The organism is Cupriavidus oxalaticus (genome assembly GCF_038900635.1).
GTDB lineage: Bacteria > Pseudomonadota > Gammaproteobacteria > Burkholderiales > Burkholderiaceae > Cupriavidus > Cupriavidus oxalaticus_B.
The window spans coordinates 283343-337534 of sequence record NZ_JAYMRX010000006.1 but is presented as its reverse complement, the minus strand read 5'-3'; the positions used below and the strand labels follow the sequence as shown (position 1 = coordinate 337534).

The window sequence follows — 54192 nt, the reverse complement described above, 5'->3', positions numbered from 1 at the left end:
CGAGCGAGAAGCGCGAGGTGCCGTCCGGCATCAGGCCCTTGCCCTGCGTCGCGCGGATCGCCTGGCACAGGTTGGTCTTGCGCGACAGGCAGAACTTGCACTGGCGGCATTCCGGCGTGTACAGCGGAATCACGTGGTCACCGGGCTTGAGCGAGGTCACGCCGGGGCCGACGTCGGTGACGATGCCGGCGCCTTCATGGCCCAGGATCGCCGGGAAAATGCCTTCCGGGTCGGCGCCCGACAGCGTGTAGTAATCGGTATGGCAGATGCCGGTGGCCTTCACTTCCACCAGCACTTCCCCGGCGCGCGGGCCGTCCAGGTCCACGTCTTCGATGGTCAGCGGGGCGCCGGCTTTCCAGGCGATGGCGGCTTTGGTCTTCATGGTTACGAGATGTCGATTAATCGGTTGAAAGGAAATCGAGGTTGCGTCATCCGTCAGCTGTCAACCGCTAACGGATAGCGACGCGATGCATGCGCCGCGGCTCAGGGTGGTAGTCATTGACTGCGTAGTGCTGTGTGGCGATGTTGTCCCACACTGCGACAGACCCCTGTCTCCATCGGAATCGCACTTGCCACTCCGGCACCTTCGCCAGGCCGCTGAGGAAAGCAATCAGCGCACTGCTCTCATCACTGGTCACATCGCGAATATGGGTGGTATAGAGCGCATTGACGAAGGTCACCGGATCGCCGGTGACAGGATGCTCAAGAATGACCGGCTGCTCGATGGGCGCATACTTTTCGCGGATCGCGCGGTACAGCGCCCCGGTTTCATCGCGCTTGCGGAGGTTGTCGGTCAATGCCGGTGCCTCCCAGTTGTGGACTGCCCGCAGATCTCGCAGATAGCTTTGCATCGCAGGCGCCAGCGAATTGAAGGCTGCCGTCATGCTTGCCCACATGGTGTCGCCGCCGGTCTCCGGTACTTCCACGGCATAGAGGCACGCACCAGCAGGCGGAGATTTCTGCCAGGTCAGGTCCGCATGCCAGATGTCCGTGCCCGTTCGCGTCCCCTGGCTGACAAGAAGCTCCACGTGCGGATTCTCCGGATGCGCGGGGAACGTCGATGACACCGGCTCCACGCGCCCGAAGACCTTTGCGAAGCGAACCTGCGCGTCCGGGCTCAGCACTTGATCCCGGAAGAAGATCACCTGACGCTCAGCCAGAATGGTTCGCAGGTCGTCCGCATAGCGATCGACCTGGTCAGGATCGGCAAGGTTGATCCCATGAATCTCCGAGCCGATTGCCGGCGTGAGATTGTCGATTTTCATACGTTGTCCCTTCCTCATGTTGCTCTATCGAGATTTTAATTGTCACACGTGGCAATTAAAATCAGTTTAGTCCGATCGGCAAGACCCGGTCAAGGGCCGTTACCTGTTACCCGCCTACCTCACTGCAAATGTCAATCCAGAACTTGACGAGCCGTCGCGCTGCGATCTATCTGCGTGGATTCGAGCGTCCGGGTTGCCGGTCAATAGCGTCGGCAATCATGCCCGACACGAATTCAAGATAGTTGTCCACCTGTCGGTCGCATTCCTTGCCGGTGCCGAAGAGATGGCGGAGCAACGGCTGCGCGGTCGGGATAAACGCCGACACACTGAGTATCAGCAGGTGCACGTACCTGGCGTCGAGGTCGGCGCTGCGCGCATCCTCGAGGATCATGTCAGTCAGTTCCAGGCCGCGCTTGGTAATCCTTTGCAGCGCGCTTCCCGCCGCCTCGTTTTCTGCGGTGTCCTTGCCGTGGTAGATCTCGCCAAGTGCCAGCCGCTCGAAATGCGGATGCTCCTGCATGAACTCCAGGCGCAGCAGCAAGCGCTGATGCACGCGTTCGCGAACCGAGCCCTGCATGCGCATCACCAGTTCCATGCGATCCTGCAATTGGGCCATCAGGTATTCCGTAACCTCGCGCAGCAAGCCCTGCAGATCCCCGAAGTAGTAGCGAACCAGGGTCCTCGCGACACCGGCTGCCGCTGCGATTTCCAGGATCGTCAACTGCTCGGGAAGCCGGGTCTTGAGCAATTCAACCGTGGTCTGGAGGATGACTTGCTTGCCCACCGTATCCTCCCCGGTGGGCCGTCCGCTCACGCGACGGCGCGGCGCCGGATTGCCGGTCGAGGCTGCGCGCTTGGTTGGAATCTTCGTTGCCATATTGCTGGAGGGGGTCGCGGATCGGGAACAAACACTGAGGTCGCAATGCATGGGACCGCGGTCCCAGTTGCATCCCGGCATTCTATCAACATCATGATGTGCATACGGCACCTGGACATGGGCTTACACCGACTGGGGCAGCGGCATGGACCGAAATCGCTTCCCGGTCGCTCGGAACATGGCGCTGGCGACGGCGGGCGCGGTCGGTCCCAGCACAACCTCACCACAGCCTTGCGGCGGCCGGTCACTGTCGAGAATCACGACTTCCACGGGAGGCATCTCCGCCAGTTGCAGCAAGGGGTAGTCATGGAAGCTGCTCTGCCGGACAGCGCCCTGCTCGAAGGTAAGCTGGCTCTTGAACGTGTTGGTCAGTGCAAAGCCGATGCCGCCCTCGACGTTGGCCCGGATCAGCCCGGGGTTGACCGGCCGGCCTGTATCGATGCCGCAGATCGCGCGCCTTAGCCTGACCTTGCCCTCGACCACCTGAAGCTCGATCACAAGCGCAACGAAAGTCTGGAAGCCCTCGCCGCGCCCCGTATAGACATTGAAGGCCATGCCGCGGAAGACGCCTGGCGCCGGCGCACGCTCCCATTGGGCGGCCTTTGCGGTTGCGTCCAGTACCCTGACGGCCAGTGGCTGGCCGGCAAGCAGCCTGCGCCGGTACTGGTAGTCATCCATCTGCGCCGCTGTGGCAAGTTCGCTGATGAAGCTTTCCAGGAAGAACACGCTGGAAGTACTGCCCACGCTGCGCAGGAAGCTCAGCGGAATCGGTTGCTTGACATCGACCGCATCGACCAGCAGGTTCGGGACCCGATAGATCAGATCGTAGATCGACTCGACCATGGTCTCATCCCATCCGCCGGCTGCCGCCATCTTGTCTTGCTTGATGACACCGTAGAGCGATTGCCCGGAAATCCTTGCGTGCATCGCGACCGGCATGCCAGTGCCATCCAGCACCGCGCGGAAGCGCCCGGCGGCACCAGGCCGGTAGTAGGAATGCCGCGTGTCGTCTTCCCGCGAACGAATCACCTTGACTGGCCGGCCCACCGCCTTGGACGCCGTCACGGCATGCAGCGCGAAATCCGGCAAATACTTCCGGCCGAAGCTGCCGCCGAGGTACACGGTATGGACGATCACCTTGTTGGGTGGCAGCCCGAATGCCCTGCCCACTTCGCCGCGCAGGAAGTCCTGTCCCTGGAAAGGCCCCCACAGTTCGATCTCGCTCTCCCGGAAGTGCGCCGTCGCGACCACCGGCTCCATCGTGGCATGCGTGACATAAGGCGACTGGTAGTCGGCGGCAATGACGGGTTGCTTGCGTTTCGCGTCGAGAGCTGCCTCGGGATCGCCGAGTCTTCTGGCTACCGGAGCATTGGTGCTGCCGAGCGCCTCCAGGAACTGCCTGGTGATTTGCTCACTCGACACGCCTTTGGCAACACCGGCATCAAATTCGATATCCAGCGCATCCGCAGCCTGTTTGGCGATCCAGTAGGAATCCGCCACCACGATAACGGTGTTGGGTGTTGCCACCGGCCACAGCGACGTGGTGACGATGGCCTTCACGCCCGGCCGCTGCCGAATCTCGGCTTCATTGCGAATGCGTACGACGCTTCCGGTCACGCTCGGCGCCATGCGCACGGCGCCCAGCAGCATCCCCGGCACTTCGATGTCCATACCAAAGATCGCACTGCCGTCGACCTTCGGCGGTGTATCCACGCGGCGGAGGTTCTTTCCGATCAGCGTCTGCTCCGACGGAACCTTCATCCGCGGGCGAGGATTGATGCGCAGCGTTGTGGCATCGCCAACCACCTCGCCGTAGCCCAGGCTGCGTCCGGTCGCGGGGTGAATGACTCGCCCGGCCCGGGCGATGCACTGAGAGGACCGCACCCCCAGCCGCCTTGCGCCGGCCCGCACCAGCACATCCCTGGCTTGCGCGCCGGCCAGGCGCATCCGCTCATAGAAGTAAGTCATCGACATCGAAGCGCCGGTGTACTGCTGCAACGGCTCTTCCCCGGCATCGTTCCGATACGCGTCACGTCCGGTGACGAACCGGACCGAGATGTTCTCCCAGTCCGCATCCATCTCGTCGGCGAGCACTTGTGGCAAGCCCGTATAGATGCCCTGCCCGAACTCGCATTGCGACACCCCGACAATGGTGTGGCCGGACGGTTCGATCCAGATCCAGTCGCTGACCTCGATTTCCGCGGCAGCCTTGCCGGCGCCCTTCTCCTTCGCCGGGTACATCACGCGTATGGCCAGGCTTCCCGCCGCCGGCAGTGCCAGCAGGGCTGCAGCGCCCTTGAGCAGGCGCCGGCGTCGCGGCGAACTCACCTGGCTCCCGGCGTTCTCGTTATTTGCCTGAGGCAGCGCCATGGATAGCCTCCCGAATGCGATGATAGGTTGCGCAGCGACACAGGTTCGTTATCGCCTGGTCGATCTGTTCGTCCGTGGGTGCCGGATTGCTTTTCAGAAGTGCCGCCGCGGACATGATCATCCCCGACTGGCAATACCCGCACTGCGGCACATCCTTGTCGATCCATGCCCGCTGGATCGGATGAGACCTGTCCTTGGACAATCCTTCGATGGTGGTGATGGCTTTGCCCTCGGCCGCCTTGGCCGGAACAGAGCAGGATCGCATCGGCACCCCGTCGATGTGTACCGTGCACGCGCCACACATGCCGATGCCGCATCCGAACTTGGTGCCGGTGAGCTTGAAGTGTTCCCGAATCACCCATAGCAAAGGGGTTTCGAGGTCGCCGTCAAACGCGACGCGCTTCGCGTTCAGCAAGAGCTTCATGTCATATCTCCAGTGTGCCGATTGGCCGGTCGCTGCCGGCTCAGAACGACGTATGTATCCCGACACTGACCACCGACTGGTTCCGCCCTGAGGACACCCCGACGACGTTCATCGCGGCAAGGCCGTCGACGGCGTGCTGGTAGGTCCAGAACGCGTAGGCGTGGGTTCGCTTGGAGAAGGCGTACATGCTCCCGAGATGCAACTGATGCCACTTGGTCTTCTCGAACTTGCTGAACGAGTAGCCAAAGGTGACCGCGGTCGCGCCCGTGGCCTGCCAGGTCAGGCCGAGGTCGGCTGCATTCATGGTCCCTTCCGCCGCGCCCGCCCTCAGCGTCGAGCGGGAGTACAGGGCATTTAGCGCAAGTGGCACGGATTCAAAGCGATAGCTTCCGCCAATCCCGCCTGCCTTGAACGAATCGATTGGCATGGCAGAGCCGGGAGTCAGGCCCCGGCCAAGGGCACTCGGAAGTCCGGTGGTACCTGCGATGTCAAAGGCACGACCGTTGGCGTCGGTATATGCAACGGCAAGGCTCAGCCTGCCCGCGTCATACGTGCTGGCAACACTGTAGGTGCGCCTGGCGCTGCTGTTCCCCGGCACCTCGCCCAAGCCATACATGGCACTGACCTGCAAACCGCCAAAACGCGGCGATGCATACGTGATGGCGTTGTCAACGGGGAACTGGCTCGACAGCCCGTCGAGATTGCCGGGGTGATACAGATAGAAGTTGTACAACTGATAGCCGTTACTCCACTGGCCAAGCTTGTCCGCCACGAAATCGACCTGCCGTCCGAGCTTGACGGTGCCCATGCCGCCCGCCAGGCCGACCCAGGAGGCGCGATTGAATAGCTTTCCCGCTGCGATCATCGAACCGCTATCAGTCAGGAAGCCATTCTCCAGCTGGAAGATGGCCTTCATGCCACCACCAAGATCCTCGGATCCACGCAGGCCGAAGAGATCGGGCTGCGAGATCCCGCCGTCCATGCGCACCGTGCTGTTGCCGCGAATGTTGCTGATCCATGGAACCGAGGTATCGACACTTCCGTACAACGTGACCTGGCTCTGCGCGAACACCGCGTCGGCACAACCGAGCATTAGCGCTGAGACGATGCTGTATTTCATATCAACCCGCCTGAAGGTTTGAACTGGTCGCTTGCCCATCACCAATTTCCATTTGTGGCAATTAAAGGCAAATTTAAGCCGCTTGATCTGGTTGGGGAACCGAAGATGTGTCCTCGAGCGTCCGTCCGGTCGTCTCCTCGCCGAAGAGCCCCACGGCAAGCGCCGCAAAGAATGCGACCCCGGCGATGGCAACGTAAGACGTGGACAACGTGCCCCGCGCGACGAACCATCCGATCATCGACGGACAGATGATGGAAGCCAGCCGCAGCATTGCGCTCGATACGCCGACACCAAAGGTGCGGATCCGGGTGGGATACAACTCCGGCGTATAGACGTAACACCCGATAAACGCGGCAGCCGCAAATCCGAAGGCCATGGAGATGCAGAAAGTCGTCATGGCAGCGGTCATCGGCGCAAAGACAATGGGTGCCAGCATGGCAAAGCCCGTACAGAGCCAGGTCACGGTCATCCACCGGCGACGCCCGAACCGGTCAATCGCGATCGCGCAGAACGCCGAGCCGACGATGCCCGCGAGCGATGTGTACGTTCCATACTTGAGCGCGGTAGCCAGGTCGACATGGAGCACCTCGCGATAGATGGTGGGCATCCAGGCCGTGACACCGGCCGTCACGAAGCCGCCGGCGAACCACAGCGAGACCAGAACAAAGGTCCTGCGCAACAACGGCGGGCGAAACAGGCTCCGCCAGGTGGCCGGCTGCTCCTGCCGCACCACCGGCTGGTGCGCTTGTTGCGCAATGGCCGGTTGGCCCGTCGTGTGGGCGCTCCTGCCAGATTTCCGGAAGCGATCCAGCGCGGCATCTGCTTCCCGGAAGCGCCCCTTTGACGCCAGCCACCTGGGCGACTCGGGAAGGAAGCGACGCATGCACAGCGCGATGAATGCCGGCAACGCCCCAAGGAAGAACATCGCCTGCCACCCGATATTCGGCACGACCCACATGCCTACCAGGCTCGCGGCAAATAGCCCGATGGGAAAGATCAGCTCATAGAACAGCACGAACCGGCCACGATGCTCGGTCTTCGCCAGCTCATTGATGTAAGTCGCGGCGACAGGCAACTCACCACCAAGCCCGAGACCCTGGATAAACCGATAGGCCATCAGGCTCGCAGGCCCACTCGCGAAAGCGCATGCCAGGCTGCCAAACGCGAACAATGCCACTGACAGGCTGGCGCAGCGCAGCCGTCCGAACTTGTCAGCAAGGTACGAGAATCCGAGCGATCCGATGAGCTGGCCGAGATAGCCGACGGAAATGATGATGCCAACCTGCTCCGGCGACAGCGACCAGAGCTTGATCAGCACAGGCAGCGCGGCGGCAATGGCGAGAACGTCGAAGCCATCGAAAAAGGTGGCGCTCCCCACGATGACGCGTGCTAGCCGATGCAAAGGCGTTAGTGGCAGGGCTTCCACTTCAGCCACGATGCGCCCCGCTTCGGCTTCGACCACGCTAGCATCGCTCCGCCCCACGCCAGCCGGCGCAGGTGCGTTGAACTCCGCGTGGTCGGGCAATAGCTCCATTTTGCTTCCTGTGATCTTTGTTCCCGACGTACTCATGCATGCTCCAACAGAATGAAGTTATATCGCTGTGCCATACAGACCGGCGTATGCGCGTGCACGCTTGCGCTGCCAGCACACGTGGAATGACCTGCGTCGACGCGCGGAAAGCCTTGCTCCCACCTCGCTGCCGCATCACTTAATTGCCACTGATGGCAATAATAGGTGTAACACGCTGCCTTTCGCTGTAGGTGTTTTCCTCTACAGCGGCGTACGCCACGGCATCATCCCTCTTACGCACGCGCGTTTGAAGGACTGCGCCAGCGTCGCAAGCGGACGCTGATAAGCCACTTGGCAGGGGCTGACGAGCCGGGAGCCAAGTCGCGGTGGCGGGCAGGCCGCGGCTGACGGTCTTCGGTGATGGCCGAGCCGCGACGTTGGCGTCCGAGAGGAGGACATGCGTCGCGGCGGAAGACGGACCGGCAGGCGACGATTGGTTTTCGCAGAAGGCGGCGAAGAGTCAAAAAAATACCCACAGCCGGGTGGTAGTGGGTAACGAAAAGTGGTGATGGACACGTCGCGGAACTGTCCACGGAGAGGATCTTCGCACTGGCACGGCGCAGGGCCAATAATCTTTCCGGACTAGTCGCGCTCACGCATCTGGTGCATGGACAAGTGCCGCGGATTCTTGTCCAATGTCTGTCGCCCGTGCCCGCTGCGACGGCATCCAGACTGACCTGCGCCGGCTGCCCGCGGTGCCTGTTCCCATGCCACACGCCCGCCTTCTGCTGATCGACGACCACACCTTGTTCCGCACCGGCCTGCGCCTGGTCCTGGCCGACAGTCCGAGCGTCGGCCAGATCATCGAAGCCGGCTCTGTCATGCAGGCGGTACAGGACCACGCCGGCGCCACGGTCGATATCCTGCTGCTCGATATCCAGATGCCCGGCCTGAACGGCCTTGAAGGCGTCAAGGTATTGCGGCGGCATTTCCCCGCGGCGCGCATCCTGATTGTGTCCGGCACCTCCGGACTGGAAATCATTCCGGCCGACATACGGCGCGAGATTGCCGGCTTCCTGCCCAAGTCGGCCGATGCGCGCGAGATCGAGGAAGCGATCGCCTGCTGCCTGGCTGGCGGCACGTATTTCTCCGATGACGCCAGTTCAGCCGGACGTGCCGCCGCGCCGGCGCCGTATGCCGCCAGCGCACTCACGCCGCGCCAGCTGGAGGTTCTGCACCAGTTGACGCTGGGCCGCTCCAACAAGGTCATCGCCTACCATATGGGCCTGTCCGAAAACACCGTGCGCGTCCATGTGGCCGCCATCCTCGACCACCTCGGCGTAGTCAGCCGCGTCGAAGCCATCCTGGAAGCGCAGCGCCGCGGGCTGGTGCAGGCGGCGCGATGAACGCGGACAAGACGCCGCCGCGCGCACGGGGAGATTGCCAGCACGGCCTGCGGCTGCTGCCGCGCTTCGACGAGCCGCGGCTGCTGGCCGCGCAGATGGCGCTGATCGACCAGAGCTTCGGCATCGCCATGCTGGGCTGCTCGCTGGCGGCCTTTATCCTCGGCGCGGGCCTGACGCTGTCGGGCGACCGCCCCGGCGCGCTGCCCTGGGCCTGCGCGATGGCAGTGGCCTGCGCGGTGGCGTACTTCGGGCGGCTGGCGCTGGCCGGGCGGCTGACCGAGGCAGGCGCGGACCGCTATGCGCGCGGCATGACCGCCATGCTCGCGCTGATCGGCGCGCTGTGGGGACTGGTGGCATGGCTCTACCTCGACGTGCGCATGCCGGCGGTGGTGATCTGCGTGCTGTCGCTGATCGCCGGCATGAGCGCGGCGGCGCTGGCGGTGTTCTCCGCCTGCCTGCCGGTGGCGATCGGCTTCTTTGTCCCGTCGATCGTGCCGGTCTGGATCGCGTTCCTGGCCACCGGCGATATCGAATACCTGCCGATGTTCCTCGGCACGCCGCTGTACCTGTTCGTGCTCATCATGTTCGCGCGCAACTATTCGCGCGTGGCGCGGCATTCGATCGCCTTGCGCTTCGAGAACGTCGAGCTGATCTCGCAGCTGCGCGAACAGACCGCACGTGCCGAGGCCGCGCAGCACGATGCGGAGCAGGCGAGCCGCGCCAAGTCGGTGTTCCTGGCCTCGGCCAGCCATGACCTGCGCCAGCCGCTGCATGCGATGGGACTGTTCCTGGTGTCGCTGGGCCGCACCGCGCTGGATGCGCGCCAGCGCCAGCTGGTGGCGCATATCGAAGCATCGTCCGGCGCCGCGCGCGAGATGCTGAACTCGCTGCTGGACTTCTCCAAGCTCGAAGCCGGCGTGATCACGCCGCGGCCGCGGCCGTTCCGGCTGCAGCCGCTGCTGCACAAGCTCGAGAACGAATTCGCGCCGCAGGCGGATGCGCGCGGGCTGGTGTACCGCACGCGCGATACCACCACCACGCTGTACGGCGATCCCACGCTGCTCGAACTGGTGCTGCGCAACCTGATCGCCAATGCGATCCGCTATACGCAAGAGGGCGGCGTGCTGGTGGCGTGCCGCCAGCGCCGGCTGCACGCCGTGATCGAGGTATGGGACACCGGCATCGGCATTCCCGCCGCGCAGCATCGCGAGATCTTTCGCGAGTTCCACCAGCTCGGCAATCCGGAACGCGACCAGCGCAAGGGGCTGGGGTTGGGACTGGCCATCGTCGAGGGACTGGCGCGGACGATGCGCACGCACGTCACGCTGGGCTCGCGCCCCGGGCGCGGGTCGGTATTCCGCTTCGGCATGCCGATGGCGTGGACCACGCCGGAAGAGACGCCGCACCCGCTGGCACCGCGTGGCCTGGACGGGTTGCGCGTGCTGGTGATCGACGACGACGAAGCGATCCGCACCGCCATGTCGGAACTGCTGGGGGCATGGCAATGCGACTGCCGCACGGCCGAATCCGAGGAGGAGGCACTGGCCATGCTGGCGGCGTTCCAGCCTGCACTGGTGCTTGCCGACTACCGCCTGCGCGGCCACCGCACCGGCCAGGAAGCGCTGGACGCGATCCGGCAGCGGCTGGGCCGCCATGTGCCGGCAATCATCATCACGGGAGATACGGCGGCGGACCGGCTGCGTACCGCCCATGCGGCAGGCACGTTGCTGCTGCACAAGCCGGTGGTTCCGCAGGAATTGCACGCGGCGATCGACATGCTGCTGCGCGATGCCCCCGCGCAGAACGCGCAGAATGAGCAGAACGTGCAGGGCGAGACAAGCCACGGCCAGGCAGAGGCCGAGGCTGAATAGCCAGGACCCTCCCGCGTCAGGCCGGAGGGCCACGCACCGCTGCGGGCGTCAGCCGCCCGAATGCAGCGGGGACAGCGAATAGGCGAGCACCAGTCCCGCGACGATCGCCGGCGAACCCAGGCGAATCGCGGCACTGCGCGACAGCACGCCCAGATACACATACAAGCACACCAGCACCATCGCAGTCACATACAGCAGGCTGTCATAGACTTGCATGGATGTCTCCCTTGCCATTTTGTTCTTATTGCTTTACTTCGGTGGTCTGCCGACGAAGCGTGATGCAAAGGCACTGCGTGGGGGCCGCTCCGCCGCCATGCTTATGGCTGTCTGTTAGCAAGGATAGTCGGGAGTTCGCGCGGGCGTGGCAATCATGGAAATCCCTTTGCGGCGCCGCACCACGACTGGTGCGCCGCCGCAAGACGGGCGCGGCAGGTCAGCCGGCGGGCAGCATTTCCGGGTTCCAGGCGACCTCCCACAGATGCCCGTCGGGATCCTGGAAATAGCCGGCATAGCCGCCCCAGAACGTGTCCTGCGCCGGCTTGACCACGCTGGCGCCTGCCGCGCTCGCCTGCGCCATCACGGCATCGACTTCCGCCTTGTCGCCGACGTTGTGGGCCAGCGAAAAATCGGTGGTTGCCCGCGGTGTCACCGCCAGCCCGGCGTCGTGCGCCAGGCTCGCGCGGGGCCACAGCGCCAGCTTCAGCCCGGACTGCAGGTCGAAGAACGCGACCGCGCCGTGCTCGAACTGCTGGCCGACAATGCCAGGCGTGGACAATCCCAGTCCGTCGCGATAGAAGCGCACGGCGCGCTCCAGGTCGTCGACGCCGAGCGTGACTAGCGTGATGCGAGGCTTCATGGCACTACCCTCCTTTCACATGTCGTGGGCCTAGCGCTGCCCGAAGGCGGCGCCGGCAAACAGGTCTTTCAGCTCTCGCGGCTGCGAGCGCCAGTACTGTTTGGGCGCATGGACGCTGGCACCCAGCCGCGCGGCCGCATGCCATGGCCAGCGCGGGTCATACAGCATGGCGCGCGCCAGCGAGACGGCATCGGCCTCCTGGTTGGCGATGATCGCTTCGGCCTGCTCGGGCTCGGTGATCAGGCCCACCGCAATCGTCGGCAGCCCGACTTCGGCCTTGACGCGCTGTGCGTACGGCACCTGGTAGCCCGGGCCGAGCTTGATCGCCTGCTGCGGCGAGACGCCGCCGGTAGTGACGTGGATCGCCGCGCAGCCGCGCGCCTTCACTGCTTTGGACAAGGCCACGGTGCCCTCGATGTCCCATCCGCCCGGCACCCAGTCGGTGGCCGAAATGCGCATCCACACCGGCCGCTCCGCGGGAAACGCGTCGCGCACCGCGTCGAAGACTTCGATCGGAAAGCGCATGCGGTTTTCCAGGCTGCCGCCGTATTCGTCATCGCGATGGTTGGCCAGCGGCGACAGGAACTGGTGCAGCAGGTAGCCGTGCGCGGCATGGATCTCGATGCCATCCAGCCCGAGCCTTGCCGCGCGCCGCGCCGCCGCGACAAAGTCGTCGCGCACCTTGTCCATGCCGGCGCGGTCGAGCGCGGCCGGCGGCACTTCGCCGTCGCCATGCGCCACCGCCGACGGCGCCACGGCTTGCCAGCCGCCGGGCGCATCCGGCGCGATCTGCTGCCCGCCGTCCCACGGCGCGTGGCTAGAGGCCTTGCGTCCCGCATGGCCAAGCTGGATCGCGATGCCGATGGGCGAATGCGCGCGCATCGCCTGCACCACGCGCCCCAGCGCCGCCTCATTGTCGTCCGAGTACAGGCCCAGGTCCTGCGGCGTGATGCGGCCTTCCGGCGAGACTGCCGTCGCTTCCACGATCACCATGCCGGCGCCGGACAGCGCCAGCGTGCCGAGGTGGATCATGTGCCAGTCGCCAGCGTTGCCGTCCTGCGCCGAGTACTGGCACATCGGCGCGATGATGATGCGGTTGGCGAGCCGGAGGTTGCCGATTTCCAGCGGTTCGAACAGATGGCTCATGCGTTGCAGCTCCTTGCAGGTCGTGCCGGCCCGCAGCGGGGCCGGGGGAATCTGGATTCTAGGTCGATGCCGGGATTGCTGCCGGCGGCGTTCACGGTGCCGCGCGGCGCCCGCCGGCCAGGCTCAGCACCAGCGCCAGTGCCAGCGCCACCGCGCCGCAGCCGAAGATCAGCGCGTAGTTCTCATGCGAATGCGCAAACATCCACGCATAGCCGTAGCCGGCCAGCGCCTGGAACAGCGCGAAGGCACTCGTGGCATGGCTCCAGGCGGCGCGCTGCGCGGCCGCGTCGTGCGGCAGCGCCTCCTGGATCGCGCCCAGTCCGAGCGGCGCAATGCCGGGCGTGAAGGCACCGAGGACCACCGCCGCCACGCCTAGCGCAAGCGGATCGCCGGACAATGCCAGCAGCGCCGTGGCAAGTCCCTGCAGCAGCAGCGCGACGCGATAGGCAACGCCGAAGCCGATGCGCTCGCCGGCAAAGCCGCACACCAGCGGTCCGGCGATCGCACCCAGGCCATAGAGCACCCAGTACGAGGCGCCGACCTCGCTGCCGCGCCCCAGGCCACGTGCGACCAGATCGACCAGCAGCATCATGGCCGGCACCAGGCCGAAGGCATTGATCGCGTATTGCGCGTAGAGCCATTGCAGCCGGCGCCGCGCCCCGGCCGGCGGCGCTTTTGCCGCCGCGCCCGTACCGGATTGCGGCAGCGGCCCGGGCCAGCCGAACCAGCTGAACGCGGTCAGCGCCAGCGCCACGGCGCCCAACCCAAGCCAGGTCTCGCGCAGGCCGATCTGCAGCAAGCGCGGCACCAGCGTGCCCGAGGCGGCGATACCCAGCCCGAGCCCGACGAAGATCGTGCCCATCGCCAGCCCGCGGCGCGGCGCCGGGATATGCGGCAGGATCGAGGTTGCCACCAGCACCATGATGCCGCCCCCGGCCAGCCCGGAGACAAAGCGCCAGCCGAAGAACCACGCCACCGACAGCGGCCATGCGCAGGCAAAGAATGCCAGCGTGGCGGCAAGCATCAACGCACGCAGCACCGTGCGGCTGGACCAGACCGATACCATCGGGCGGCCCAGCAAGGCGCCGGCGAGGTAGCCGGCGAAATTGGCCGCGCCCAGCGCGACGGTTTGCGAGGCCGGGAACCAGTGCGACTGGATCAGCGGTGGGATCAACGCGGTGTAGGCAAAGCGCGCCAGGCCGATGGCGACGAGGCTGGCGCACAGGCCGCACAGCGCGGCGTAGATCTCGCGCCATGCCAAAGGATCGGGCGCCGTGGGCGCGGCGCTGAGGCCGGCAGGTCTGGACATGGGAATCTCCGGTTTGGCCCCCGCCCTTGCGGCGGGCAATACGGGGCCATCGGCGCCAGGCATGGCGCCGGAAAAAAGGCATGCAGCCGCCCGGCACGCTGCCAAGGTGGCGTGTCCGGGAACTACAACGGGAAAATTCAGGCGGTAGTGGCGGAGATCAGCCGGTGCCGGGCGCGGCGGCCGTGCTCAGAGGTGGCAGGCCGAGCAGTGCCAGCGTTGGCCGCAAAGCCGCCTCGAGCAATGTGCGCTGTGGGGCGGCACGCGCCAGTACGCGCATGCCAAGCAGCGTCGCCAGCAACTGTGCCGAAGCCTCGTCGGCCGACACGCCGGTGCTGGCCGCGCCCTCATGCTGGGCGGCGGCGAACCGGTCCCGGAAGAATGCGCGGATTTCGGCGAATGCGTCCGCGACCTTCTGCTGCAGGCCGGGATCGTCAGGCGTGGCTTCCAGTGCGGTATTGACCAGCAGGCAGCCGCGGTGCAGCGGATCCGCCAGCGAGCGCTCCAGGCTTTCGGACAGGTAGGCCGAAATCGCCGCTGCGGGTGGCAGCGTCGCGCCCAGCCGGCCGATCCGCTCGCGCATGCTGGCTTCGACATAGCCTTCCAGCGCCAGCAGGAACAACGAGCGCTTGTCGCCGAAGGCGTTGTACAGGCTGGGCTGGGTCATGCCCATGGCACTGGTCAGGTCGCGCGTGGACGTGGCTTCGTAGCCGCGGGCCCAGAAGGCTTCCAGCGCGGCAGTCAGCGCGGCCTGTTCGTCGAACTTGCGGGGTCTGGCCATGGTCGCTCGGTTTTGTATCGTTCGCTATGAAACGGATTATAGATCGATCGATACAAAACACAACAAGGCCATGCCCTCAGGAGGGTCAGGCGGGCGCCAGGGGGTCCGGCGCGACCAGCCGCAGCCAGCTCGCTATCGCAGCCACCGCGGCAAAGGCGGCGCCCAGCGCCAGGGCCAGCCCCGGACCGTGCGTTCCGCCGATGCCAAAGCACAGCGCCACCAGCGCGGCGCCGGTGGCCTGGCCCAGCAGGCGCGCGGTGGCAATCACGCCGCTGGCACCGCCGCTGCGCTCGCGCGGGGCGCTGGCCATCAGGGCCTTCAGGTTGGGCGACTGGAAGAAACCAAAACCGGCGCCGCAGATGCACATGCGGAGGCCGATATCGAGCGCGCTGGGGTTGTCCGGCAACAGCGCCAGCGACACCATGCCTGCACTCAGCACCGCCAGTCCCACTCCGCCAAGCAGGCCCGGCGGATAGCGGTCGGAAAGCCGGCCAGCCAGCGGCGCCATCAGCGCCACCACCACCGACCATGGGGTCAGCAGGAACCCGGTTTCGACCTGCCCCCGCCCCAGCACATGCTGGAAGTAGAACGGCAGCGACACAAACGCCAGCCCCTGCGCCGCGAACGAGCACACCGCGGTCAGCGTAGACAGCGCGAACATCGGCCGGCGGAACAGGTCCAGCGGCAGCATCGGCGCGGCCCGGCCGCGTTCGCGCCAGACCAGCAGGCCGAACGCCACCACGAACACGCCGGCGGCCGCGAGCGACTCGTGCAGCGGCGCGCGCTGCGCGCCTTCGCCCAGCGCGAAGATCAGCGCGGCAAAGGCCACCACGTTGAGCAGCGCCGCGACCCGGTCGAAAGCCTGCGTGCCGCGCGGCGTCTGCGGCAGCGCGCCGTGCGCGATTCCCAACGCCAGCAGCCCGATCGGCAGGTTGACCGCGAACAGCCACGGCCACGTGCCGAACGACAGGATCACCGACGCCACCGTCGGCCCCACCGCGAACGACACGCCGACCACCAGCGCATTCAATCCCAGCCCGCGCCCCAGCCTGTGCATCGGAAAGATGGAACTGATCAGCGCCGTGTTGACGCTCATGATCGCGGCCGCACCGATGCCTTGCAGCGCACGTGCCGCCGCCAGCGACGGCAACGACCAAGCCAGCGCGCACACGACCGACGCGACGGTGAACACCGCGACGCCGCCAAGATAGATGCGCCGGTGCCCCAGGATGCCGCCCAGCGCCGCGAACGGCAGCAGCGTGGCAACCATGGCGAGCTGGTACGCATTGATCACCCATACTGACGCCGCCGGCGTGGCGCGCAGGTCGGCGGCGATCGAGGGCAGCGCCGTATTGGCGATGGCGGTATCGAGGGTCGCCAGGGCGACGGCGATCAGGATGGCAGCCATGCCGCGGCGCTCGCGCGCGGTCATGGCGTTGTCTGCGGCGGCGGCAGACGCGGATGGAAGGGGCGCTGTGTCGGACACTGTCGTTGCCGGTTACCGTTGCCGCCAGAGGCAGCATCAGACCGACACGATACGGTAAAACGCTTCAACGTGCTGAAGGCCACTTCATATGTATGCACATTACGCGCAGGATTCCCGTCCGCCGCCGTGCCATTTGCCAGCTCAATCCAGCGTGATGCCTTCGCGCTGGATCACCGCCGTCCAGTTGCCCTCTTCCTTCTCCACACGCTTCGCGAAGTTTGCCGGATCGATCATCACGACATCGCCTTGCTGGCCCAGCGCTGTCTTCGCCTTGCTGTCTTCAAGAAGCCCCTGCGTGACCGAATGAAGCTTCTGGACGATCTGCGGCGGCGTGCCGGCCGGTGCCAGCATGCCGATCCAGAAGGTCACGTTGAAGGGCGAAATGCCAAGCTCCTCCAGCGTCGGCACGTCCGGCAACTGCGTCATGCGCTTCGATGCGCTGACGGCGATGGGCTTCAGCTTGCCTGCCTTGATCTGAGGCAGCGCGGTCCAGGTGTCGAAGGCCGTATCCAGCTCGCCGCTGATCACGGCCAGTTGCGCCTGCGCTGCGGACTTGTACGGAATGTGCGTGGTCTTGATCTTCGCCCGGTTGTTCAGCATGGCGAAGCTGAGATGCGCGATATTGCCCGGTCCGGCCGAGCCATAGCTGACCTTGCCGGGATGCTGTGTCGCGTAGCGCACGAGTTCCGGTACCGAACCGACCGAGTTCTTCTGCGACCAGTCCGGATTGGTGACGAGGATGAACGGCGCCTCAAGCACCAGGGTGACCGGCGTGAAGTCCTTCGGCGAGTAAGTGCCTTTCTTGTAGATCTGCGGGTTGATGGTGATGCTGCTGGAGTTGGTGACCAGCAAGGTATACCCGTCGGGCGCGGCCTTGGCGGCCTCGCCGACACCGATCAGTCCGTTCGCTCCGGCCTTGTTTTCCACGACCACGGGCTGGCCGAGGGACCTGGTCAGGCGCTCCGAAAGCACCCGCGCCACGGTATCCGTGAACGACCCCGCCGGAAACGGGACGATCATCCGGATCGGCTTGCTCGGCCAGCCATTGTTCTGCGCCGCAGCCGGCGCGGCCATCATCGTGGCCAAGATGCCCAGCGCGGCTGTCGCCATGCTGAATTTGCCGGCCTTCGCGCTTGCGTGGCAGCGCTGAATCCATGTCGGTTTGTTCATGTCGTCTCCGTATCGTAATAGTGGTGTCCTGAATACATTGCCGCCTATGCCATTTCCTTCGCCTGCTTTGGCTTCGCGACGGTGCCGGTGATGCCCTGCCGCTCCAGGCTTGCTATGTGGTCCGCGCTCAGTCCAAGCACGCGGCTCAACACCGCATCGGTGTGTTCGCCCAGTGTCGGCGCGACATTGCGGATGGGCACGGGGCCCGACCCGGTCCTGAACCACGCAGTGCTGGCCGTGTAGGTGCCGATATGGGCGCGCTCGACTTCACGCCAGAATCCGCGCGCTCGCAGGTGGTTGTCCTGCAGCACCTGCGACATGGGGCGCACCACGCCGGCGGCGATCCCGGCCTGTTGCAGCAGGTGCATTGCCTCTTCGGCGTGGCGGGCCAGGCACCAGGACTGGATCGCTTGCTCGATCCTGTCCTCCTCGGCGCGCCGGCCCGCTGCCTGCGCCAGCCGCGGATCGGCCGCGAGGTCTGCCCGGCCGATCGCGCGGCACAGCGCGGGCCAGTCCGCGTCGGTCACCGTCAGCACGATCCACGCATCGTCGCCGGCGCAACGGAAGCACCCATGCGGCGCGTACATCGGATGGCGATTGCCCTGGCGCGGCGATACGGTGCCGCAGAGGGATTGCTCCAGCATGAACGGCGCGGCCATCGGCAACATGGCCTCCACCTGCGACAGGTTGATGTGCCGCCCCTGCCCCGTCGCTTGCTGGACAAACAGGGCGAGGAGGATCGCCGCGCCGCCATTGAGGCCACCGATCGGGTCGCCATAGGCGTATGACGTCATCGCCGGCGGACCATCCGGGTGCCCCGTGTATAGCGGCAGCCCGCTGGCCTGCTCGAGCGTGCCGCCGTAGGCGCGGGTATTGCTCCACGCATTGCCGAGCCCGAAGGCCGGCATCGACAGCATGACAAGCCGTTCGTTTCTGGCGCGCAGCGCTTCGTAGTCCAGGCCCAGCTTCGGCAAGACCTCGGCGGAGTAATTCTCGATGACCGCGTCGGCGCCTTCGACCAGCTGCAGCAGCAACTGCTTGCCTTCGGGCCGTGTCAGGTCCAGCGTGATGCCCAGCTTGTTGCGGTTCATCAGGTTGAAGTTCGAGTTCTTCTCGTACAGCCTGTCCCGATAGAACGCCTCGGTGAAATTGGCACCGCGCCACCAGTCGGGGTAGGCGGTGCTTTCGACCTTGATGATCTCCGCGCCGAAGTCGGCCAGCGTCCTCGCCGCAAGCGGCCCCGCCCAGCCCATCGTCAGGTCGACGACGCGAAGTCCTTGCAGCGGCAAGCGCTCGCCGGCCGTTCGCCTCAGCTCCAGGCGCGGGCGATGATCCAGTCCCGAGGTCCGATAGTGCAGGGTATGCGCGCCCTTTGCCGGCGCCTTTCCACCGGGCAGCGGACCCGCCGCATCGAGGCGTAGCGGCACGACCGGGCCTTCAAACGATGCCTCGCCCACGCCGACCGGTACGAACGCGCCCCGCTGCCGATGCACTGCCTGGCCAAGCAGTGTCTCCATGGAGGGCACGACCACGGCGGGATGCTTCTTGTCGCCCAGGATCTCGAACCACTGGCGGGCCGTGCGTGTCAGGAACGCAGGCATCAGCAATGCGTCGATGTCGTCCGCGTGTGCCATCCGCTCCGGGCCGCTTGCGTAGCGCGGATCGCTGCCGAGGTCCGGACGTCCGATGGCATCGCACAGGCCCCTCCACTGCGGCAGGGTGTGCGTAAAGATGCCGATCCAGCCTTCGGCAGTCTGGTAGATCCCCGCCGGATGCGTGCCGCAGAACCGGTTGACGCCAAGGCGCTGGAGCGGATGGCGATTGTCCTGCACCATGCCCGCTTCCATCTCGACCACGCTGAAGATGGATTCGTGGGCACTCAGCACATAGCGGCGGCTGCCCTGCCCGCTCCCGATCAGCGCCGCGACGGCGGCCGAGAATGCGCTCAACCCCACTACGATCGCCGACTGCACGTCGTGCGGCATGTGTGGCGGCCCGTCTGCGGGGCCGCTGCCGTGCACGGCGCCGGCAAGCCCGCGGCACACGGCTTCGGCGCCCGCGTAGTGGCTGTACGGCCCGCTCTCGCCGAACCAGGTGAGTGCCACCTCGATTGGCTCGTGTCCCCGCGTTTCATCGCCCGCGCGCTGCCAGACCGGTGTGCCGAGAATGCCAGGGCCTTCGGTCAGGGCACGGGCGTCCAGCACCACGTCGCAGGTTTTCGCCAGCTCGGCCAGCCATGCGCTGTCCCCGGCGTTTGCGTCATCCGCGGTGACGCTGCGCTTGTTGGTGTTCAGCCATGCAAAGAGCGCGCTTTCCGGCCGCGCGCCCCCCGCTGCGCTGACCATGGGCGGCATCTGCCGCCAGTCGTCGCCGGCCGGGCTTTCCACCTTGATGACTTCGGCGCCGAAGTCTGAGAACAGCTTGCCCGCGTACGCCAGCGCCGGCCCGCTGCCGACTTCGAGCACGCGCAGCCCACCCAGCGCCAGCTGCGCCGGGTCAATACCATGCTTGATCATGGAAGCCTCCTGGCTCTGTGTATGGACTCGTCAGGCACGGCGCTTACCACGCATCGATGAAGCCGCGGCGCTCCCTGCGGCTGCGCACTTCCGCGGATGCGATGCCCTGTGCGATCCACTTCCGTGTCTGCGCGGGGTCGATCACCGCGTCGATCTCGACCGCAGCCGCGGTGTTGATCGCGTGGCCGCGCTCGTAGGACTGGGCCACCAACCTGTCGAACAGCGCCTTGCGCTCGGGACCATCCGGTACCGCCTCGAGCTCCTTCTTGAAGCCCAGCCTGACAGCGCCTTCCAGGCCCATCGGGCCGAACTCGCCGGTCGGCCACGACACGGTGAAGCTTGCCGAGCGGAAGCCACCGCCCGCCATGGCCATGGCGCCAAGGCCGTAGCCCTTGCGCAGCGTCACCGCCAGCAAGGCGACGCGCAGCTTGGCCGCCGTCAGGAACATGCGCGACACGTGCCGCACCTGTGCGCGGGCCTCGACCTCCGGCCCGACCATGAACCCGGGGGTGTCGATCAGCGAGACGATCGGCAGCCCGTGCGCATCGCACAGCTGCATGAAGCGCGATGCCTTGTCCGCGGCATCCGCATCGATGGCGCCGCCAAGGTGATAGGGGTTATTGGCCATGATGCCGACCGGCTGCCCTTCCACGCGGGCCAGCGCGGTGTGGATGCCCGCGCCGAAGCCGCTGCGCAGCATCAGCACGCTGCCGACGTCGGCGATGCCCTCGATGGCCTTGCGGGTGTCGTAGACGCGCAGCCGGTTCTCGGGGACGACATGGCGCAGCGCCAGCGCCTCCGGCGCGCCCCAGTGCGCCACGCGCCCCTGGAACATGGACAGGTAGTGCCTGGCCGCCTGCACGGCTTCGGCCTCGTTGTCGACCAGGATATCGACCACGCCGTTGGCATGCTGCACCGATGCGGGCCCGACCTCCTCGGGACTGAAGATGCCGAGGCCGCCGCCTTCGATCATGGCCGGTCCCGCCATGCCGATGTTGGCCGACCGGTCGGCAATGATGACGTCGCAGCAGCCGAGAAAGGCCGCGTTGCCGGCGAAGCAGCGTCCCGAGACAATGCCCACCACCGGCACATTGCCGCTCAGTTCGGCAAAGGCGGCGAACGACGGCTGGTACAGCCCGGACACCGAAGGGAAATCCACGTCGCCGGGCCGGCCGCCACCGCCTTCGCCAAACAGCACCAGCGGCAGCTCGTCGCGCAGCGCCACCTCCACGATGCGGTCGGTCTTGATATGGTTGCGCTTGCCCTGCGTTCCGGCCATCACCGTGGCGTCGTAGGCCATTACCGCGCTGCGTGCCCGCTCCTTGCCGACCAGTTCGCCGTTGATATTGCCGATGCCCGTGATCAGGCCATCCGCCGGGGTGTTGACGATCAGGTCCTGCTGGCTGCGGCGCGAAGCCTGCGCGGCGAGCGCCAGCGCGCCATACTCGACGAAGGTATCCGGATCGCACAGGTCCGCGACGTTTTCGCGCGCGGTGCGCTGCCCGCGCGAGCGGCGCCTGGCGACTGCATCGGGACGCGCGGCGTCATCGAGGTAGGCATGCCGGTCCAGTACGCGCTGCAAATCCGCGCGGATCGCATTGGGATCGACCTGCTGCGCGGCGGCTATGGAGATGCCTTCGGCCTCAAGCTGCTCCAGTACGATTAGCACCTGGTTTTCGGCTGCCAGCGCGCCCGGCTCCAGCCGCAGGTCGACCACGCGCCCGCCGCATGCCGCGACGATGGCGTGCTCCATCTTCATGGCGTCGAGCACCGCGACCGTCTGCCCCGGCTTGACGATCTCGTCCAGCGCGACGGCAATCTCCACCACCCTGCCGGTCAGCGGTGCGCGGATCGCCACCAGGCCCTCGCTGACTTCCTCTTCCGGCTCGGCATGGCGCGGCGCATGCGCGTGCGAAGGGCCGGCCGAGCCGCCCAGCAACGCCTCCTGCGCGCGTCCGGCTTGCGCGATGGCCTCCGCCGATGCGGTCAGTTCCTGCACGATCGCTTCGAAGTGCCGGGTATGGACATCCTGCGCGAGGAAATCGTCTCGCTGCGCCAGCGCGCGCAGCAGGTTGAGGTTGGTCGGCACGCCGGCGATGCGGAACTCCGCCAGGCTGCGCTGCAGGCGCCGCACGGCCGCGTCGAATTTCGGCATTGCACTGCTGACGATCAGCTTGGCCAGCAAGGTGTCGAAGTTCGGCGACGGTTCATAGCCGGCATAGCCATGGGAATCGACGCGGACGTCGGGACCCGAGGGCGGATCGAAGCGCTCCAGGCGGCCGTGCGCCGGCCGCGCCAGGCCTTGTGCGTCGGTCATCTCCGCGTTGATGCGCACCTGGATGGCATAGCCCCGGGCTTGCGGCGGCGCAGCGGGGTCCAGGCCGAGACCGGAGAGCGTCTGCCCCGCCGCAATCCCGATCTGCAGCGCGACCAGGTCGACGCCGGTGACCTGCTCGGTGATGGTGTGCTCGACCTGCAAGCGGGGATTGGCTTCGATGAAAACGAAATCCTTCTGCTCGCCGGATTCGGTTTCCTCGACCAGGAACTCGAAGGTGCCCAGGCTCTGGTAGTTGACGCGGCGCGCCAGCCTGAGCGCCGCCTTGATGATCTGCTCGCGCAACTGCGGCTTGAGCACCGGGCTGGGGGCGATTTCCACCAGCTTCTGGAAGCGGCGCTGCAAGGTGCAGTCGCGTTCGCCGAGGGCAATGACGTGCGCGCCGTCGCCGGCAATCTGCACTTCGATATGGCGCGCGCGGGCAACCAGCCGCTCGGCGTAGACGGCATCGATGCCGAACGCCGAGCCCGCCTCGGAGCGGCAGCGCGCATAGGCTTCAGCCAGCTCTTCGCGTCGGCGGACCACGCGCATGCCGCGGCCGCCGCCGCCGCCAACGGCCTTGATCACCACGCCGGCGCCGCCTTGCCTGTCGAAGAAGCCGGTGATTTCCTCGAGCGAGGCTGCGCCACGTGTCGCCGGCATGACCGGAACGTCGCTGTCGGCCGCCAGTTCAAGCGCCCGCCCCTTGTCGCCGAACAGCGCCAACTGCTCGACGGTGGGGCCGATAAAGCGGATGCCGGCGTCGTGGCAGGCCTGGGCAAAGTCGGCCCGTTCGCTGAGGAATCCATAGCCCGGATGGATCGCATCGCAACCGGATGCCTTCGCCGCGGCAATGATGCCCGCGATGTCTATGTACGCACCCGGCCCGGCACCGTCGAGGGCAATGGCCTCGTCGGCAAGGATCCGGTGCAACGCGCCCTGGTCGTCTTGCGAATAGACCGCGACGGTTCCGATCTCCAGATCGCGTGCGGCGCGCAGGACGCGCAGCGCGATCTCCCCTCGATTGGCGATCAACAGCTTCTTCAATGCAGTCTCCTCGTTTGTATTTCGATGTCTGTGCAGTGCCCCCGACGCCTGGCCCGGCCGCTCAGGGCCGGATGCCAAAGCGGCTGAGGCCGGCTTCGCGCAGCGGCGCCGCCAGGTTGGCGAACTCGCACAGCAGCGTGCGGGTCTCGCGCGGGTCGATGATGTCCTCGATGACGAACGCTTCCGCGCTGCGGAAAGGCGACGTCAGGCTGCGCACGCGCAGCTCGATTTCCGCGCGCTTCTGCACCGGATCGTCGGCGCCTTCGATCTCGGCCTTGTAGGCGACATCGAGGCCGCCTTCGATCGGCAATGCGCCCCAGTTGGCGGAGGGCCAGGCATAGCGGAAATTGAAGCGCCCCATGTGCTGGTGGCCGGCTGCCGACACGCCGTAGGCACGGCGCAGGATCACCGAGCACCACGGCACCGTGGCCTGGTAGAGCGCCGCCAGCGCGCGCACGCCGTAGCGCATGATCCCTGCCTTCTCTGCCTCGAGTCCGACCTGGAACCCGGCCGTATCGACCAGGTTGACCACCGGCAGATGGAAGGCCTGCGCCATGTCGACGAAGCGCGTGAATTTCTCGGCGCTGTCGCTGTCCCAGCTGCCGCCATGGAAGGACGGGTCGCTGGCGATCACCGCCACCGGCCAGCCATCCAGGCGCGCGAGCGCGGTGATGACGGCGCGGCCCCAGTGCGTGCCGATCTCGAAGAAGGAATCGGCGTCCACCAGCGTCTGCACGATGGGCCGGATCCTGTAGTCGGCCCGGCTATCCCGCGGGATAGCCGACAGCAGCCACTCGTCGCGGCGCGCCGGGTCGTCGCCGGGTTCGCTGCGCGGCGGCAGTTCGAATACGGAAGCCGGCAGGTAAGACAGGAACTGGCGCGCCCGCACGAAGGCCTCCTGCTCGGTGCCGACCTCATCGTCGACCACGCCGTTACGGGTGTGGATCTGGCTGCCGCCCAGTTCGTTCTTGCTCAGCTCCTCGCCCACGCGGGCCACCACCGATGGCGGGCCTTCGCTGAACAGTTGCGAGGTTTCCCTGACCATCAACGAATAGTGGCTGGCGGCCACGCGCGCCGCGCCCATGCCCGCCACCGATCCCAAGGCCAGCGATACCACCGGCACTACCGACATGTTCTCCACCACGTGTTGCCAGACCTTCATGGTGGGAATCAGGGTATGGCCCTTGATCTCGATATTGCGCACCGAGCCACCGCCGCCGGTGCCGTCGACCAGACGGATCATCGGCAAGCGCAGGTCGTGCGCCATCTTCTCCGCATGGATCAGCTTGTCTCCCACAGCGCCCTCATTGGCACCGCCGCGCACGGTGAAGTCGTCCCCCACCAGCACCGCCGGCCGGCCGCCGACCTGCGCGCGGCCCATCACCAGGTTCGAGGGAACCAGGTCCACCAGGCGCCCGTTGCTGTCATAGCGGCCGCTGCCGGTCAGCCCCCCGACCTCGCGAAACGAACCCGGATCGGCCAGTGCATCGATACGCTCGCGCACCGTCAGCTTGCCGGCCGCCTTGTGGCGTTCCACCTTGCCTTCGCCGCCCATCCGGGCAGCAAGCCGTCGACGGTGGGCCAGTTCATCGATTTCGGGCTGCCAGCTCACGGTCCTCTCCTGTGTCTTTGTGCGGGTCATGTGTCGCAAAACACTCCGCAGGAGCCGTGCCAGCCACAGGACACCTCAATCGGTCGTTGATTTCATTGAATAAATCCGCGGCCGTCGTTAGCATGTCCGCCATGAGTACACAAACGTGTCCGCACCAGAGGCACGCATGGAGACATCAAGTGTCCTCAATGACGACACAAGACAAGGATGGGGTCGCGCTCGGCGTGCTGGTTTGTGCTCGCGACGGCTCCAGGCTGGCGGCGATCGGCGTTTGCACCGAGCCCGCGATTGCCGACGCGGCCTTCACTGCCTGCGCGCACGCGCAGGCGCCAAGCCAGGGGCGCAGGCTTTTCCCTGTCGAGGCGGGCAACCGGCAATTCATCGGCCTGTGCCTGGAAGACGGCGACCACCAGCTGATCCTTCTGCATCGCGCCGACACACAGGCCGTGCTGCTCGACTTCCTCGGCACAGTGCCCTTCGCCGGCGCGATCCTGGACTACTTCCTGAATGACCCGTACCAGGCCATCACCGTGGTCGACAAGGCGGGGCAGGTGCGATTCATCAGCCCCGTCCACGAGAAATTCCTGGGCCTCGACACCGGTGCCGGCATCGGCCGCCCGGCGGCCGAGGTCATCCCCAATTCGCGTCTGCCGCAGGTGGTGGCCAGCGGGAAGGCCGAGATCGGGCAGTTGCAGCAGCTCGACGGCGCCACCCGCGTGGTCAACCGCATGCCGATCCGCCAGGACGGCGAGGTAGTGGGCGCCATCGGGCAGGTCATGTTCAAGGGGCCGGAAGCGCTGGTCCGCATGCACAAGGAACTGGTCGAGCTGCGCTCGGAAGTGGCACGTTACCAGCGAGAGTTTGATGGCCTGCGCGATCACCTGCGCGACGGCTTGCACGAGAGGCAACCGACGTTCGGCCTGATCGGCGAAAGCGCGCCGATGCAGCGCCTGCGCCGCGAAATCCAGACCGTGGCGCGACTCGACGTGCCGGTACTGATCCTGGGCGAAAGCGGCACCGGCAAGGAACTGGTGGCCCGCGCCATCCACGGCGCCGGAGCCGGGCCGGCGAGCGTGCGTCCGCTGGTCAGCCTGAACCTGGCTGCCCTGCCCGCCACGCTGATCGAGTCCGAACTGTTCGGCCATGCGCCCGGCGCCTTTACCGGGAGCCGGCGCCAGGGGCAGGCGGGCAAGCTGGAACTGGCAGCGGGCGGCACGGTCTTTCTCGACGAGGTCGCCGACATCCCGATGGAGATGCAGGTCAAGCTGTTGCGCGTGCTCGAAGACCACATGGTCGAACGCCTGGGCAGCCATCGCGCGCAGCGGGTCGACTTCCGGCTGGTCTCGGCCACCAACCGCGACATTCCCGAGCTGATCGATGCCGGACGGTTTCGCCTGGACTTGTACTACCGGCTCAGCGGCGTGGTGCTGCGCATCCCGGCGCTGCGCCAGCGGCGCGAGGACATCCCGGCCTTGCTGCAGCATTTCCTCGACGCCTTCTGCGCGCGCAATGGCATGCCGGCGCCAGGCATCGACCACGAAGTGGCGCGCTACCTCGCCGGCCAGCCATGGCCCGGCAATGTGCGCCAGCTGCGCCAGCGCATCGAGGAAGCACTGGTCTTCTGCGATGGCCGGACGCTGCGCGTGGCGGACTTCGCGCGCGGCGCATCGGCGCGCGGCCTGTCCGGGCCGGAAGTCCAGCCCCCGGTGCATGCGGCCGGACAAGCGTATCCGTACGAGACTTCCGCGGCGGACGACCCGCCATCGCCCGCTTCCGCATTGCAATCTACAAGCGAGCCTGCCGCGGGCATGAGGGAGCTGGCCTATGCCGCGGTGATGGACGCCGTGGCGCGCCATGGCGGCAACAAGAAACGCGCGGCCGAGCAGCTGCGGATCTCCCGCTCGCACCTGTACAAGATCCTGGAACGCGGGCCGCACGCATCGCGATCGAAATAGGGGCGCGCCGCTGGGCTGCCGGCTGCCGGGCCGCCTGGCGCCCTATCGGTACTGTGGCCGATGTCGATAGAATGTGCTCCGACCGATCGCGACCGGGCCTGACCAGCGCCTGCATTCATGAGCTACGAGAAACTCGATACGCTGTGGCCGCAACTGCATAGCCTGATCAAGCTGAGTGAACTTGGCAGCTTCACTGCTGCCGCGGTCCAGCTTGGCGTCAGCAAGGGGACTGTGAGCCTGCGCATTGCAGAGCTGGAGCGTGCCGCGGGGGTGGCGCTGGTCCGGCGCACGACGCGCAGCGTCAGACTGACCGAAGCCGGCGAAAAGCTCGTCGAAACTACCCGCACCTCGTTCCAAGCAATCGAGCAGGGCTTCGGCAATATCAGCGACGCGGCAGGTCCGCCACGCGGACTGGTGCGCGTGACCGCGCCGGTGGCGCTGGGCCGGCAGCAACTGGTGCCGCGCCTGCCCGCGTTCCTGGAAGCCTATCCCGAGGTACGCATCGAGCTTGAGCTGTCGGACAGCTTCGCGTCGCTCGCCCGTGAAGGCTTCGACCTGGCGGTCCGGCATGCTTCGGCGGCGCCGGATACGCATATTGCCTGGACGCTGTGCCGGACCCAGGCCGTGCTGGTTGCCTCGCGCACTTACCTGCGCAAGTCCGGCACCCCGCAAACCCCGGCCGAGCTGGCCGGGCACAACTGCCTGCACTACTTCCGCCGCGGCGAACAGCCGAGCTGGAGCTTTGTGCCGACCCGCGGCGCGTCGAGCCGGCAAAGCGTCGGCATTCGCGGCAGCTTTGCGGCGAACAACAGCGAAGCGCTGCGCGATGCGGCGCTGAACCACCTGGGGATCGCACTGGTGCCGGATTTCACCGCCCAGGCCGACCTGGCAAGCGGCAAGCTTGTCCGGGTCCTGCCGGGCTGGCGTGCCGCCGGCGCCTTCGGGGATTTCATCTTCGCCATCCGGCCCTATGGCCCGTTCGTGCCCCGTGCGGTGCGAAGCTTTGTGGACTATCTGCGGCAGGCGATGAAGGACGGCTTTACCGTCGGCAGCTAGCGCCATTCCCGCCGGCACGGCAAACGCACGCCGCCAGCCATTCAAATACACCGCCCACCCCCTGGCAAGCCGCGGCCTCGCGCTGAATCAGTCTTGACATAGCATTCTCGATACACAATACTAAATCAACTTTCATTCTTTTTTTGAGAACGTCACCGCAAGGTGCCGTAGCCGGTGTGGAGCTTGCCGAACTTGAAATCTTCCAGGCCGTCGCACGCGAACAAAGCATCACGCGGGCGGCCAGGACGCTGGAACGGGTGCAATCCAATGTCACCACTCGCATCAAGCAGCTGGAGGAAAGCCTTGGTGTTTCGCTGTTCCAGCGTGACAGCAAGAAGATGATCCTGACGCCCGAAGGCCAGCGCCTGCTGGGCTATGCCGAGCAATTGCTCGCGCTGGCCGAGGAAGCGCGGCAATCCATGCGCACCAGTGCGCCGAGCGGCAGGCTGCGCCTGGGCTCGATGGAAAGTTCAGCGGCAACCGTGCTGCCAAGGCCGCTGGGGCGCTATCACGCGGCCTGGCCGGATGTCGAACTGACCGTCACGACGGGCACCACGCAATTCCTGGTCGACGCCGTGCTGGCGCACCGCCTGGACTGCGCGGTGGTGGCCCATCCAGGCACGGGCGCGCCGCGCAGCCTCGATGTCGCCGCACTGGGCGAGGGGCTCGACGGTGTTTTCCTGCGGACCGAAGAGCTGGTGCTGGTACTGCCCGCCACGCATCCGAAGGTTCGCCAGCCCAGTGACGTCACGCTGCGGCATCTGGCAGCCTTCGCCCGGGGTTGCACCTATCGGCAGTGCGCCGAAGCCTGGCTGGAGTCGGGCGGCGAGGAGATGCGCCGCCGGCTCTCCGTGGTGGAAATGCCTTCCTATCATGCGATCTTTGCCTATGTGTCCGGAGGGTCCGCCGTCGGCATCGTGCCGCGTTCCCTGCTGGCGCTGCACCCGGATGCGGCGGAATTCCATACGGTGCCGATCAGGCCGGTCCATACCTTCCTGGTCAGGCGATCCGGCTTCAGCACCTCCGCATACGAGACCTTCCTGCGGGAACTGCGCCATGACTGACCGGTGCTGGCGCGCACGCCCTTGCCGGACGCAACCGCTTTATGCCCGGAGCGCTTAGGCGCCTGGCGATTCAACCAAGGAACTGCATCATGGAATCATCGAAGCCTCTGGACAACGGCACCGCCCTGCTTGCGCGCCTCCATCTGTCCGCGCCGATCATCCAGGCGCCGATGGCAGGCGTCGGTACGTCCGCGCTGGCGGCTGCCGTGTCCGAGGCCGGCGGCCTCGGTTCGCTCGGTGTCGGGGCGATGGACGCCGAGGGTGCGCGCAAGGCGATCCGCGAGACGCGGGCCCTGACCGGCAAGCCGTTCAATGTCAACCTGTTCTGCCATGCGCCGGCCCGGACTGATCCCGCGCGCAAGAAGGCGTGGCTCGACTATCTGGCCTCGCACTTCACGAAGCATGGCAGCACGGCGCCCACCACGCTGCGCGAGATCTACAAGAGCTTCGTCGAGGACGAGGACATGCTCCGCATGCTGCTGGAAGAGAAGCCCGCGGTCGTGAGCTTTCATTTCGGCCTGCCAGCGCAGCAGAAGATCGATGCCCTGCGCGACGCGGGCATCGTGCTGCTGGCCAGCGCGACGTCGTTGCAAGAGGCCCGCCAGATCGAAGCAGCGGGCATCGACGCCATTGTCGCGCAAGGCATCGAGGCGGGCGGCCATCGCGGCGTATTCGATCCCGCCGCCTACGACGAGGGCCTCGGGACGCTGGCGCTCGTGCGCATCCTGGTGCAGAACACCAGCCTGCCGGTCATTGCGGCCGGCGGCATCATGGACGGCGCGGGCATTGCCGCGGTACTGGCGCTCGGCGCGCAGGCGGCGCAACTTGGCACCGCCTTCATCGCCAGCCCTGAGACATCGATCGATGCAGCCTATCGCGACGCGCTCGCGGCGGACAGCAAGCGCCCCACCACGCTTACGCGCGCCATCTCCGGCCGCGCCGCCCGGGGCTTCACCAATCGCTTCACGGAACTCGGCGAGCATCCAGACGCGCCGGCCATACCCGACTACCCCATCACCTATGACGCCGGCAAGGCGCTTCATGCCGCCGCCAAGGCCACGGGAAGCGCCGACTACGCGGCCCAGTGGGCGGGACAGGCGGTACCGCTGGCGCGAGCGCTGCCCGCGGCCGAGCTCGTCGAACGGCTGCAGTCAGAATTGCGGGATGCGATCGCGCGCCTGGCCTCGCTGCAACGCGTGTCCGCATAGGCTCGCCGTGCCGGCCGCTGTGTCAGCGCTGCAGCGGGTCGGCGTCCATGGCGGCACGGCGCTCGCGTATCCACCGCACGCGCTCGGTCAGCTGCCGCTTCCAGTCATCGGCCAGGCCGTCCACGGCAACGAGCGCCAGCATGTCGTCGACTTCCGGCACGTGCGCCGACACGACCCGCCAGAACTCGCTGATCGAAAACCGGTCGGTCGTGCGTTCGAGGCGCTGCAAGGCATCTCCCTGCCGGATCGTTCCCGGCTGGAGCACGCGGTAATACCAGCCGGTGGTGCGCTCCCTGGCCACCAGCAACGACATCCCTTCCACGGCGAAACGATGATTGATCTTCCAGCAGGGACTGCGCGGCTGCGAAACCTGCAGCACGACGCCGCCGGCCCGATAGATGTCACCGACATGCACGTTGCGCTCATCGAGCCCGACCGTGGCAATGTTTTCGCCGAGGCTGCCGGGAACCAGCGCATCGGCAACCTGGGGCAAGGCGGTCGCCAGCGTTGCGTAGTTTTCGCTGGCGAAATGGTGGACGGCCTTCTCGGGGCCGCCATGCACGCGCCTGTCCGCATGCTGATCGCCAATGATGCCTTCCGCGATGACCCGGGCCTCGCCTTCAATGCGCCGCTTGAAGATGCCGCTGCGATGCCCCTCTTCTCCGAGTATGCCGATGCCACCGGCAAATATCGCGTCAATCGGTACGTTGCTTGTCGTTTCAGGCATTGGTGACTCCGTCATGCATCTTGTCGGACTATAGATTTGCAGCAGGCAGCATGGCCAATGCTATATCGGCATTCCATGCATCACTACCAATCATGGATGGAGGCCCGGCGACATGGAACTACGCCAGCTGAAGATGTTCTGCGCGGCCGCGGAGTATGGCAGCTTCACCGCTGCCGCGGAAAAGGTTCACTGCGTGCAATCCAACATCACCATGCGCGTCAAGGAGCTGGAGGCCGAACTGCAGCAGCCTCTCTTTATCCGCCGCAAGACCGGCATCACGCTGACCTCGGCCGGACAGGTTTTTCTTGGCTACGCGCAACGGATTCTCCAGCTCACCGAAGAAAGCCGTAGCGCGCTGCTGGACAGCTCCGTGCCCGCCGGGCCGTTGCGGCTAGGCTCCATGGAGACCACCGCCGCGGTGCGGTTGCCAAGGGTGCTGGCGCGGTACCGCGAGCGCTATCCCGAGGTGCAGCTGTCGCTGACCACCGGCACCACGGCGGAGCTGATCAAGGCCGTCGAAGCGCACCGGCTGGACGGCGCCTTTGTCGGAGGCTTTCACCAGAACCGCGCGCTCCATCAGGAAGCGGTCTTCAACGAGGAACTGGTGCTGGTCAGCAGCAGCAGGTACGCCACGCTTGCCGAGCTGGCCAGCGAGATGACGCAGCACACCGTTCTGGTGTTCCGCTCCGGGTGCTTCTATCGCTCCACGCTGGAGCAATGGCTCTACCAGGCCGGGCTGATCCCGGGGCAGATCCTGGAACTTGGAACGCTTGACGGCATCCTGTCCTGCACCGCCGCGGGCATGGGCGTCACGATCCTGCCCAAGGCAGTGGTCGAACACCATGAATCGCGCGACCAGATTGCATGCCATCGGCTGCCCGACGAATTCGCAAAGGTGGCGACTGTCTTCGTCCGGCGCAAGGACACCTTTGAAACGGCGGCGCTGCGGGCCATGGCCAGCATGGCGCATGAGCAGTTCACGGTGTCCGGTTGAATTGCCGGCCGCTCAGCCGGCGCGTGCAAGCCGGCTTTCCAGCCCCAGCACGATCGCGGTCAGCGCCGTACAGGCAACGACTGCCGGCAGTGGCAGGCCGAGCAGGACCGCGCCGCCGCTGGCGAGCGCGGGAGGATGGCGCAGCGTCGTGGCCTGGATGGCCAGCAACACGATGCACCCCGGCAGCCATAGAAAGGGCTGATGACTGATCGCCGCCGCCGGAAGCGATGTCATCAGCGCACCGACGCCAAACGCGGCGGCACCGCTGAGCAAATGGGAAGCGGCAAAGCCCGCGATGCGCCTGGTCCCGCCCCGCGCCGGGACGCCGGCGGTCAACGCAGTGATTGCCAGCGGAAACACCGCCGCTTCCGACGCCCACACGGCAGCCAGCGGCATGCCGAGGGCGCATACCAGCAACGCCCTGAGAAAGGGCGCCATTCAGGCGACGGCCTGCAAGGGAGGCGCCGCGGTCCGGTGCTCGCCCGCATGCCAGCCCGAGAATCCCGCCACCAGTTCCGCGAGGCGCTCGGCGGCGGGAACGACGCCGTGGATCTTGCCCACGCCCTGCCCCGCATACAGCGACAGCTTTTCCGCCATCTCGGGCTTGTCGATGACGCGCGCGCCGCCGCCGACGTACTTGATCGGATTCCACTTCCTGCGGTTGGGGATCACCCGATGCGGCGTTCCGAACTTCCAACCGAACGAATAGCCGGTGCGATACTCGGTGTCATCGATGGTCGCTTCCACGATCTTCTGCTTGTACAAGTCGTGGGCCAGGGATTCGTCGCTGGCAACAAAGGCGGTGCCCACCCACACGCCGGCAGCGCCCACCTCCAGCACGGCCCGCACGTCGGCACGATCCGTGATGCCGCCGGCAGCCAGCACCGGCCGGCCCTCGGCGATTTCGACGAAGGCAGGTACCAGCGACAGCACGCCGATGGTGCCGCGGTTGAGATGGCCGCCGCCCTCGGCTCCCTGAGCGACCAAAATGTCGGCGCCCCACGCTATCGCCTGACGGGCAAGCGCGACCGACCCGACTTGCACGATCACCGTGATACCGGCCGCTTTCGCGCGGGGGATCATCTCGGCAAAGTCGCCATAGAACAGCGAGACCACGCGCGGCTTCTCTTCGAGAATCACCCGGAACTGTGCCTCGAAAACTTCCGGTCCGCCGAAGGACGGAACGATGTTCACGCCGAACGGCTTGTCGGTAAGTGCCCTGGTCTCGCGGATCCATTTGCGCAATGCCAGCGGCGGTAGCCGCAGCCCGCCAAGATGCCCGAGCCCTCCGGCATTGGACACGGCAGCGGTCAGTGCCGGCCCCGATATGCCAGCCATGCCGGCCTGGAACACGGGATAGCGGATACCGCACAGGGCTGCCGCCGGCCCCATCGGCGCGGCGTGCATATCGTTTTGCTTGATTGCGTCTTGCATGATTGCTTGCATCATCAGAGCTCCACTCGCTTGCCGAGCATGCGCTTCAGCGTGTCATTCTTCAGAACGAAATGATTCTTCATGGCGCCGAAAATGTGGAGCGCCAGGCCGGCCAGGAACGCGTACGCGCCGATCTTGTGCAGCAGTCTGGCGACGTACTCCACCTCCGGATTGGGCGCTACGATGGCGGGCAGCGCGATCCCGCCGGGCAGCCGCACCACGTCGCCAGCCGCCGACATGGCCAGCCAGCCGTCAAGCGGCAGCAGCACGGGCGCCAGCGCCAGTGCGACGGCGACCGAGCGGCTGATCATCACCTCGATGGGATTCGGCGTGCCCACCGGCAGCGGGTGATACGACGTGAGCCGTGCCCACAGCCGGTAAGCCGCCACGATAAAGAGCGCCGTGCCCAGCGTGCTGTGCATCGCGACCAGTTCGGCCTTGGCGGCGCCCGCGTCCATCTGGCCCGCTGACAGGCCAAGCCAGACCATGACCGACACCCCGGCTGCGATCAGCCAGTGCAGGCCGATCGTGATGGGCGAAAAGCCCAGTCCTGTGTCTCTCATCTGCATTGTTCAACTCCGGATGACTTCAAATCGATGGTGGGTGAAGGCAACGGCTCGCACTGTCGATCCGCTGGCTTAGTGGCTCACCGCGCCGGACGCGCCGATGCCGGTCTGGGCACGGACAAACTGGTCGCCATAGGCATCCCGCTCGCGGCGGCTGCGCGCGCTGCGATCGGTGACCGAGACCAGCCAGGTGCATAGCAGCGCCACATTCATCGAGACGATGGCGGGATAGTCGTAGGGAAAGACGGCTGCGTTGAAGCCAAGGATCTTGACCCAGACCGCGGGCGACAGGATCACCAGCCCGACCGCGCACACCAGTCCGGCGATGCCGCCGGCCAGGGCGCCGCGCGTGGTCAGCCCCTTCCAGTAGATGGAAAGCACGAGGATCGGGAAATTGACCGACGCTGCCACGCCAAAGGTCAGCGCCACCAGGAAGGCGATGTTCTGCTCCTTGAACAGGATCCCGAGCGCCACCGCGACCACGCCGATCGACACCGACGCCATGCGGGACACGCGCATCTCTTCCACAGGGCTGGCCGTATTCTTCCTGAGCACCCTGGCGTACAGGTCGTGCGAAATCGCCGAGGTGCCCGCCATGGTCAGGCCCGCGACGACCGCCAGGATGGTGGCGAAGGCAACCGCCGACAGGAAGCCAAGGAACAGGTCTCCGCCAAGCGCTTTGGCAAGGTGCATTACCGCCATATTGCTGCCGCCGATCATCCTGCCTCCCGGTACGCCACCCTCGAAGAACGCACCGTCCTGCCCGACGATGACGATGGCCGACAGCCCCAGCACCGCCACGATGAGGAAGAAGAAGCCGATGAACCCGGTTGCGATAAAGACCGATTTGCGGGCTTGCTGCGCATCGGGCACCGTGAAGAAGCGCATCAGGATATGCGGCAGCCCCGCCGTGCCGAACACCAGGCCCGCCGATAGCGACAGCATCGACAGCGGGTCGGAAACAAGCGCGCCAGGTGCGAGGATCTTCGCGCCGTCCTTGTGGCTGGCCACCGCCTGCGTCAACAGCGCCTCAAACGAAAAGCCGAACCGCCACAGCGCCAGGACCGCCAGCAGCGTGCCGCCGGCCAGCAGCAGCACCGCCTTGATGATCTGCACCCAGGTGGTCGCGACCATCCCGCCGAAGGTGACATAGATCATCATCAGCAGGCCCACGCCGATCACGGCGTAGTGGTACTCGAGCCCGAACAGCAGCTGGATCAGTTGGCCGGCTCCCACCATCTGGACGACCAGGTAGAAGCACACGATCGTCAGCGAGCCGAACGACATGAAGGTGCGGATCCGGTCCTGATCCAGCCGGTAGGAGGCGATATCGGCGATCGTTACCCTGCCGAGATTGCGGATCTTTTCCGCGAGCAGGAACAGCAGCAGCGGCCATGCGACGAAGAAGCTGATCGCATAGATAAAGCCGTCGTAGCCCTTGGCGAAGATCATGCTGGTGACACCCAGCAGCGCGGCCGCCGACATGTAGTCGCCGGCCAGTGCCAAGCCATTCTGGAAGCCGGTAATGCCGCCATTGCAGGTGTAGAAGTCGTCCAGCGACCTGGTGCGGGACGCGGCCCACCAGGTGATGCCCAGTGTCGCCAGCACAAACAGCATGAACATCACGATGGCGACCAGGTTGATCGGCTGGGTCTGCACCGACTGCAGGGCTGCCGGCGCGGCATGGACGCTGGCGGCGCCAAGCAAGGCACCCGATGCCAGGGACAGGTTGGCGATGGACTTCATTTCGACGCCTCCCGGATCAGCTTGCTGGTGAGGCCGTCGAACTCGTTGTTGGCCCGGCTGACGTAGACGCCGGTCAGAAGCCACGCGCCCAGGATGATCAGCGCGCCGACCAGCCAGCCGACGCTGACGCTGCTTTGCGCCGAAATCCGTGCGGCGAGCGTATCGGGGCTCAGCGCCGCAACGAGAATGAAGAGGTAGTACGGAACCAGCGTGACGGCGGATAGCAGCACCACCAGCCGTTTTCGCCGCCGGACCAGCACCGCGAAGAGTGGGTGTTCGCCAATGATGGAACAGGCGGTTGTACAGGCGGTTGTATTGGCGGTTGTACGGGGCATGTCTCCTCCTTTTTTGATCGTGCAGTCGTGATGCAGATAAGGTTGGGTACGCCTAAATTAGGTGGCCTTACCGCTCCTGTAAAACGATCTTTGGTGATGCCTTCCATCATTTCCGGTGAGGGATGAATGACCTGCGAAAACACCCGGCGCAGGCGAAAAAAAACCGCCTGTCAAAGACAGGCGGCCTTTTGCTCGCATTGGCGCGCTATCGCGCGAACAGCGCAGTCGGAAGCCCACGCTCCCGACGTCCAGACACGAAAACCGATGGCTACTTCGCGGTCGGCATGGCGAACTCCGCGCCCTTGGCAATGCTGTCGGGCCAGCGCTGCATCACGGACTTCTGGCGCGTGTAGAACCGCACGCCTTCCTCGCCATAGGCATGCATGTCGCCGAACAGGCTGCGCTTCCAGCCGCCGAAGCCATGCCAGGCCATGGGCACCGGGATCGGCACGTTGATGCCGACCATGCCGACTTCGATATGCCGCGCGAACGCACGGGCAACGCCGCCGTCACTGGTGTAGCAGGAGACGCCGTTGGCATACTCGTGGGCATTGATCAGCGCCACCGCTTCGGCAAAGTCCTTCACGCGAACGCAACCGAGCACGGGACCGAAGATCTCTTCGCGGTAGATCCGCATCTCTGGCGTGACGTGGTCGAACAGCGTGGCACCGGTGAAGAAGCCCTGCTCGTGGCCATCGACACGCAAGCCACGGCCGTCGAGCAGAAGGGAGGCGCCCTCTTCCACACCGACGCCGATATAGCCCTCGATGCGCTCCAGCGCCGCACGGGTCACCGCCGGGCCCATCTCGGCATCCGGGTCCAGGCCATTGCCGATCTTCAGGGTGCGCGCGCGCTCCACCAGCGCGGGCAGCAGCCGTTCCGCGGTGTCACCTACCAGGACCGCCACGGACACCGCCATGCAGCGCTCGCCCGCCGAGCCATAGGCAGCGCCGATCAGCGCATCCACCGCCTTGTCGATATCGGCATCCGGCATCACGACCAGGTGGTTCTTGGCGCCGCCCAGCGCCTGCACGCGCTTGCCGGCCCGGCTGGCGCGCTCGCTGATCGACTGCGCGATCGGGGTCGACCCGACGAAGCTCACGGCCTTCACGTCCGGATGGCCGATCAGCGCCTCGACCACTTCCTTGTCACCCTGAACCACGTTGAAAACGCCGGCCGGCAATCCGGCTTGCGCCAGCAGGTCAGCCATCAGCAAGCTCGCGCTCGGATCGCGCTCGCTCGGCTTCAGGATAAAGGTATTGCCGGCTGCGATGGCGACCGGGAACATCCAGCACGGCACCATGCACGGGAAATTGAAAGGCGTGATGCCGACCGCCACGCCGAGCGGCTGGCGCATGGTCCAGTTGTCGATGCCGGTGCTGACCTGGTCCGTGTAGTCGCCCTTCAGCAACTGCGGAATGCCGCATGCGAATTCGATGACGTCGATACCGCGCGCCACCTCGCCCTGCGCGTCGGAGAACACCTTGCCGTGCTCGGCGGTGATGATCGCGGCCAGTTCGTCCCGATGCTGGTTCATCAGCTGCAGGAATCGCTGCATGATCCGCGCGCGGCGGATCGGGGGCGTCTCCGACCACGCCGGAAACGCCCTGGCGGCAGCGGCAACCGCGGCATCCACGTCGCTGCGCGTTCCCAGTACAACCCGCCGCGACACGGCCCCGGTCGCCGGATTGAAGACATCCTGTCGCCGCACGGCTTCACCAGCGGTCTTGCTTCCGGCAATGAAGTGGACGACTTCACGCTCATCGTCATAGCGGTTCGCTGCACTCATGGTTCGCTCCTGAAGGGATTTGGTGGAAGCGAGTTTAGGTGCCTGCAATAGTCCCGGACAATAGGCTGCGGCTCGATTCACTGTTTAGTTATTTAAACAACGCCGAGGATGGGAACGCGTGGCAGGAAGCGTTGCCCACGGGAAATTCCGATGCGCCGCAAACCGGTGCGTCCTATGCTGAGAACAACGGGCCCGGCGACCGGCCCATGTGCCCGGACAGGCACCTTGCCTCCATGAATTCCGCGCGAGTGACCATGCGTCCCCTGCTGCAAGCCCGCCTCGTCAATGACGTCTTCGGCGACCCCATCTTGCTCGTGGACTTCCTGGACGAACGGCGCGCCCTGCTTTTCGACCTGGGCGACATCTCCGTGCTGATGCCGCGCAACCTGATGCGCGTCTCGCATGTGTTTGTCACGCATACCCATATGGATCACTTTTCCGGTTTCGATCATCTGTTGCGGGTACTGCTCGGGCGCAAGCCATCCATCGCGCTGTACGGCGGGCCGGGGTTCGTGGCGCAGGTCGGGCATAAGCTGCGTGCCTATACCTGGAACGTCGTGCATCGCTACGACCTGGAGCTGGTGGTTGAGGCGTTTGAACTTGCACTGGACGGCCACATGCGCAGCGCCCGCTTTTCAAGCCGGGACCGCTTTGCCAGCGTGGCTGCGGCAACGACAGAACGATCCGACGATGTCGTGCATGACGAGACGACGTTCCGTGTGCGCGCCTGCTTTGTCGACCACGGCATTCCATGCCTGTCCTACGTAGTCGAAGAAAAAGCCCGGCTCGGCATCAACAAGGAGCGCCTGGAAGCATCGGGCATGACCAAAGGCGCGTGGCTGCGCGAATTGAAGCATGCGGTGCTGACCGGCGCCCCCGTGGATACGCCGATGCTTGTGCAATGGCGCGACCGAGGTGGCGACCGCGCGGCGACGCGGACGGTCGGCGAACTGAGCCGCCTGATCCTTGACGCCGAGCCCGGCCAGCGCATCGGCTACGCGACCGACCTGCGCGATACCAGCGACAACGTGCAGGCGTTGTCCAAACTGATGGAAGGCGTGGACCATCTCTTCATCGAGAGCGTATTCCTGGATGCCGATCGCGCGCATGCCCAGCGCAAGAACCACCTGACCGCTGCGCAGGCTGGCCGCATCGCATCCCGCATCGGCGCCTGCGCGGTGACGCCGTTCCATTTCTCGCCGCGTTACCGAGGCCGTGCCGGGGAACTGGCTGGCGAAGTGCTGGCAGCCTGGGAGCGCCCGCGATGCTGACCTGCCGAATCAACCCCTATTGAATCGCGTCATGACCAAAACCCATCGCACCGAAGCCGACCTGCTTGGCGAACGCCAGGTGCCGGCCGACGCCTACTACGGCGTCCACACCCTCAGGGCCTGGGAGAACTTCCAGATCAGTGGCACGCCGATCTCATCGTGGCCCGAACTGATCAATGCGCTGGCCTCCGTCAAGCAGGCCGCCGCCGAGGCCAATGCCGATCTCGGCCTGCTGCCCGACAGGCTGCGCGACGCCATCCTGGCCGCCTGCCATGATGTGCGCGAGGGCAAGCTGCACGACCAGTTCATTGTCGACACCATCCAGGGCGGAGCCGGCACGTCGACGAACATGAATGCCAACGAGGTTATCTGCAACCGCGCGCTCGAGCACATGGGGCACCGCAAGGGTGAATACCAGTTCCTGCACCCGAACGAGCACGTAAACATGGCGCAAAGCACCAACGACGTCTATCCAACCGCGCTGCGCATTGCCACGTACTTCGCCATCGGGCGCCTGCTCGAAGCGATGGAAGTCCTGCGCGCCGCATTCGACCGCAAGGCGACGGAATTCTCCGGCCTGCTCAAGCTGGGCCGCACCCAGCTTCAGGATGCAGTCCCGATGACGCTCGGCCAGGAATTCTCCACGTATGCGGTCATGCTCGAGGAAGACATGGCGCGCCTGCGCGAAACCGCGTTGCTGATCCGCGAAATCAACCTCGGCGCCACCGCGATCGGCACCGGCATCACCGCGCATCCCGACTACGCGCCGAAGGCCCTGGCGGCATTGCGGCGGATCACAGGCATCGACCTGTGCCTCGCGCCCAACCTGGTGGAAGCCACGCAGGATTGCGGCGCCTTTGTGCAGATCTCTGGCGTGCTCAAGCGCATTGCCGTCAAGCTGTCCAAGACCTGCAACGACTTGCGGCTGCTGTCGAGCGGGCCGCGCGCCGGCTTCGGCGAGATCAACCTGCCGCCGATGCAGGCGGGATCGTCGATCATGCCCGGCAAGGTCAATCCCGTCATTCCCGAGGTGGTCAACCAGATCGCCTTCGAAGTGTTCGGCAACGACACCACCATCACCTTCGCCGCGGAGGCCGGCCAGTTGCAGCTCAATGCCTTCGAGCCGGTGATCGCCGCCAGCCTGCTACGCAGCTTCCGGCACCTGACCAATGGCTGCCTGACGCTGGCGCAGAAGTGCGTCGACGGCATTACCGCCAACCCTGAGCGCTTGCGCGAAACCATCGAGCGCTCGATCGCACTCGTGGCCGCGCTCAATCCCGTGATCGGCTACAAGAACGCAACCTCCGTCGCCGCCGAGGCCCATGCCAGGGGCACCACCATCCGCGAAGTGGTGCTGGCAAGGGGCCTGATGACCGCCGAGGCGCTCGACGAGGCATTGCGGCCGGAAACGCTGATCCGGCCGCGTGCGGACAAGCTCGCCGACAAACTCACGGACAAGGCCGACGGCAAGCCATGAACAAGGTCCGCTGTGGCTTGCTGTGGCTCATCCCCGGCCGTGGTCCCGCCCGGGAAGCGAGCCCGCGAACAACGACTTCCTTATGATGGCATGGATGCCCCAGTTGCCATTGACGACCTGCGTCACCCCGAAATCCACGGCGACCGATATCAGGGTGACCGCCTCGTCTTCGCTCAGCCCCTTGACCGTCATGAGAAAGCGGCGCGCCTTGCGGAAGGCATCGCGCATGGCATCGTCGAGCGTGGATTTCTGGTAGATATCGCTCTGTGCCATCTTGCCCAGCTCGGTCAGATGGTTCGGTGAACTGAACCCGTGCAGTATCCACTCGTCGGCAGTCTCCACCAACGGGTAGCTCAGGTCGGCAAATGGGGCACCGCGTTCAATCATGGTGCCTTTATGCAGGACCAGTTGGAAGTCGCCGGTAAGCGAGCATTCGATGGCCGTTCCGCATAGCTCCGAGTCGCCTTGGGAGGCATGGGGATCTCCGATCGACAGCAAAGCGCCCGGAACGGCAACGCGAAGGTAGACCGCTGCGCCTCGCGTGATCCGCCAGTTGTCCAGATTTCCGGCGAAGCTCGATGGGGGGATCGAATCGATCAGCCCGTCCTGCGCCGGCGCGACGGCAATGACGCCGAAATGCGGCCGTACCGGTATCGCGACATCGTGCAGCACGTCGTAGTTCTTGTTGATGGTGGCATGGTCGACCGGCACGGATGCAGCACGCCGAAGGGATCGCGCTGCGGCGGCCATAGAATCCATACTAGAAGGGCCGGTGTGAGACCAATATGGCGATTCGCCCCAAAGACTGTGCTGGCGCGTACTAGGGTAAACGTGCGCGGGGGCGGCCGTGACCCATCACGCCGGCGATGCGCCGGAACTGATGATGGCAACGATCCGGGGCATACGTTGCCCCCGCGTTGCTTACGATTTCGCTGACGGCTCCGGTTTCCGATCCACAATGCCCGCCGCAGCCACGGCACGCGCGCCTAGCACCGGCACGTCGTCGTGGCGCCAGCCGCCGAGATCGGCCCGTTCCACGACCAGGTCACGGAAACGCTGCGCCGCGGGCCGCGGCGTGACTTCGCCGTTCCAGACCACGACCACCGGCTCCACGTGGCTGCACAGGTCGAAGCGAAGGATGCGTGCCACCTTGGCCTCGCAGAGCTGCGCAGCGATCCGCTCGGGGAAGACCGCCAGGTAGTGCCCTGTCTGCATCAGGCTTGCGGTCGCGGCAACGTCGCTGGTGCGGATGCCCGATGCCGGCGGCGCGACGCCAAAGGCGTGGAAGGCTGCGTGAAGCAGGTTGAGCATGCGCGATCCGGCCGCAGGTATGCACCACCGCTCGGACGACAAAGCCTGTGCCGCGATCTTGCGGCGCGCCAGCAGCGGATGATCGCGGCTCGCCACGATGACGACCTTCTGCGCCGGCACCACGGGCGTGGTCCGCAATGCCGGCCGCGACAGGCGAGGATCGTCGTAGGCGAAGAGCAGGTCGAGCGACCCGTCGACAAGCTGCTCCGTCATTTCACCAATGCCGCCTTCGATCACGCTGATCTCCACACGCGGATTGTCGCGATGGAAATCGGTCATGGCCTGCGCCAGCAGCGGCTGCACCGAGATCGTTCGAAAGGCGATACGCAATTCGCCCTGTCCGCCCGCACGCAACGCGTGAAGCGATTCCGCCAGTCGCTCGAATTGCGCCAGCAGCACCTTGGCGTGCGCCGCCATCTCGCGGCCCGGTTCGGTCAGTACCAGGCCGCGCCGGCCCCTGACATAGAGCGGCGTGCCGACAATGTCCTCGATTTCTCCCAATGCCTTCGACACCGCAGCCGGACTGACATGCAGGCGCTCAGCCACCGCCGCGGCCGTACCCGCTTCGCTGAGTACAAGAACGAGGCGGAGATGACGCAGTTTCAGGCGGCCCAGCATTGACTGGGCGGAATCCCGGGCGGCGCGGGCAGAACCATTCGACATGGGTGGACAACAAGTGGCGGTGGGATAACCGCATTTTAAGAGTTAACCACTTGGTTTATCTACATGGACTTTTATTCGCTTTTGGTAGAGACATCGATCCCTTATAGTCGGCGCCATTCCATCAATACAAACGAGGCGCAAGACCCCAGGAGGAGGCCAATGATCACGCTGAACACTTTTGCCAGGATCGTACGCGGGGTGATGACAGCCGCCACGGTGGGCACCTTGCTTGCCGCGATGAATCCCGCCGCTGCCGCGGCATGGCCGGATCGGCCGCTGCGGCTGGTCGTGCCGTTTCCCGCCGGCGGTTCCTACGACATCGTGGGCCGCACGCTGGCCCGCAAGCTGGAGCAGCGGCTCGGGCAGCCGGTGGTGGTCGAGAATATCGCCGGCGGCGCTACCGTGCCGGGCGTCATGTCGGTACTGAAGGAAAAGGCCGACGGCAATACGCTGCTGCTCGCGAGCGACGGCACGCTGAACATCAATCCGCATACCATCAAGGGATTGCGCTACAACCCCGACCGGGATTTCACGCCCGTCACCATCGTGAATACCGTGCCGCACTGGATCGTCACGCGGGTGGACCGCAAGCAGATGAACCTGACCGAACTCAGGGACTACATCGTCAAGCACCCGGGTAAGGTCTCGATCAGCATCAATGCTGTCGCAGGCGCGGCGCATCTCGGCCTTGCGGACTGGAAGCGCCGCAACGGCCTGGACTTCACCATCGTGCCGTATCGCGGCTCTCCGCCGGCCATGTCGGACCTGATTGGCGGCCAGACCGATGCCCATGTGGATGTCATCGGCTCCTCCATCAGCTACGTCGGAGACGGCAAGGTCAAGCCGCTGGCCGTGCTGCAAACGGCGACGGTTGCGCAATTCCCCAGGCTGGAGCGGCAGGCGGCTGAAAGCAAGGATGCCCTGCTCGTCCGCGCCAACCTGGCGCTCGTCGCCAAGGCCGGCACACCCGATGCCGTCGTCGAGCGGCTGTACCGCGAAGTGCGCGCCAGCGTGCAGGAACCTGATTTTATCGAACGGCTCCAGTCGCTCTCCTACGAACCGGTCCTCACCACACCCGCCGAGAGCCGGCGCCTGATCCATGCCGAGACCGTGCGCTACGGCGCCATAGCTCGCACGGTCAATCTCGAATCCAACTGACATCACGTCTAACCCATTTTCTGGAGCCCGCCAATGCGTTTCGTCATCGCCCTGATGCGGCATGAGACCAATACCTTCTCGCCAATTCCAACGCCGCTCTCCGCCTTCAGCCGTGGCAGCAGTACCGATGGCCCGCTATATGGCGAAGACGCAGTGCGCGCCTGCCAGGGCACCAACAGTGCCGCGGCGGCGTTCATGGACCTGGTGGCCGCCCAAGGCGACGAGTTCGTGATGCCGCTGATGGCAAATGCCGTACCGAGCGGGGTGGTGACGCGGGAAGCCTTCGAATCGATGTCTGCCACGATCGTCGAGGCCGTGCACAAAGGCTGCGACGCCGTCATGCTCGACCTGCACGGTGCAATGGTGGCCGAGGGCCTTGCGGATGCCGAAGGCGAACTGCTCGCACGGATCCGCGCCGCCGCGCCGGAGGTACCGATCGCGGTATCGCTTGATTTCCACGCCAACTTCAGCAAGGCACTGGTGGAAAACGCCACGGTCATTGCCGGCTACCGGACCTATCCGCATGTGGACGTATACGAGACCGGAGCGCGTGCCGCGCAGACACTGATGGCGGCGCTTCGTGGCGAAGTCCGACCGGTCATGCTGTGGCGCACGCTGCCGATGCTCACCCATATGCTGCGCCAGACGCCGCGCGAGCAGCCGATGAAGGACATCATGGACCGGGCCATCGCGGCGGAGCGCGACGGCGAGGTGCTGAACGTCTCGATCTTCGGCGGCTTTCCGCTTGCGGATATTCCCTATGTCGGCCTGACGGTCGTCGTGGTGGCCGATGCGGCCCATGCCGACGCGGGCGCGCAGCTGCTCGACGAACTCAGCGCCGCCGCATGGGAGCGCCGCGCCGACTTCGTCTTTCCGCTCGAACCCATGGAGACGTCTATCGCGCGCGCACGCGATGCCGAGACCGGCCCCGTGATCCTCGTCGATCATGGCGATAATTGCGGTGCGGGTGGGCCGACCGACGAGATGACGGTCCTTGGTGAAGTGCTGCGGCAGGGGCTGAAGGACGTTGTCGCCGGCCCCTTCTGGGATCCCGGTGCCGTGGCGCTCATGATCGAGGCGGGTGTCGGCAGAACCGTGACGATCGACGTGGGCGGCAAGACCGACATGCCTGCTCTCGGGCTGAAAGGCAAGCCGCTGCGCCTGGCCGGACAAGTTCGGTGCATCACCGATGGCGCTTACCAGGTGACGGGGCCAATGTTCACCGGCATGCGGCTCAGCCTGGGCCGGACAGCGGTGCTTGACGTGGACGGCACGATCGTCGTCGTCTGCGAAAAGCCGCAGGAGCCATTCGATACGGGCGTCTTCACCCACGCCGGGATCGACCTGTCGCGCCGCAAGTATGTCCTGATCAAGTCGCGCCAGCATTTCCGCGCCGGCTTCGAGCCCATCGCAAAGGATATCGTCCTGGTGGCCGGCCCTGGCGTCTGCAGTTCGGACTACAGCCAGTTTCCCTTCCGCAACTTGCGCCGCCCCATCTATCCCCTGGACGAACACGCCACGATCCAGCCCCTCTGACAATCGAAATATTCTCGCATCTCAAGGAGACACCATGCCGGACCGATTCTCAGTGCGCAACCTCGCAGTCGGCATTTCCCTTGCCTTGGGCATGGGCGCCTTGCCGGCCACCGCGCTCGCGGCCCCAACCGATACCCCGCTGCGCATCGTGGTGGGATTCGCACCTGGCGGCGCCCTCGACATCTTCGCCCGCGCGCTGGCCGAGAAGCTGCGCGTCTCCCTCGACACGCCGGTGTTGGTGGAGAATCGTCCGGGCGCTTCGGCTCGGTTGGCGTTGGACAATGTCCGGCGCTCGCCCGCTGATGGCAAGACTTTGCTGATTTCGCCGGCGCCTCCGTTCACGATCTTCCCGCTGACCTACAAGCAACTGCCGTACGATCCGGACAAGGACATGGTGCCTGTCGCCTACCTGGCAGACGTGCCGCTGGTGGCATCGACCAGCGTCAGCCAGCCGTACCGGACCATGCAGGAATACCTGGCGTGGGTAAAGCGCGATCCCTCGAAAGGCGGAGTCGGCCTGGTGACCCTCGGCGGCAGCATTCATTTCGGCGTCGTCACCCTCAGCAAGGAAATCGGTGTGCCGCTGATGCCGACGGCGTACCGTGGCGTGGTGATGATGCTGACCGATGAGATCGGTGGCACGCTGCCCATCGGCATCGACGCCATTGCCGGGCAGATGGAGCTGTATCGCGCCGGCAAGATCCGCTTCCTCGGCGTTACCGGCACCAGACGCTCATCCCTGCTGCCTGACGTACCGACGCTGGCGGAAGCCGGCGCCCCCGGCTTTGAGACTGCCTCTGGGTGGTACTCGGCGTTCGTGCCGGCGGGCACCCCGCCCGCCACCGTTGCACAGTTGGAAAAGGCGCTGCTGGAGGCGGTCCGTGCACGCGACATCCGCGACAAGATGGCGACCTTGGGCATGGAACTGAATGGCCGGCCGGCGACGGCATTGCGTCAGACAATCCAGGACCAGCGGGCGCGCTGGAAGCCTGTGGTCATGGCGTCCGGCTTCACGGCGACCGAATAGCCGTATCCGCGGCAGGATCGTACGGCAGTACCCGCTCCTGCTCTTCCGGACTGTTCCGGGCAACGATGGCGCGGGCCGGCTCGGTGGCACTGAGATTGAACGGCTGGTGCGGAACGCCGGGCGGGATAAACAGGAAGTCGCCCGCTTCAGTGACCACGGATTCTCGCAAGCCGGGGCCGTAGCGGGTTTCGACCCGGCCCTCCAGCACGTATATGGCGGTCTCGTGTTCGCAATGCACGTGGGCTTGCGCGTGCGCGCCGGGCGGGACCACGACAAGGTGCATCGACAATGCCCTGGCGCCTGCCGTCGTGCCGGAAATGCCAACGAAATACGGCAGCTTCTGGCTGGTGACTATTTCCCGGTCCGGATGCACCGCCACCAGGGTCGACGGAACGCTCGCGCTCGTTGTCTGCATGATGCAATGCTCCGCTGTCTCGGCAGGCTTTGACGGCCACCTGCAAATTCATCATAGCGATGTGCCGATGGCCGTTCAATCGCGCCACTGCGCCTGGCGCGCACCACCTTACTGTGCCGACAAGCCCCCATCCACGCCGATGCTCTGGCCATGGATATAGCGTCCGGCCGGCGCCGCCAGCAGCACCGCCAGCCCCGCCACGTCCTCCGCCTCGCCGATGCGCCGCATGGGCACGCCCGCGGCCAGGCGGGCTTCGCGTTCCGGGTCGCCCCACAGGGCATCGCGCGAGAATTCCGTGCGCACCGGGCCCGGGTTGATCGCATTGACGTTGATGCCGGACGGGCCGAGTTCCAGCGCGAGGCTGCGCATGGCCTGGTCGATCGCCGCCTTGGTCACGCTGTACAGGCCAAGGAACGCCGAGCCGCGCTTCGCGGCAATGCTCGACATGAAAGTGATCGAGCCATCGCGGCGCTCTGCCATCTGCGGCGCCAGCGCGTTCACCAGCATCAGGTTGCCGCGCACGTTGCCGGCCATGGCCGCATCGAACACATCGGGGCCTTGCGCCAGCATGGAACCCGGCGTGGCGCCGGCCGCCGCATTGAGGACCAGCGCATCGACCCGGCCGTAGGCGGCCAGCGCCTGCTCCGCGAAGGCGCGCACGCTGTCGACATCGGCAATGTCACAGGCAATGCCGGTGGCGCGGATGCCTTCCGCTTCCAGTTGGGCGGCGACGGTGCGGGCGGCTTCGCCGTCACGTCCCGATACCACCACTGCGGCGCCGGCGCTGCCAAGCGCCCTTGCCATGGCGAGGCCCATGCCGCGCGTGGATCCGGTGATGACGGCAACGCGGCCGCTCAAATCGAAAAGGTTGTGCATGACGAATAACTCCTTAAGGAGGGATGACGGGGTCTGCCCGGGTCTTATAGATGATGACTGACATCTATTGAATAAAGTATGACCATCATCTAAACTGCGGTCAAGGCGGAATTTCCGAGGAGTCCTTCACATGGCACGCGCATCACGCGAACAAGCCGACAAGAACCGCGAAGCGATCGAGCAATCGTCGTCGCGGCTGTTCCGCGAGCGCGGACTGAACGGCGTCAGCGTCGCCGAGTTGATGGCCGATGCCGGCCTGACCCACGGCGGCTTTTATGGGCACTTTGCATCCAAGGACGCGCTCGCCGCGCAGGCCTGCAAGCGTGCCTTCGAAGAATCCGCCGAGCGCTGGGAACGCCGGCTGGCGCGCGCCAACGGCGACCGGCACACCATGCTGGCCAACCTGGTCGAGCCTTACCTGACGGCTGCGCATTGCGCCAACCCTGGCGCTGGCTGCGCCGCGGCGTCGCTGGCGGTGGACGTGGCGCGCGAGCCCGCCGACAAGCCGGTGCGGCAGGCTTACCTGGACGGCTTCAAGGTACTGGTCGATGAAATGGCCACGACTGTAGCCAGCGAGAACCCGCAGGTACGCGAGGAACAAGCCCTGGTCCGCATGGCCTTGCTGGTCGGTGCGCTGACGCTGGCGCGCGCAACCGAGGGCGATCAGATCTCCCACGCCATGCTCGACGCCGTCCGCAACCGTTTGCTGGGCAGTTCCGCCTAGCCCAGACCCGCTTTCAACCACGTGCCGGGCCTTCTCCCTGCCACCTGCGGGCCGGCGGGCTGGTCCCCTTTCGCCCATCGCCACCCCTACCGAGTCCAGAGAAACCCAATGTTTGCGCAAGCCTTATCCAGCCGGCTCGACCGGCGCGGCATCCACTACGCGTGGCTGGTCGCCGCCCTTACCTTCCTGGTGATGCTCACCACCTCGGCCGCGCTGGGCCTGCCCGGCGCGTTCCTGTCGCCGCTGGCGCGCGAGATGGGATGGAACACCGACGAGATCTCGTCGATCCTCGCCTTCCGCTTTGCGCTGTTTGGGCTGATGGCGCCCTTTTCGGCCATCCTGATGGAGCGCTTCGGCGTGCGCAACGTGGTCTGCGCGGCGCTGGCGCTGATCGCAGGCGGCATGGCGCTGGCAACGGTGTCGACCGAGCTGTGGCAGCTCTTCGTCGCGTGGGGGCTGATGCTGGGCGTCGGCTCCGGGCTGACCGCGCTGGTGCTGGCTGCCGTGGTCGCCAACCGCTGGTTCAGCGCGCGGCGCGGGCTTGTCATTGGCGTGCTGACCGCCAGCTCGGCCACCGGCCAGCTCGCGTTCCTGCCGGTGGCCGCCTGGCTGATCGAGCATATGGGCTGGCGCGTCGCCGTGCTGCCCGTGCTGGCCGCATGCGCGCTGCTGGCCGTGCTGGTGCTAGGCCTGATGCGCAACCGTCCCGCCGACGTGGGCCTGGCGGCGTTCGGCGAAGTCCCGGCCACGGCGCCGGTGCAGCCGCCCGCGCCCCCGGCACCGCTGACGCTGCGCGCTCCCTTCCTGGTGCTGCGCGACGCCGCGCGCACGCAGGCCTTCTGGATCCTTGCCGGCACCTTCTTTATCTGCGGCCTGAGCACCAACGGGCTGATCCAGACGCATTTCATCGCGCTCTGCGGCGACTTCGGCATGGGCCCGGTGCCGGCGGCGTCGGCACTGGCGATGATGGGCGCCTTCGACTTCGTCGGCACGATCCTGTCGGGCTGGCTGTCGGACCGCTATGACAGCCGCAAGCTGCTGTTCTGGTACTACGCGCTGCGCGGCCTGTCGCTATTCTGGCTGCCGCATTCGACCTTCACGCTGTACGGCTTGTCGATCTTTGCCATGTTCTACGGGCTGGACTGGATCGCCACCGTGCCGCCGACGGTCAAGCTGGCCGCAACCGCCTTCGGGCGCGAGCGCGCGCCGGTGGTGTTCGGCTGGATTTTTGCGGCCCACCAGATCGGCGCGGCCGTGGCGGCGTTCGGCGCGGGGATGACGCGCACGCTGCTGCTGACCTATACGCCGGCGCTGTATGCAGCCGGCGCGGCCTGCGTGGTTGCCGCGCTGCTGGCGTTGATGGCCAGCCGCAAGCGCGCGGCAAGCGTGGCGGAGCCCGCCCGGGCGTAACAGGGCGTTGGGTGCTCCCATCTCCCGCTTGCGGGAGAGGGGCCGGGGGTGAGGGCCAGAGCCTCGACGAAGTGCAGCGCTTCACTTCGTGGACATGCCGGCCCTCACCCCCAACCCTCTCCCGCAAGCGGGAGAGGCAGCACACAGTCAGCACGTGTGTGCCTGGCTCGGCGCGCCGGCACAAACATCATTCCCGCGCGGGCGCTGGTCCTTTCCAATCATCAGAACTTGGGGATGCGCAGCGTCTTGCTGACCATCAGCGTGCCCGACAGCGCGAACAGCAGCGCCAGCGGATGCAGCACGGCAGGCCCCAGCGCCCAGGCGCCGCCGGGCAGGTCGCCACCAAGTTGCCCCTGCCAGGCGCACCATGCCAGCACGGCGGTGAGCAGCACGCTGGTCGGGATCGGCGTACCTTCGAAATACGCCACCTTGCCGCTGTCGCTGCCGGCGGCCAGCGTTTCTGCGGTGACATTGAAGCGCGCCAGCCGGCTCACGCCGCAGCAGACGAAGTAGATCAGGATGGCCAGGTCCCAGCCGCCGCGCATGCCGGCGGCAAACGCCAGCGTGGCCGGCCCGACGCCGAACGAGATCACGTCGGCCAGCGAATCGAGCTCGCGTCCCAGCGCCGAATGGGCATGGCGCCAGCGCGCGATGCGGCCGTCGAGCACGTCGAAAATAAAGGCCAGCGGCGCCAGCGCCGCGGCCGTGTAGAAGTGCGACAGCTGCTGGTCCGCGACGAAGAACATCGCGAAGAACACCGACGCCATGCCGCAGGCGGCATTGCCGAGCGTGAACACATCGGCAAGCTGCAACTCGCGCAGCATCGAGAAATGACGGGGACGCTCGGGCCGGGTGTTCATGGAACGCGCTTACAGAGCCTTGGATACGTGGTGCACACTCGGCGGCGCCGCGAAGGTATCGCCGACCAGGGCACGCCACTGCTGGAATTCGGGCGATTCGCGGAAGTGGACCATATGGTCTTCCACGGTTTCCCATTCGACCACCAGCGTGTACTGCTCGGGCTGCTCGATGGAGCGGAACAACTGCACGCCGTGGCAGCCACGCGAGCGCAGGAACAGCGGCTTGGCCTGGCTGACGCCCTGTTCGAACTGCTGCTCCATGCCGGGCTTGATGGTGAGTTGGGCGATTTCCTTGATCATGGCGGTTCCGGGTACTTTGGGTTGGAGGCCGGCGCGCGCCGGCGGGTTCCTGCTACCTTAGCACGATCGCGGCGCCACATGCCGCGGAAAGCATTCCGTTACACCGCTCGGCTAGCATCGTGGACCTTGCCACTTCCTTAGAGATGCCATGCCGACCCGCTTGCGACCGCTGACCGGAAATCCTTGTGTTCCGGTCGTTGCCGTTCTTCTGTGCCTGCCCGGTGCTGCGCCGGCATTTGGCGCGGTGCAGCCATGCGGCGCGCCGGCGACAGCCATTGTCCAGATCCAGGACGGCGGCGCATTGGCCGGCCGCATGGTGGAGATCGAAGCCGTGGTGACCGCGGATTTCAGCGGCGATCGCGGCCTGCGCGGCTTCTTCGTGCAGCAGGCCGACGCCCGGCGCCAGCAGCGGCCAGGTATTTCCGAAGGACTGTTCGTCTATGCACCACGGGCAACGGCGCGCGCTGGCGACCTCGTGCGCCTGTCCGGAAGGGTCGAGGAAAAATTCGGACAAATGCAGCTGACCTTGTCCGATGCCCCGACGGTCTGCGCGAGCGGCATCCCGGTCACGCCGGCTACGCTGACGCTGCCTGCCAGCGATGCCGACCTGCGTGCCCGAGCCGGCATGCTGGTCAGGCTGCCGCAGACGCTGACGGTCAGCGAAACCCATGAACTGGCGCGCTACGGCACGCTGGCGCTGAGCCTGGGGCGCCCCTTCGCGCCGACGCAGGTCGCCTTGCCAGGTACGGCGGCAGCGCAAGCCGCGGCGGCCAACTTGCGCAACCGGCTGCTGCTCGACGATGGCTCGACGCGCCAGTATCCGGAAGTGGTGCCCTACCCGCCGCCACGGCTTGCCGCCAGCCATCCGCTGCGTGCCGGCGATACCGTCAGCGGCGTGACCGGCGTGCTGGAGAAGCGCCACGGGCAGTGGCGCCTGCAGCCGGTGCGCGGCGCGCGGGCTCCGGCGTTCCAGGCCGCCAATCCGCGCCCGGGCGCGCCGGCGCGCCATCCCGCCGCAACCCTGCGGGTGGCGGCGTTCAACCTGCAGAACTACTTCAATGGCGGCGGCGGCGCGCTCGCTTCTGCCGACAACCGCGGCGCGCGCAGCGCCGCGGCGCTGGCCCGGCAGGAGGCCAAGCTGGCGGCCGCACTGCGCGCGCTGGATGCCGACGTGATCGGACTGATGGAGTTGCAGAACAACGGCTTCGGCCCCGACAGCGCCGTGCGGCAACTGGCGGCGCGGCTCGGGCCCGACTGGCGCGTCGTCGATCCCGGCACGCCCGCGCTCGGCGGCGATGCGATCGCGGTGGGCCTTCTGTACAACGCCCGCGCCACGGAGATCGTCGGCCATGCCGCCACCACGTGGCTGGGCGACCGCAGCCGGCAGCCGCTTGCCGCCAGCTTCCGGGCAAAGGCCGGCGGCGCGCCCGTGACGGTCGTGGTCAACCACCTCAAGTCAAAGAACTGCGCGGATGCCGTTGGCGCGCAGGCCGACCAGGGGGATGGACAAGGGTGCTGGAACGCTTCGCGCGTGCAGGCGGCCGGCACGCTGGCCGACTGGCTTGCCACGGTGCCGACCGGCGCGCCCGGCGCGGGCGTGCTGGTGGTCGGCGACCTGAACAGCTATGCGATGGAAGATCCCGTGCGCCTGCTGGCACGGCGCGGCTATGCGGACATGGTGGCGGAGCTGGCGGGACCGCGAGCCTACAGCTACGTCTACAACGGGCAGGCCGGCTACCTCGACCATGTGCTCGCCGATGCCGCCGCCGCAAGGCATGTCGTAGCCGTGCAGGCGTGGCAAGTGCAGGACGATGCCGTTTTCTTCAATAGAATCATCGCCTTATCGTAGTTTTTGGCGCGGAAAACGGTTGTCAAAACGCGCGGATACGTCCTAATGACATCAAAGACTTACCGGACGTTTTGAACAACCACCTCCGACATCGCCAAGCGGCTTGGGTAGTTGCCAGTCCACCTACCGCGCTTCACATTTCGCCTACACAAGCGCCCTGCGATTCACAAACTGCCTACGCGTCAGTCCACGCCAGGATCCCGCGTGAAGTGCGGGCATGAGTGCAACAGCGGGGCGTATTGGTTCAGCGGGCAGTCGAACTTCTGGTAGTCCCAGCCATAGCCCGCCTCCATATAGATGCGCGGCTTCGAGCACCGGTAGCAGACGAACTCGGTGGAGATCTCGTAGGTGGGGCGACTTGGCCCGGGAGGAGTGAAGGACATGGCGGACACTGTATGCACATACAGTATAGCCAGCTTTACTTTCCTTGCGCCTGACAGGCTACAATTCTGGCCTTAATCGGGAATTGGGTTGAAACAATGAAGTGGACTGAGCGGCAAAAGCTCCGCATTGGCGGTGAAGAAAAAGACGTACCGTGGTGGGTCAATGACAAGCTAAAACTGGCGAACTTCTGCAAAGAGAACGACCTGCCGACGCCAAACATCGACGTGGTGTGGGAGCATCCCGACCAGATCGACCTGTCATCGTTCGGCGAAAACTTTGTCCTGAAGCCGAGCGTGTTGCATTCGGCCCGCGGGGTGATGGTGCTGAAGCGTCTGCCGGACGGGAAGTTCTACGACGGGCTGACACAGCGCGAGTTGACGCAAGAGACCATCATCAAGGAGCAGACCAAGCATTTCGAGGACTGCAAGTACAAGTCGAACTACCGCATCTTCATTGAGGAGAAGGTCGCGGGCGACGACGAGGTCGGCGGCGCGGTGCCTCTGGACTACAAAATCTACTGCTTCTATGGCGTGCCGAGGATGGTTTTCCAGTTCAATCGGAACCATAAGCCGAAGCGCGCCGCATGGTTCGATGGACAATTCCGACCGATCCGTATGCGCGAGAACATCCGCAGCGACTGGAAGTTCATCCACCACGGCGTGCACATCCTCCCGCGCGAGTGGGAAAAGATGCTGGAAATTGCATCGCGGGCCTCGAAGCTGGTGAAGACTCCGTTCATCAGCGTCGATATGTTCTCATCGAAGCGGGGCCCGCTGATCGGAGAACTGACCCCGGCGCCGGGCGGCCCGTTCTACGGCGACATGTACAAGTTCAGCGAAGAGTTCGACACGGACCTCGGTCGCGAATGGGCGGCCGCGCTGGAGCGTATGAAGGGGGATGTCAAATGAGCGAGTCGACCACCTGGGTCCCGGCCTATAAGTTCGTGCCGCTTCAGCAAGAACAGGTCTTGGCTCTGTATG

Annotated in this window: 47 protein-coding genes and 1 pseudogene (1 of these 48 running past the window's edge); 17 read left to right on the top strand and 31 right to left on the bottom strand. The window is 65.9% G+C overall.

Going from position 1 to position 54192, the window contains the following annotated elements:
* The 7 genes from VSR71_RS13535 to VSR71_RS13505 form a co-directional block, all read right to left on the bottom strand.
* On the bottom strand, positions 1-382 hold a 382-nt coding region (locus tag VSR71_RS13535; RefSeq protein ID WP_342914368.1), incomplete at its 3' end, for an alcohol dehydrogenase catalytic domain-containing protein.
* Positions 383-449: 67 nt separating this feature from the next.
* Complete coding sequence (locus VSR71_RS13530) at positions 450-1265, bottom strand: TauD/TfdA dioxygenase family protein (RefSeq protein ID WP_342914367.1); 816 nt, start codon at positions 1263-1265, stop codon at positions 450-452.
* A 166-nt stretch (positions 1266-1431) separates the two neighbouring features.
* Positions 1432-2142: a TetR/AcrR family transcriptional regulator gene (locus VSR71_RS13525; protein ID WP_342914366.1), complete on the bottom strand. Its 711-nt coding sequence runs from the start codon at positions 2140-2142 to the stop codon at positions 1432-1434.
* 123 nt (positions 2143-2265) lie between these two features.
* Complete coding sequence (locus VSR71_RS13520; RefSeq protein ID WP_342914365.1) at positions 2266-4512, bottom strand: xanthine dehydrogenase family protein molybdopterin-binding subunit; 2247 nt, start codon at positions 4510-4512, stop codon at positions 2266-2268.
* Positions 4490-4936, bottom strand: a complete 447-nt coding sequence (locus VSR71_RS13515; RefSeq protein WP_342914364.1) for a (2Fe-2S)-binding protein — start codon at positions 4934-4936, stop codon at positions 4490-4492. The genes VSR71_RS13520 and VSR71_RS13515 overlap by 23 nt, the downstream gene beginning before the upstream one ends.
* A 40-nt stretch (positions 4937-4976) precedes the next feature.
* Positions 4977-6056: a porin gene (locus VSR71_RS13510; protein ID WP_342914363.1), complete on the bottom strand. Its 1080-nt coding sequence runs from the start codon at positions 6054-6056 to the stop codon at positions 4977-4979.
* Between the two features lie 73 nt (positions 6057-6129).
* Positions 6130-7590, bottom strand: coding sequence for an MFS transporter (locus tag VSR71_RS13505; RefSeq protein WP_342914362.1), 1461 nt, complete (start codon positions 7588-7590; stop codon positions 6130-6132).
* 743 nt (positions 7591-8333) lie between these two features.
* Here VSR71_RS13505 and VSR71_RS13500 point away from each other — a divergent pair.
* Both VSR71_RS13500 and VSR71_RS13495 read left to right on the top strand, forming a co-directional pair.
* The gene (locus VSR71_RS13500; protein WP_342914375.1) at positions 8334-8972 is read left to right on the top strand and encodes a response regulator transcription factor; all 639 of its coding nucleotides are present in this window, start codon (positions 8334-8336) and stop codon (positions 8970-8972) included.
* Positions 8969-10843, top strand: coding sequence for a hybrid sensor histidine kinase/response regulator (locus VSR71_RS13495; protein WP_342914361.1), 1875 nt, complete (start codon positions 8969-8971; stop codon positions 10841-10843). Before VSR71_RS13500 ends, VSR71_RS13495 begins: the two co-directional genes overlap by 4 nt.
* Positions 10844-10891: 48 nt before the next feature.
* Here the strand turns inward: VSR71_RS13495 and VSR71_RS13490 are convergent, their stop codons facing one another.
* The 10 genes from VSR71_RS13490 to VSR71_RS13445 form a co-directional block, all read right to left on the bottom strand.
* Positions 10892-11059, bottom strand: coding sequence for a hypothetical protein (locus VSR71_RS13490; protein WP_165971435.1), 168 nt, complete (start codon positions 11057-11059; stop codon positions 10892-10894).
* A 217-nt stretch (positions 11060-11276) separates the two neighbouring features.
* Positions 11277-11699, bottom strand: coding sequence for a VOC family protein (locus VSR71_RS13485; protein WP_342914360.1), 423 nt, complete (start codon positions 11697-11699; stop codon positions 11277-11279).
* 30 nt (positions 11700-11729) lie between these two features.
* Positions 11730-12845 carry an NADH:flavin oxidoreductase/NADH oxidase gene (locus tag VSR71_RS13480; protein WP_342914359.1) on the bottom strand — a complete coding sequence of 372 codons (1116 nt, stop codon included), beginning with the start codon at positions 12843-12845 and terminating at the stop codon, positions 11730-11732.
* Positions 12846-12936: 91 nt separating this feature from the next.
* A complete protein-coding gene (locus VSR71_RS13475) occupies positions 12937-14154 on the bottom strand; it encodes a YbfB/YjiJ family MFS transporter (protein ID WP_342914358.1) in 1218 nt (405 codons plus the stop codon).
* Between the two features lie 157 nt (positions 14155-14311).
* The gene (locus tag VSR71_RS13470) at positions 14312-14932 is read right to left on the bottom strand and encodes a TetR/AcrR family transcriptional regulator (protein ID WP_342914357.1); all 621 of its coding nucleotides are present in this window, start codon (positions 14930-14932) and stop codon (positions 14312-14314) included.
* Between the two features lie 85 nt (positions 14933-15017).
* Positions 15018-16364 carry an MFS transporter gene (locus VSR71_RS13465; protein WP_342914356.1) on the bottom strand — a complete coding sequence of 449 codons (1347 nt, stop codon included), beginning with the start codon at positions 16362-16364 and terminating at the stop codon, positions 15018-15020.
* A 195-nt stretch (positions 16365-16559) separates the two neighbouring features.
* Positions 16560-17588 (bottom strand): tripartite tricarboxylate transporter substrate binding protein, encoded by a 1029-nt coding sequence (locus tag VSR71_RS13460; protein ID WP_342914355.1) that lies wholly within the window; start codon positions 17586-17588, stop codon positions 16560-16562.
* A gap of 44 nt (positions 17589-17632) precedes the next feature.
* Positions 17633-20104: a CoA transferase gene (locus VSR71_RS13455; protein ID WP_342914354.1), complete on the bottom strand. Its 2472-nt coding sequence runs from the start codon at positions 20102-20104 to the stop codon at positions 17633-17635.
* Positions 20105-20147: 43 nt separating this feature from the next.
* Positions 20148-23465 carry an acetyl-CoA carboxylase family protein gene (locus VSR71_RS13450; RefSeq protein WP_342914353.1) on the bottom strand — a complete coding sequence of 1106 codons (3318 nt, stop codon included), beginning with the start codon at positions 23463-23465 and terminating at the stop codon, positions 20148-20150.
* Between the two features lie 61 nt (positions 23466-23526).
* Positions 23527-25077 (bottom strand): acyl-CoA carboxylase subunit beta, encoded by a 1551-nt coding sequence (locus tag VSR71_RS13445; protein ID WP_342914352.1) that lies wholly within the window; start codon positions 25075-25077, stop codon positions 23527-23529.
* A gap of 188 nt (positions 25078-25265) precedes the next feature.
* Between VSR71_RS13445 and VSR71_RS13440 the strand changes: the two genes are divergently transcribed.
* The 4 genes from VSR71_RS13440 to VSR71_RS13425 all read left to right on the top strand — a co-directional run bounded on the left by VSR71_RS13440 (position 25266) and on the right by VSR71_RS13425 (position 30360).
* Positions 25266-27032 carry a sigma-54 interaction domain-containing protein gene (locus VSR71_RS13440; RefSeq protein ID WP_342914351.1) on the top strand — a complete coding sequence of 589 codons (1767 nt, stop codon included), beginning with the start codon at positions 25266-25268 and terminating at the stop codon, positions 27030-27032.
* A 117-nt stretch (positions 27033-27149) separates the two neighbouring features.
* The gene (locus VSR71_RS13435) at positions 27150-28088 is read left to right on the top strand and encodes a LysR family transcriptional regulator (RefSeq protein ID WP_342914350.1); all 939 of its coding nucleotides are present in this window, start codon (positions 27150-27152) and stop codon (positions 28086-28088) included.
* A gap of 176 nt (positions 28089-28264) precedes the next feature.
* A complete protein-coding gene (locus tag VSR71_RS13430) occupies positions 28265-29152 on the top strand; it encodes a LysR family transcriptional regulator (RefSeq protein WP_342914349.1) in 888 nt (295 codons plus the stop codon).
* Positions 29153-29241: 89 nt separating this feature from the next.
* On the top strand, positions 29242-30360 hold the full coding sequence (locus VSR71_RS13425) for a nitronate monooxygenase (protein WP_342914348.1): 1119 nt from the start codon (positions 29242-29244) through the stop codon (positions 30358-30360).
* Between the two features lie 22 nt (positions 30361-30382).
* Here VSR71_RS13425 and VSR71_RS13420 read toward each other — a convergent pair whose 3' ends face one another.
* Positions 30383-31087 carry an MOSC domain-containing protein gene (locus VSR71_RS13420; protein ID WP_342914347.1) on the bottom strand — a complete coding sequence of 235 codons (705 nt, stop codon included), beginning with the start codon at positions 31085-31087 and terminating at the stop codon, positions 30383-30385.
* A gap of 112 nt (positions 31088-31199) precedes the next feature.
* Here VSR71_RS13420 and VSR71_RS13415 point away from each other — a divergent pair, with 112 nt between their 5' ends.
* Positions 31200-32081, top strand: a complete 882-nt coding sequence (locus VSR71_RS13415) for a LysR family transcriptional regulator (protein ID WP_342914346.1) — start codon at positions 31200-31202, stop codon at positions 32079-32081.
* Positions 32082-32093: 12 nt separating this feature from the next.
* Here the strand turns inward: VSR71_RS13415 and VSR71_RS13410 are convergent, their stop codons facing one another.
* From VSR71_RS13410 to VSR71_RS13385, 6 genes are all read right to left on the bottom strand, one after another.
* Complete coding sequence (locus tag VSR71_RS13410; RefSeq protein ID WP_342914345.1) at positions 32094-32477, bottom strand: hypothetical protein; 384 nt, start codon at positions 32475-32477, stop codon at positions 32094-32096.
* A 42-nt stretch (positions 32478-32519) separates the two neighbouring features.
* On the bottom strand, positions 32520-33488 hold the full coding sequence (locus tag VSR71_RS13405; protein ID WP_342914344.1) for a nitronate monooxygenase: 969 nt from the start codon (positions 33486-33488) through the stop codon (positions 32520-32522).
* Between the two features lie 41 nt (positions 33489-33529).
* A complete protein-coding gene (locus VSR71_RS13400) occupies positions 33530-34084 on the bottom strand; it encodes a cytochrome b (RefSeq protein ID WP_342914343.1) in 555 nt (184 codons plus the stop codon).
* Between the two features lie 69 nt (positions 34085-34153).
* Complete coding sequence (actP, locus tag VSR71_RS13395; protein WP_342914342.1) at positions 34154-35827, bottom strand: cation/acetate symporter ActP; 1674 nt, start codon at positions 35825-35827, stop codon at positions 34154-34156.
* Positions 35824-36162, bottom strand: coding sequence for a DUF485 domain-containing protein (locus VSR71_RS13390; protein ID WP_342914341.1), 339 nt, complete (start codon positions 36160-36162; stop codon positions 35824-35826). Before VSR71_RS13390 ends, actP begins: the two co-directional genes overlap by 4 nt.
* Positions 36163-36430: 268 nt before the next feature.
* Positions 36431-37951, bottom strand: a complete 1521-nt coding sequence (locus tag VSR71_RS13385) for a CoA-acylating methylmalonate-semialdehyde dehydrogenase (RefSeq protein WP_342914340.1) — start codon at positions 37949-37951, stop codon at positions 36431-36433.
* Between the two features lie 254 nt (positions 37952-38205).
* Between VSR71_RS13385 and VSR71_RS13380 the strand changes: the two genes are divergently transcribed.
* Together VSR71_RS13380 and aspA are read left to right on the top strand one after the other, a co-directional pair.
* Entirely contained in the window at positions 38206-39222 is a 1017-nt protein-coding gene (locus VSR71_RS13380; protein WP_342914374.1) for a ribonuclease Z, read from the top strand.
* Between the two features lie 31 nt (positions 39223-39253).
* Positions 39254-40699, top strand: a complete 1446-nt coding sequence (gene aspA / locus VSR71_RS13375) for an aspartate ammonia-lyase (protein WP_342914339.1) — start codon at positions 39254-39256, stop codon at positions 40697-40699.
* A 27-nt stretch (positions 40700-40726) separates the two neighbouring features.
* On the opposite strand, the pseudogene VSR71_RS13370 reads toward aspA, so the two are convergent.
* Positions 40727-41448, bottom strand: a pseudogene (locus VSR71_RS13370) (acetamidase/formamidase family protein); the annotation flags it as partial.
* Between the two features lie 172 nt (positions 41449-41620).
* On the bottom strand, positions 41621-42628 hold the full coding sequence (locus VSR71_RS13365) for a LysR family transcriptional regulator (protein WP_342914338.1): 1008 nt from the start codon (positions 42626-42628) through the stop codon (positions 41621-41623).
* Positions 42629-42736: 108 nt separating this feature from the next.
* Between VSR71_RS13365 and VSR71_RS13360 the strand changes: the two genes are divergently transcribed.
* Genes VSR71_RS13360 through VSR71_RS13350 form a run of 3 tightly spaced genes read left to right on the top strand, consistent with a single transcriptional unit; the run spans position 42737 to position 46394 of the window.
* Positions 42737-43831, top strand: a complete 1095-nt coding sequence (locus tag VSR71_RS13360) for a tripartite tricarboxylate transporter substrate binding protein (protein ID WP_342914337.1) — start codon at positions 42737-42739, stop codon at positions 43829-43831.
* A gap of 33 nt (positions 43832-43864) precedes the next feature.
* Entirely contained in the window at positions 43865-45367 is a 1503-nt protein-coding gene (locus tag VSR71_RS13355) for a M81 family metallopeptidase (protein WP_342914336.1), read from the top strand.
* 34 nt (positions 45368-45401) lie between these two features.
* Positions 45402-46394, top strand: a complete 993-nt coding sequence (locus VSR71_RS13350) for a tripartite tricarboxylate transporter substrate-binding protein (protein ID WP_342914335.1) — start codon at positions 45402-45404, stop codon at positions 46392-46394.
* Here VSR71_RS13350 and VSR71_RS13345 read toward each other — a convergent pair.
* Both VSR71_RS13345 and VSR71_RS13340 read right to left on the bottom strand, forming a co-directional pair.
* Entirely contained in the window at positions 46378-46809 is a 432-nt protein-coding gene (locus VSR71_RS13345; protein ID WP_342914334.1) for a cupin domain-containing protein, read from the bottom strand. The two genes, VSR71_RS13350 and VSR71_RS13345, sit on opposite strands and share 17 nt — an antisense overlap.
* 108 nt (positions 46810-46917) lie before the next feature.
* A complete protein-coding gene (locus VSR71_RS13340) occupies positions 46918-47685 on the bottom strand; it encodes a glucose 1-dehydrogenase (protein ID WP_342914333.1) in 768 nt (255 codons plus the stop codon).
* Positions 47686-47815: 130 nt separating this feature from the next.
* Between VSR71_RS13340 and VSR71_RS13335 the strand changes: the two genes are divergently transcribed.
* Together VSR71_RS13335 and VSR71_RS13330 are read left to right on the top strand one after the other, a co-directional pair.
* Positions 47816-48409: a TetR/AcrR family transcriptional regulator gene (locus tag VSR71_RS13335; RefSeq protein WP_342914332.1), complete on the top strand. Its 594-nt coding sequence runs from the start codon at positions 47816-47818 to the stop codon at positions 48407-48409.
* A 108-nt stretch (positions 48410-48517) separates the two neighbouring features.
* Positions 48518-49819 carry an MFS transporter gene (locus VSR71_RS13330; RefSeq protein ID WP_342914331.1) on the top strand — a complete coding sequence of 434 codons (1302 nt, stop codon included), beginning with the start codon at positions 48518-48520 and terminating at the stop codon, positions 49817-49819.
* Positions 49820-50040: 221 nt separating this feature from the next.
* Here the strand turns inward: VSR71_RS13330 and VSR71_RS13325 are convergent, their stop codons facing one another.
* Both VSR71_RS13325 and VSR71_RS13320 read right to left on the bottom strand, forming a co-directional pair.
* The gene (locus VSR71_RS13325; protein ID WP_342914330.1) at positions 50041-50679 is read right to left on the bottom strand and encodes a CDP-alcohol phosphatidyltransferase family protein; all 639 of its coding nucleotides are present in this window, start codon (positions 50677-50679) and stop codon (positions 50041-50043) included.
* 9 nt (positions 50680-50688) lie between these two features.
* On the bottom strand, positions 50689-50979 hold the full coding sequence (locus tag VSR71_RS13320; RefSeq protein WP_342914329.1) for an antibiotic biosynthesis monooxygenase family protein: 291 nt from the start codon (positions 50977-50979) through the stop codon (positions 50689-50691).
* Between the two features lie 148 nt (positions 50980-51127).
* Here VSR71_RS13320 and VSR71_RS13315 point away from each other — a divergent pair, with 148 nt between their 5' ends.
* Positions 51128-52828, top strand: a complete 1701-nt coding sequence (locus tag VSR71_RS13315) for an ExeM/NucH family extracellular endonuclease (RefSeq protein WP_342914328.1) — start codon at positions 51128-51130, stop codon at positions 52826-52828.
* A gap of 182 nt (positions 52829-53010) precedes the next feature.
* On the opposite strand, the gene VSR71_RS13310 is transcribed toward VSR71_RS13315, so the two are convergent.
* The gene (locus tag VSR71_RS13310; RefSeq protein WP_342914327.1) at positions 53011-53211 is read right to left on the bottom strand and encodes a hypothetical protein; all 201 of its coding nucleotides are present in this window, start codon (positions 53209-53211) and stop codon (positions 53011-53013) included.
* A gap of 96 nt (positions 53212-53307) precedes the next feature.
* Between VSR71_RS13310 and VSR71_RS13305 the strand changes: the two genes are divergently transcribed.
* The gene (locus VSR71_RS13305; protein ID WP_342914326.1) at positions 53308-54120 is read left to right on the top strand and encodes an ATP-grasp fold amidoligase family protein; all 813 of its coding nucleotides are present in this window, start codon (positions 53308-53310) and stop codon (positions 54118-54120) included.
* Positions 54117-54192: the beginning of a hypothetical protein gene (locus VSR71_RS13300; protein WP_342914325.1), read on the top strand. 137 nt of this gene lie beyond the right edge of the window; 76 of the gene's 213 nt are visible here — the first part of the coding sequence; its start codon is at positions 54117-54119; the stop codon falls past the right edge of the window. The genes VSR71_RS13305 and VSR71_RS13300 overlap by 4 nt, the downstream gene beginning before the upstream one ends.

Excerpts from the sequence above, each read along its gene's own strand:
- VSR71_RS13530 (WP_342914367.1), bottom strand. The coding sequence starts at position 1,265 with ATGAAAATCGACAATCTCACGCCGGCAATCGGCTCGGAGATTCATGGG.
- VSR71_RS13485 (WP_342914360.1), bottom strand. The coding sequence starts at position 11,699 with ATGAAGCCTCGCATCACGCTAGTCACGCTCGGCGTCGACGACCTGGAG.
- actP (WP_342914342.1), bottom strand. The coding sequence starts at position 35,827 with ATGAAGTCCATCGCCAACCTGTCCCTGGCATCGGGTGCCTTGCTTGGC.
- VSR71_RS13515 (WP_342914364.1), bottom strand. The coding sequence starts at position 4,936 with ATGAAGCTCTTGCTGAACGCGAAGCGCGTCGCGTTTGACGGCGACCTC.
- VSR71_RS13305 (WP_342914326.1), top strand. The coding sequence starts at position 53,308 with ATGAAGTGGACTGAGCGGCAAAAGCTCCGCATTGGCGGTGAAGAAAAA.
- VSR71_RS13330 (WP_342914331.1), top strand. The coding sequence starts at position 48,518 with ATGTTTGCGCAAGCCTTATCCAGCCGGCTCGACCGGCGCGGCATCCAC.
- VSR71_RS13415 (WP_342914346.1), top strand. The coding sequence starts at position 31,200 with ATGGAACTACGCCAGCTGAAGATGTTCTGCGCGGCCGCGGAGTATGGC.
- VSR71_RS13520 (WP_342914365.1), bottom strand. The coding sequence starts at position 4,512 with ATGGCGCTGCCTCAGGCAAATAACGAGAACGCCGGGAGCCAGGTGAGT.
- VSR71_RS13475 (WP_342914358.1), bottom strand. The coding sequence starts at position 14,154 with ATGTCCAGACCTGCCGGCCTCAGCGCCGCGCCCACGGCGCCCGATCCT.
- aspA (WP_342914339.1), top strand. The coding sequence starts at position 39,254 with ATGACCAAAACCCATCGCACCGAAGCCGACCTGCTTGGCGAACGCCAG.
- VSR71_RS13400 (WP_342914343.1), bottom strand. The coding sequence starts at position 34,084 with ATGCAGATGAGAGACACAGGACTGGGCTTTTCGCCCATCACGATCGGC.
- VSR71_RS13325 (WP_342914330.1), bottom strand. The coding sequence starts at position 50,679 with ATGAACACCCGGCCCGAGCGTCCCCGTCATTTCTCGATGCTGCGCGAG.
- VSR71_RS13380 (WP_342914374.1), top strand. The coding sequence starts at position 38,206 with ATGCGTCCCCTGCTGCAAGCCCGCCTCGTCAATGACGTCTTCGGCGAC.
- VSR71_RS13335 (WP_342914332.1), top strand. The coding sequence starts at position 47,816 with ATGGCACGCGCATCACGCGAACAAGCCGACAAGAACCGCGAAGCGATC.
- VSR71_RS13345 (WP_342914334.1), bottom strand. The coding sequence starts at position 46,809 with ATGCAGACAACGAGCGCGAGCGTTCCGTCGACCCTGGTGGCGGTGCAT.
- VSR71_RS13460 (WP_342914355.1), bottom strand. The coding sequence starts at position 17,588 with ATGAACAAACCGACATGGATTCAGCGCTGCCACGCAAGCGCGAAGGCC.
- VSR71_RS13435 (WP_342914350.1), top strand. The coding sequence starts at position 27,150 with ATGAGCTACGAGAAACTCGATACGCTGTGGCCGCAACTGCATAGCCTG.
- VSR71_RS13525 (WP_342914366.1), bottom strand. The coding sequence starts at position 2,142 with ATGGCAACGAAGATTCCAACCAAGCGCGCAGCCTCGACCGGCAATCCG.
- VSR71_RS13420 (WP_342914347.1), bottom strand. The coding sequence starts at position 31,087 with ATGCCTGAAACGACAAGCAACGTACCGATTGACGCGATATTTGCCGGT.
- VSR71_RS13410 (WP_342914345.1), bottom strand. The coding sequence starts at position 32,477 with ATGCCGCTGGCTGCCGTGTGGGCGTCGGAAGCGGCGGTGTTTCCGCTG.
- VSR71_RS13405 (WP_342914344.1), bottom strand. The coding sequence starts at position 33,488 with ATGCACGCCGCGCCGATGGGGCCGGCGGCAGCCCTGTGCGGTATCCGC.
- VSR71_RS13455 (WP_342914354.1), bottom strand. The coding sequence starts at position 20,104 with ATGATCAAGCATGGTATTGACCCGGCGCAGCTGGCGCTGGGTGGGCTG.
- VSR71_RS13425 (WP_342914348.1), top strand. The coding sequence starts at position 29,242 with ATGGAATCATCGAAGCCTCTGGACAACGGCACCGCCCTGCTTGCGCGC.
- VSR71_RS13315 (WP_342914328.1), top strand. The coding sequence starts at position 51,128 with ATGCCGACCCGCTTGCGACCGCTGACCGGAAATCCTTGTGTTCCGGTC.
- VSR71_RS13465 (WP_342914356.1), bottom strand. The coding sequence starts at position 16,364 with ATGACCGCGCGCGAGCGCCGCGGCATGGCTGCCATCCTGATCGCCGTC.
- VSR71_RS13340 (WP_342914333.1), bottom strand. The coding sequence starts at position 47,685 with ATGCACAACCTTTTCGATTTGAGCGGCCGCGTTGCCGTCATCACCGGA.
- VSR71_RS13360 (WP_342914337.1), top strand. The coding sequence starts at position 42,737 with ATGGACTTTTATTCGCTTTTGGTAGAGACATCGATCCCTTATAGTCGG.
- VSR71_RS13440 (WP_342914351.1), top strand. The coding sequence starts at position 25,266 with ATGACGACACAAGACAAGGATGGGGTCGCGCTCGGCGTGCTGGTTTGT.
- VSR71_RS13500 (WP_342914375.1), top strand. The coding sequence starts at position 8,334 with ATGCCACACGCCCGCCTTCTGCTGATCGACGACCACACCTTGTTCCGC.
- VSR71_RS13365 (WP_342914338.1), bottom strand. The coding sequence starts at position 42,628 with ATGCTGGGCCGCCTGAAACTGCGTCATCTCCGCCTCGTTCTTGTACTC.
- VSR71_RS13385 (WP_342914340.1), bottom strand. The coding sequence starts at position 37,951 with ATGAGTGCAGCGAACCGCTATGACGATGAGCGTGAAGTCGTCCACTTC.
- VSR71_RS13495 (WP_342914361.1), top strand. The coding sequence starts at position 8,969 with ATGAACGCGGACAAGACGCCGCCGCGCGCACGGGGAGATTGCCAGCAC.
- VSR71_RS13355 (WP_342914336.1), top strand. The coding sequence starts at position 43,865 with ATGCGTTTCGTCATCGCCCTGATGCGGCATGAGACCAATACCTTCTCG.
- VSR71_RS13470 (WP_342914357.1), bottom strand. The coding sequence starts at position 14,932 with ATGGCCAGACCCCGCAAGTTCGACGAACAGGCCGCGCTGACTGCCGCG.
- VSR71_RS13350 (WP_342914335.1), top strand. The coding sequence starts at position 45,402 with ATGCCGGACCGATTCTCAGTGCGCAACCTCGCAGTCGGCATTTCCCTT.
- VSR71_RS13490 (WP_165971435.1), bottom strand. The coding sequence starts at position 11,059 with ATGCAAGTCTATGACAGCCTGCTGTATGTGACTGCGATGGTGCTGGTG.
- VSR71_RS13510 (WP_342914363.1), bottom strand. The coding sequence starts at position 6,056 with ATGAAATACAGCATCGTCTCAGCGCTAATGCTCGGTTGTGCCGACGCG.
- VSR71_RS13310 (WP_342914327.1), bottom strand. The coding sequence starts at position 53,211 with ATGTCCTTCACTCCTCCCGGGCCAAGTCGCCCCACCTACGAGATCTCC.
- VSR71_RS13480 (WP_342914359.1), bottom strand. The coding sequence starts at position 12,845 with ATGAGCCATCTGTTCGAACCGCTGGAAATCGGCAACCTCCGGCTCGCC.
- VSR71_RS13390 (WP_342914341.1), bottom strand. The coding sequence starts at position 36,162 with ATGCCCCGTACAACCGCCAATACAACCGCCTGTACAACCGCCTGTTCC.
- VSR71_RS13505 (WP_342914362.1), bottom strand. The coding sequence starts at position 7,590 with ATGGAGCTATTGCCCGACCACGCGGAGTTCAACGCACCTGCGCCGGCT.
- VSR71_RS13320 (WP_342914329.1), bottom strand. The coding sequence starts at position 50,979 with ATGATCAAGGAAATCGCCCAACTCACCATCAAGCCCGGCATGGAGCAG.